The 56,127-nt window shown below is 71.9% G+C and carries 49 protein-coding genes, 1 tRNA gene and 3 pseudogenes (2 of these 53 running past the window's edge); 27 read left to right on the forward strand and 26 right to left on the reverse strand.

Features of this window, described 5'->3' with window-relative positions:
* From ACIBA9_RS15685 to ACIBA9_RS15705, 5 genes and pseudogenes are all read left to right on the forward strand, one after another.
* Positions 1-63 carry the 3' end of a hypothetical protein gene (locus ACIBA9_RS15685; protein ID WP_399363243.1) on the forward strand. It extends 216 nt beyond the left edge of the window, so only the last 63 of its 279 coding nucleotides appear in the window; its start codon lies off the left edge, out of view; the stop codon is at positions 61-63.
* A 661-nt stretch (positions 64-724) separates the two neighbouring features.
* Positions 725-874, forward strand: a pseudogene (locus ACIBA9_RS15690) (GntR family transcriptional regulator); the annotation flags it as partial.
* A 50-nt stretch (positions 875-924) separates the two neighbouring features.
* A complete protein-coding gene (locus tag ACIBA9_RS15695; protein WP_399363246.1) occupies positions 925-1,230 on the forward strand; it encodes a hypothetical protein in 306 nt (101 codons plus the stop codon).
* Between the two features lie 425 nt (positions 1,231-1,655).
* Positions 1,656-2,141, forward strand: coding sequence for a hypothetical protein (locus tag ACIBA9_RS15700; RefSeq protein ID WP_399363248.1), 486 nt, complete (start codon positions 1,656-1,658; stop codon positions 2,139-2,141).
* Between the two features lie 722 nt (positions 2,142-2,863).
* Positions 2,864-3,397, forward strand: a complete 534-nt coding sequence (locus ACIBA9_RS15705; RefSeq protein ID WP_399363251.1) for a hypothetical protein — start codon at positions 2,864-2,866, stop codon at positions 3,395-3,397.
* Positions 3,398-3,574: 177 nt separating this feature from the next.
* Here ACIBA9_RS15705 and ACIBA9_RS15710 read toward each other — a convergent pair whose 3' ends face one another.
* On the reverse strand, positions 3,575-5,707 hold the full coding sequence (locus ACIBA9_RS15710; protein WP_399363253.1) for a P-loop NTPase fold protein: 2,133 nt from the start codon (positions 5,705-5,707) through the stop codon (positions 3,575-3,577).
* A gap of 160 nt (positions 5,708-5,867) precedes the next feature.
* On the opposite strand from ACIBA9_RS15710, the pseudogene ACIBA9_RS15715 reads away from it, so the two are divergent.
* The 3 genes and pseudogenes from ACIBA9_RS15715 to ACIBA9_RS15725 form a co-directional block, all read left to right on the forward strand.
* Positions 5,868-6,169 (forward strand): annotated as a pseudogene (locus tag ACIBA9_RS15715) (hypothetical protein); the annotation flags it as partial.
* 317 nt (positions 6,170-6,486) lie between these two features.
* A complete protein-coding gene (locus ACIBA9_RS15720; RefSeq protein WP_399363255.1) occupies positions 6,487-6,921 on the forward strand; it encodes a hypothetical protein in 435 nt (144 codons plus the stop codon).
* A 127-nt stretch (positions 6,922-7,048) separates the two neighbouring features.
* Positions 7,049-7,723 carry a formylglycine-generating enzyme family protein gene (locus ACIBA9_RS15725; protein WP_399363615.1) on the forward strand — a complete coding sequence of 225 codons (675 nt, stop codon included), beginning with the start codon at positions 7,049-7,051 and terminating at the stop codon, positions 7,721-7,723.
* A gap of 118 nt (positions 7,724-7,841) precedes the next feature.
* Here the strand turns inward: ACIBA9_RS15725 and ACIBA9_RS15730 are convergent, their stop codons facing one another.
* The 4 genes from ACIBA9_RS15730 to ACIBA9_RS15745 form a co-directional block, all read right to left on the reverse strand.
* Positions 7,842-9,197: a Cys-Gln thioester bond-forming surface protein gene (locus tag ACIBA9_RS15730; RefSeq protein ID WP_399363617.1), complete on the reverse strand. Its 1,356-nt coding sequence runs from the start codon at positions 9,195-9,197 to the stop codon at positions 7,842-7,844.
* Between the two features lie 326 nt (positions 9,198-9,523).
* Positions 9,524-10,036: a single-stranded DNA-binding protein gene (locus ACIBA9_RS15735; protein ID WP_399363258.1), complete on the reverse strand. Its 513-nt coding sequence runs from the start codon at positions 10,034-10,036 to the stop codon at positions 9,524-9,526.
* 455 nt (positions 10,037-10,491) lie between these two features.
* Positions 10,492-13,275: a GTPase gene (locus ACIBA9_RS15740; RefSeq protein ID WP_399363260.1), complete on the reverse strand. Its 2,784-nt coding sequence runs from the start codon at positions 13,273-13,275 to the stop codon at positions 10,492-10,494.
* A 435-nt stretch (positions 13,276-13,710) separates the two neighbouring features.
* On the reverse strand, positions 13,711-15,321 hold the full coding sequence (locus tag ACIBA9_RS15745) for a dynamin family protein (protein WP_399363263.1): 1,611 nt from the start codon (positions 15,319-15,321) through the stop codon (positions 13,711-13,713).
* A gap of 321 nt (positions 15,322-15,642) precedes the next feature.
* Here ACIBA9_RS15745 and ACIBA9_RS15750 point away from each other — a divergent pair.
* From ACIBA9_RS15750 to ACIBA9_RS15760, 3 genes are all read left to right on the forward strand, one after another.
* Positions 15,643-15,715: transfer RNA gene (locus ACIBA9_RS15750), tRNA-Arg, on the forward strand.
* 324 nt (positions 15,716-16,039) lie between these two features.
* Complete coding sequence (locus ACIBA9_RS15755) at positions 16,040-16,999, forward strand: D-2-hydroxyacid dehydrogenase family protein (RefSeq protein ID WP_399363266.1); 960 nt, start codon at positions 16,040-16,042, stop codon at positions 16,997-16,999.
* Positions 17,000-17,168: 169 nt separating this feature from the next.
* Positions 17,169-17,441, forward strand: a complete 273-nt coding sequence (locus tag ACIBA9_RS15760; RefSeq protein WP_399363268.1) for a chaplin — start codon at positions 17,169-17,171, stop codon at positions 17,439-17,441.
* A gap of 75 nt (positions 17,442-17,516) precedes the next feature.
* Here ACIBA9_RS15760 and ACIBA9_RS15765 read toward each other — a convergent pair whose 3' ends face one another.
* The 7 genes from ACIBA9_RS15765 to ACIBA9_RS15795 all read right to left on the reverse strand — a co-directional run bounded on the left by ACIBA9_RS15765 (position 17,517) and on the right by ACIBA9_RS15795 (position 22,199).
* The gene (locus tag ACIBA9_RS15765; protein ID WP_399363270.1) at positions 17,517-18,383 is read right to left on the reverse strand and encodes a tyrosinase family protein; all 867 of its coding nucleotides are present in this window, start codon (positions 18,381-18,383) and stop codon (positions 17,517-17,519) included.
* Entirely contained in the window at positions 18,367-18,858 is a 492-nt protein-coding gene (locus ACIBA9_RS15770) for a tyrosinase family oxidase copper chaperone (protein WP_362151392.1), read from the reverse strand. The genes ACIBA9_RS15765 and ACIBA9_RS15770 overlap by 17 nt, the downstream gene beginning before the upstream one ends.
* Positions 18,859-19,041: 183 nt before the next feature.
* The gene (locus ACIBA9_RS15775; protein ID WP_399363272.1) at positions 19,042-19,554 is read right to left on the reverse strand and encodes a hypothetical protein; all 513 of its coding nucleotides are present in this window, start codon (positions 19,552-19,554) and stop codon (positions 19,042-19,044) included.
* A gap of 189 nt (positions 19,555-19,743) precedes the next feature.
* Positions 19,744-20,247, reverse strand: coding sequence for a DUF5949 family protein (locus ACIBA9_RS15780; protein ID WP_393898551.1), 504 nt, complete (start codon positions 20,245-20,247; stop codon positions 19,744-19,746).
* 237 nt (positions 20,248-20,484) lie between these two features.
* The gene (locus tag ACIBA9_RS15785; RefSeq protein ID WP_399363274.1) at positions 20,485-20,772 is read right to left on the reverse strand and encodes a hypothetical protein; all 288 of its coding nucleotides are present in this window, start codon (positions 20,770-20,772) and stop codon (positions 20,485-20,487) included.
* A 188-nt stretch (positions 20,773-20,960) separates the two neighbouring features.
* On the reverse strand, positions 20,961-21,791 hold the full coding sequence (locus ACIBA9_RS15790; RefSeq protein WP_399363276.1) for a hypothetical protein: 831 nt from the start codon (positions 21,789-21,791) through the stop codon (positions 20,961-20,963).
* Positions 21,792-21,959: 168 nt separating this feature from the next.
* The gene (locus tag ACIBA9_RS15795; protein ID WP_399363278.1) at positions 21,960-22,199 is read right to left on the reverse strand and encodes a chaplin; all 240 of its coding nucleotides are present in this window, start codon (positions 22,197-22,199) and stop codon (positions 21,960-21,962) included.
* Positions 22,200-22,441: 242 nt separating this feature from the next.
* Between ACIBA9_RS15795 and ACIBA9_RS15800 the strand changes: the two genes are divergently transcribed.
* Genes ACIBA9_RS15800 through ACIBA9_RS15840 form a run of 9 tightly spaced genes read left to right on the forward strand, consistent with a single transcriptional unit; the run spans position 22,442 to position 32,415 of the window.
* A complete protein-coding gene (locus ACIBA9_RS15800; RefSeq protein WP_399363280.1) occupies positions 22,442-22,720 on the forward strand; it encodes a hypothetical protein in 279 nt (92 codons plus the stop codon).
* Positions 22,721-22,775: 55 nt separating this feature from the next.
* Positions 22,776-24,008: a glycosyltransferase gene (locus ACIBA9_RS15805; RefSeq protein WP_399363282.1), complete on the forward strand. Its 1,233-nt coding sequence runs from the start codon at positions 22,776-22,778 to the stop codon at positions 24,006-24,008.
* Positions 24,005-25,426 carry an exopolysaccharide biosynthesis polyprenyl glycosylphosphotransferase gene (locus tag ACIBA9_RS15810; RefSeq protein ID WP_399363284.1) on the forward strand — a complete coding sequence of 474 codons (1,422 nt, stop codon included), beginning with the start codon at positions 24,005-24,007 and terminating at the stop codon, positions 25,424-25,426. The genes ACIBA9_RS15805 and ACIBA9_RS15810 overlap by 4 nt, the downstream gene beginning before the upstream one ends.
* Before the next feature lie 3 nt (positions 25,427-25,429).
* Positions 25,430-26,809: an O-antigen ligase family protein gene (locus tag ACIBA9_RS15815; RefSeq protein WP_399363286.1), complete on the forward strand. Its 1,380-nt coding sequence runs from the start codon at positions 25,430-25,432 to the stop codon at positions 26,807-26,809.
* 49 nt (positions 26,810-26,858) lie between these two features.
* Positions 26,859-28,742, forward strand: a complete 1,884-nt coding sequence (locus tag ACIBA9_RS15820) for a lipid II flippase MurJ (protein ID WP_399363288.1) — start codon at positions 26,859-26,861, stop codon at positions 28,740-28,742.
* Entirely contained in the window at positions 28,726-29,496 is a 771-nt protein-coding gene (locus tag ACIBA9_RS15825; RefSeq protein ID WP_399363290.1) for a polysaccharide deacetylase family protein, read from the forward strand. The genes ACIBA9_RS15820 and ACIBA9_RS15825 overlap by 17 nt, the downstream gene beginning before the upstream one ends.
* On the forward strand, positions 29,493-30,650 hold the full coding sequence (locus ACIBA9_RS15830) for a glycosyltransferase (protein ID WP_399363292.1): 1,158 nt from the start codon (positions 29,493-29,495) through the stop codon (positions 30,648-30,650). The genes ACIBA9_RS15825 and ACIBA9_RS15830 overlap by 4 nt, the downstream gene beginning before the upstream one ends.
* Positions 30,647-31,294, forward strand: coding sequence for a lipopolysaccharide biosynthesis protein (locus tag ACIBA9_RS15835; protein ID WP_399363294.1), 648 nt, complete (start codon positions 30,647-30,649; stop codon positions 31,292-31,294). The genes ACIBA9_RS15830 and ACIBA9_RS15835 overlap by 4 nt, the downstream gene beginning before the upstream one ends.
* Complete coding sequence (locus ACIBA9_RS15840; protein WP_399363296.1) at positions 31,291-32,415, forward strand: GNAT family N-acetyltransferase; 1,125 nt, start codon at positions 31,291-31,293, stop codon at positions 32,413-32,415. The genes ACIBA9_RS15835 and ACIBA9_RS15840 overlap by 4 nt, the downstream gene beginning before the upstream one ends.
* Here the strand turns inward: ACIBA9_RS15840 and ACIBA9_RS15845 are convergent.
* Entirely contained in the window at positions 32,412-33,680 is a 1,269-nt protein-coding gene (locus ACIBA9_RS15845; protein ID WP_399363297.1) for a glycoside hydrolase family 26 protein, read from the reverse strand. The genes ACIBA9_RS15840 and ACIBA9_RS15845 overlap by 4 nt on opposite strands.
* Positions 33,681-33,849: 169 nt before the next feature.
* Between ACIBA9_RS15845 and ACIBA9_RS15850 the strand changes: the two are divergent.
* A pseudogene (locus tag ACIBA9_RS15850) lies at positions 33,850-34,089 on the forward strand (dimethylaniline monooxygenase); the annotation flags it as partial.
* A 47-nt stretch (positions 34,090-34,136) separates the two neighbouring features.
* Here the strand turns inward: ACIBA9_RS15850 and ACIBA9_RS15855 are convergent.
* The 3 genes from ACIBA9_RS15855 to ACIBA9_RS15865 form a co-directional block, all read right to left on the reverse strand.
* Positions 34,137-35,054 (reverse strand): chaplin family protein, encoded by a 918-nt coding sequence (locus tag ACIBA9_RS15855; protein WP_399363299.1) that lies wholly within the window; start codon positions 35,052-35,054, stop codon positions 34,137-34,139.
* A gap of 117 nt (positions 35,055-35,171) precedes the next feature.
* A complete protein-coding gene (locus tag ACIBA9_RS15860) occupies positions 35,172-35,399 on the reverse strand; it encodes a chaplin (protein ID WP_362151205.1) in 228 nt (75 codons plus the stop codon).
* Positions 35,400-35,639: 240 nt separating this feature from the next.
* Complete coding sequence (locus ACIBA9_RS15865) at positions 35,640-36,038, reverse strand: rodlin (protein ID WP_399363301.1); 399 nt, start codon at positions 36,036-36,038, stop codon at positions 35,640-35,642.
* A gap of 247 nt (positions 36,039-36,285) precedes the next feature.
* Here ACIBA9_RS15865 and ACIBA9_RS15870 point away from each other — a divergent pair, with 247 nt between their 5' ends.
* Positions 36,286-36,690, forward strand: a complete 405-nt coding sequence (locus ACIBA9_RS15870; protein WP_362151200.1) for a rodlin — start codon at positions 36,286-36,288, stop codon at positions 36,688-36,690.
* Positions 36,691-36,741: 51 nt separating this feature from the next.
* Here the strand turns inward: ACIBA9_RS15870 and ACIBA9_RS15875 are convergent, their stop codons facing one another.
* The 3 genes from ACIBA9_RS15875 to ACIBA9_RS15885 all read right to left on the reverse strand — a co-directional run bounded on the left by ACIBA9_RS15875 (position 36,742) and on the right by ACIBA9_RS15885 (position 42,287).
* Positions 36,742-38,673 (reverse strand): AMP-dependent synthetase/ligase, encoded by a 1,932-nt coding sequence (locus tag ACIBA9_RS15875; protein ID WP_399363303.1) that lies wholly within the window; start codon positions 38,671-38,673, stop codon positions 36,742-36,744.
* Between the two features lie 102 nt (positions 38,674-38,775).
* Positions 38,776-39,639, reverse strand: coding sequence for an ABC transporter permease (locus ACIBA9_RS15880; protein WP_399363305.1), 864 nt, complete (start codon positions 39,637-39,639; stop codon positions 38,776-38,778).
* Positions 39,636-42,287, reverse strand: a complete 2,652-nt coding sequence (locus ACIBA9_RS15885; RefSeq protein ID WP_399363307.1) for a CocE/NonD family hydrolase — start codon at positions 42,285-42,287, stop codon at positions 39,636-39,638. Before ACIBA9_RS15885 ends, ACIBA9_RS15880 begins: the two co-directional genes overlap by 4 nt.
* A 124-nt stretch (positions 42,288-42,411) precedes the next feature.
* On the opposite strand from ACIBA9_RS15885, the gene ACIBA9_RS15890 reads away from it, so the two are divergent.
* Positions 42,412-42,828 (forward strand): GNAT family N-acetyltransferase, encoded by a 417-nt coding sequence (locus ACIBA9_RS15890; RefSeq protein ID WP_399363309.1) that lies wholly within the window; start codon positions 42,412-42,414, stop codon positions 42,826-42,828.
* Here ACIBA9_RS15890 and ACIBA9_RS15895 read toward each other — a convergent pair.
* From ACIBA9_RS15895 to iolC, 6 genes are all read right to left on the reverse strand, one after another.
* Positions 42,821-44,242, reverse strand: coding sequence for an APC family permease (locus ACIBA9_RS15895; protein WP_399363311.1), 1,422 nt, complete (start codon positions 44,240-44,242; stop codon positions 42,821-42,823). The two genes, ACIBA9_RS15890 and ACIBA9_RS15895, sit on opposite strands and share 8 nt — an antisense overlap.
* 381 nt (positions 44,243-44,623) lie before the next feature.
* Positions 44,624-46,126: a CoA-acylating methylmalonate-semialdehyde dehydrogenase gene (mmsA, locus tag ACIBA9_RS15900; protein ID WP_362151186.1), complete on the reverse strand. Its 1,503-nt coding sequence runs from the start codon at positions 46,124-46,126 to the stop codon at positions 44,624-44,626.
* Between the two features lie 15 nt (positions 46,127-46,141).
* Positions 46,142-48,031 (reverse strand): 3D-(3,5/4)-trihydroxycyclohexane-1,2-dione acylhydrolase (decyclizing), encoded by a 1,890-nt coding sequence (iolD, locus tag ACIBA9_RS15905; protein ID WP_399363313.1) that lies wholly within the window; start codon positions 48,029-48,031, stop codon positions 46,142-46,144.
* On the reverse strand, positions 48,028-48,852 hold the full coding sequence (iolB, locus tag ACIBA9_RS15910; RefSeq protein ID WP_362151181.1) for a 5-deoxy-glucuronate isomerase: 825 nt from the start codon (positions 48,850-48,852) through the stop codon (positions 48,028-48,030). The genes iolD and iolB overlap by 4 nt, the downstream gene beginning before the upstream one ends.
* Positions 48,853-48,860: 8 nt before the next feature.
* Positions 48,861-49,793 carry a deoxyribose-phosphate aldolase gene (locus ACIBA9_RS15915; protein ID WP_399363316.1) on the reverse strand — a complete coding sequence of 311 codons (933 nt, stop codon included), beginning with the start codon at positions 49,791-49,793 and terminating at the stop codon, positions 48,861-48,863.
* Between the two features lie 11 nt (positions 49,794-49,804).
* The gene (iolC, locus tag ACIBA9_RS15920) at positions 49,805-50,755 is read right to left on the reverse strand and encodes a 5-dehydro-2-deoxygluconokinase (RefSeq protein WP_393898527.1); all 951 of its coding nucleotides are present in this window, start codon (positions 50,753-50,755) and stop codon (positions 49,805-49,807) included.
* A gap of 359 nt (positions 50,756-51,114) precedes the next feature.
* Here iolC and ACIBA9_RS15925 point away from each other — a divergent pair, with 359 nt between their 5' ends.
* From ACIBA9_RS15925 to ACIBA9_RS15940, 4 genes are all read left to right on the forward strand, one after another.
* Positions 51,115-51,315 carry a MerR family transcriptional regulator gene (locus ACIBA9_RS15925; protein WP_362151174.1) on the forward strand — a complete coding sequence of 67 codons (201 nt, stop codon included), beginning with the start codon at positions 51,115-51,117 and terminating at the stop codon, positions 51,313-51,315.
* 308 nt (positions 51,316-51,623) lie between these two features.
* Positions 51,624-52,580 (forward strand): PrsW family glutamic-type intramembrane protease, encoded by a 957-nt coding sequence (locus ACIBA9_RS15930; protein ID WP_399363318.1) that lies wholly within the window; start codon positions 51,624-51,626, stop codon positions 52,578-52,580.
* A gap of 74 nt (positions 52,581-52,654) precedes the next feature.
* The gene (locus ACIBA9_RS15935; RefSeq protein ID WP_399363320.1) at positions 52,655-52,894 is read left to right on the forward strand and encodes a heavy-metal-associated domain-containing protein; all 240 of its coding nucleotides are present in this window, start codon (positions 52,655-52,657) and stop codon (positions 52,892-52,894) included.
* A gap of 142 nt (positions 52,895-53,036) precedes the next feature.
* Positions 53,037-55,292, forward strand: a complete 2,256-nt coding sequence (locus ACIBA9_RS15940) for a heavy metal translocating P-type ATPase (RefSeq protein ID WP_399363322.1) — start codon at positions 53,037-53,039, stop codon at positions 55,290-55,292.
* A gap of 627 nt (positions 55,293-55,919) precedes the next feature.
* On the opposite strand, the gene ACIBA9_RS15945 is transcribed toward ACIBA9_RS15940, so the two are convergent.
* Positions 55,920-56,127, reverse strand: the 3' portion of a protein-coding gene (locus ACIBA9_RS15945; RefSeq protein WP_393898523.1) for a citrate synthase. 1,082 nt of this gene lie beyond the right edge of the window; 208 of the gene's 1,290 nt are visible here — the last part of the coding sequence; the start codon falls outside the window, past its right edge; its stop codon occupies positions 55,920-55,922.

Genomic DNA, 56,127 nt, shown 5'->3' on the forward strand with positions numbered 1-56,127 from the left:
GCGGCCGTACGCAAAGCGGTCCCCACGACGGGCGATGTCGGGGGACCGAGCCATCAGCGATAGGAGCTGAACAGCATGCTCAACCGTATCCGCCGCGCTGCCGCGCTCGCCGGAGCGTGGTACGTCCCCAGGGGCAGGCATCGCCGACCCTTAACGCACTCGCGGCCGCCGGCCGCCCTTGTCCTGCCCGCCCCTGCCGGCGCCCCGACGTCGGTCCTGGGCCGGTCCGGCGAAACCGCGAAGCACCGCCTCCCGCTCGCGGGGGAGGAAAACGCGCTCGTCCGCCCGTACGTGCTGGCCTGGGAGAAAGGAGTACGGCCGCACGCGGCGGTGTTCGCCTCCCACATGCCGGCCGAGGCGTGGTCGTCTCTCGCGGGAGGTTGCTGATGCTTCCTCCCAAGCGGTCCCCCATCACCGAGACGTCGGCCGTTCCCTACCGGTCGGCCGTGTGCTGTGTCGGCATACACCTTGCTTGCGTGGAGTCCTCGCCGACCTCCGCACCGATCGACCTGCCGCTTGTATACGAGACGTGCGCCTGCCCGTGCCACCCGGTGTCTCCCCACTCCACGAAGGCGGAGGCAGAACGGTGAGCGGCTGGGCACTCGGCGGCGCGCTGGTCTCCAACGTCGAGGTCACCGCCGCCACCGTGCAACGAGGCGACGTCATTCAACTCGGGGGCCTGCCCTGCCGTGTGGCCGACCTCTTCCAACTCCCTCAAGGCGCCAAACAGCTCCTGTTCGAGTCCGGCCTCGCCGTCCGCTACAAGGTCAGCACGGTGACCCTGCGGAATGCCCTCGCAGTCCTCCAGAGCGAGGGCCCGGTCGAGAGGATCCACGGCAAGGGCAACTTCGTCGTGTTCCCGGGTGACCGCGTCGACGCCGTCTTCACCACCCACCACCCGACCGATGAGAGGCAGACCCGAGCATGACGGCACCGAAAGAACTACGACTCCTGCCGTGGTCGGGATCGGAGGGCAAACCCTGCTATCTGAGCACCGACGACAAGGCCGGCTACATGTCCCGCCTGGCGGACAACATCGAATCGATCCAACTGGGGACGGCAACCGAGCTGCTGGAGCACGCCTCGGACACCCTCAACGACCCTGGCACAGGCCCGGAGGGTCTGCGCCTGCTGGCGAAGGAACTGACCGGAGCCCTGCGGGACGTACTCCGCGTCGCGACCAGCCGCGGCCACCTCCTGGCCCTGAGCGAAGAACCGCACCATTCCTGAACCGGCGGCCGCAAGCAGCGCCCACCCATGACGTCCCTCCATCTCAAGCGGAGAGGGGAGTCCGAGCTCCGGCTACTCCCCTCCCCGCCGCTTTACGCTGGCCTCCCTTGGAAAGCCGGGTGCAGCAGGAAGAGACCCACCTCCCCTGGGCTCGTCTGGACTCCAGCCAACACCAGCCAGGCGCGACGGCGGGCGCACCGACCCAGTACGCATGCATGTTCCTCGCCGCGCCCCCGGGAACCTCGCCACGCTGCCACGCCGTCGACCAGATCAAGTTGCGCCGGCGGAGCTTGACAGTGAGGCCTTGGCCGATGCCCTCTTCGCCTTGAAGCAACTCGGGCGGAGGCTCGACCTGTGACGAGTGCGCCTTCACATGTGGCGATGGTCCGCGGACCTCCCGGGCCGGCCCAGTAGACAATGGCACGATGGACGTAGCTGCGGAACTGTGCGCTCTTACGAGTTCGTTGTCGCGGGAAGACGGGGTCTTCGGCTGTGTGGGCGACGAGACCGGCGGATCCGTTGCGGAACTCGTTCGCCAAGTGGCGGCCGAGGCCGAAGAGGCTTGGAAACAGTATGCAGCGGAAGGCGCAGTCGGCCCGGATACACCAGAAGAGATCGACGACGCACTCTTGCAGATCGGCGCTGAGCGCGCAGCGGAGCTCTTGTCCTACCTGGCGACCTACGACCTCGTGTTCCCGGACTCAGGGCGCCGAGACCGCGCACACGCCCGTAGAGCGGCGGAACGTGTTGTTCGCTTGCTGGGCTACGAGGCCGCCTGGTACACGAACATCACCGACCTCTCCTCCGGAGTACGAGCATGGAACCCGGTTACCCGGCAGACCTTCGATGGGGTTGTTGCGGGGACCGGCGGGTCCTTCACCGTGGTGTTGCTGCAGGTGGGCGAGGACTGAGCCCTCCCTGGCGCTCTGCCGCTGCCGTGTCAGCCGCGGCGTTGTACGAGCACCGCCTTAGGAGTTCGGTCTGACTGCCTGTCCACCCGAACTGCGCGGGGGCGGCCGGGGCCGTGTCAGTCAGCACCGCGCCGCCGCCGTCAGCTGTCGTTGACGTCAGCCATGGATGTCACTTCACATCCGCTGGGGTCACTTGCGACGCTTGCGTGTCTTCGCTTTGCGTTCGGCTTCCTTGCGCTTGTCGATGGTGTACGACGACCACTCGCCACGGTGCAGGTTGCATCGCGACGCACCGACCATCGCCAGCCGCCGACACCGAGTGCCCTTCTCCGTGAGTGCTCCACATCTGGACTGCGTACGAGCCACGTCTCCCACCTCCGGTCTCGACCGTCGTGCGGACCAGTGCAGGATTGCCAAGCAGATGTCCTCTGCGGAAGGCGCACTGTTCCGCGCAGCGGTGCACGGCGGCCAAGGAGGTTGCTCAGGGGCGCACGCTTTCCAACTGTGGTGGTCGAGGTCTCGGACGCGGCCGTTCACCTGCGTTCATGCGCGGCCGCTCGCGGGAGCGGCCGCTGGCTTCGGTCCCGCCTGAACGGCCGTGAACGGGGCTGAATGGGACAGAAACTGAGACGGGTGCCAACGGAGCGGCTGCTTTGCCCGACTCGGCAATGGGGCCGCTTGCGACCTTGTCCGAGGCCATCTCGGGAGCCATGCTCGCCTGCATGACCGTGATGTGTGGCCCTCTCGACGGCGTGCCGATGGAGGTTCTCTTCCGTGGCCTCGATGCCTCTGGCAGACAACGCATGCTCCGCGCCGCAACCCGGGTGGATGCCGCTCGCCCGACAGGCCAGGTGCCTCAGTGGCAGTGGTTTCCGGACCACATCAAGCGCCCTGACATCCACATTGACGGCGCCATTCCGGAGATCCTGCTCTCTGAGATCTCCCTCTACGACGAGGGCGGCGACTGGCTTGAGGCAACGATCGATGTCGAGTGGACACCCGCTGGCCGGCTGAACGTCTGCGCAGCGATGGGCATGGCATGTTGGTGCCCGGAGGATCATGGGACCCACTACGCCCCGTCCCTCAACGTGCCGGCTGGAGGCATGACTTCGCTGTGTGAGGCGTTCGAAGTCGCTGCACACCATCTGGTGGGCTGGCTTCGCGGATCCCCGAATCCAGCCCACTGGAGAGCGCGGGCGAATTTGCCGCAGCGCCCTTCATTTGTTCCCCCGGCCGTACAGGAACGCTCGGGGTAAGGCGCTCCTGGCTGGCCAAGACAGCGACACCAAATGCGCCCTCAGCTTGGAAGCTTGGCTTTCCTGGCAGTGGTAGCCACGCTGCTAAGCAGTGACTGCGGTTCGGAGATCCGACGAGAGGTTGATGTTGCGAGTGCTGCTGCTACCGGCAGGGACGAGGTCCGTCCGAGAGTGTAACTAAAAATCTTTCGGTCGCCAGCCTGAAGAATATTTCTCAAAGAGCGCCAGGGCGCGGGTAAGCCTATCTGCAACTTCTATTTCTCCGGCTGTAATTGATGCCTGCATTACGGCAGCAGCACTTCGGAATCTCTCCTCGCTTCCATATACCAACAAAAGGGTATCCCATGCAAGCCGATCTTCCCGGTGCACTTGAACACTTCCCAGGGCCTGTCGCTTGGTTGTTGTCAGTCCGGTTGCCAGTAGCTGCGCAGTGACGCGAGGAGCGTCCGCCGCCTCGATCAAGGGCGATCCACTGCCATTCTCCTCTTTTCCGAAAATCTGGACCACTGTTCGCAACAGGTCCCTTTCGTTCTCAAGCGCGCTCGCCGGAGCGGACGAAATATCGCGGCGCAGCCTATCGCGCAATTTGACTTCAAGTTCCTGGGAAATGATCCGAGACTGAGAACTTTCCCTTCCCCCTATGAGCTGAATGAAGCGAAGGCGTGCGTAGAAGCTGTCGTTTGCGTCGTAGACAGCTCGCGCTATTTGATCAGCACTGTCCTGACTTTCCACTTGTTCCATCAATTGCAACACCGGGCGCAATACGGAGTAATCTGCACCTGGATCATAGAATCCCTTCGACTCGACTCTAAGTCGAGGAAACATTTCCAGGAGTACAGTCACGGTCGACTGGATTACCTCAGGGGATACCGATCCTAGATGTGTCGGCAGGCGATCGAGAACATCTTCTAGAAGGTCGTCCGCTACTGTGGATAGCGCATTCCTGAGTCCGTCCCCACTGCCGATAGCGTGGGCTACCATTCGGACTTGAACATTCGGTGCAGCGCCCTCAGGCAGTTCGTGATGGAAGTAATATCTGAGAATCTGGGCGTGTGCTACCCGCCCATCCCGTTTCCATGTCTGCTTCGAGTCATTTCCGTGCCAAACATTTTCTGTGTACAGTTGCGCGGCAGGAAAGATGAGTCTGACGAAACTATTTCCTACATTGCCTGGGAATAGCTCGACGATTGATTCTATAACCGGTCTATTCCGTTCGCGGGCGCCATCGTCGCGCCCGAGTGAGCTCTGGATTTCTGTAAGTACTGACACGTTTTGAAAAATTAGGTCGTAAGCGTGCGGACGTTGGACCCGAATAGCCTCTAGGGCAATCAAATCAACGATTCCCACTTCTTCACCCAGGGACCGCGCCGCGAGGGATAGGGAGGAGAGAAACCGCTTAATCTCCCGCAGGGTCGAGAAAAGAGGGCGTACCACCTGCCAAAATACGTCCGCCCACCTTGATGCATCCAACTGCCCGACGGGGATATCGCGTAGACACTCGGTTATTCCTCGGATGAGCAGGTCGGCAATAGACTCAGCAGTGACTGGTGGCACCTCTACTGACGTCCGAACGATTTTTTCGAGGTAGGCCGCCCCGTCAACCCCTTCGCCATTGAGGGCTGCTTCGACAACTGCCCGGTCAAAGCAGAGGACATAGATAATTCGAGGGAAAGATCCATTTAGTCTGACCAGCCGGAGCAGGTCCCTGATCTCCCCCTGTGAAAGTCGATCGATATCGTCTATCAGTACGACAATGCGCCCGTTCAGCCGATTAAGAGATTCGATTATCTCGGCGCGCTGCTCGTGAACGGAAGCTTGCTGGCCGAACGCCTGCGACACCCCGGAAGAAATGCCCTGCGCGGTGCCAATGGCTGCCCCTGCGAATGGTATGAACTTCAGAGGCGAAAGTGCGGCAGAGTAGCGTGTAAAGGCGTCAGCTATAGAAACGCTTTTCCGTCTGAATCGTTTGCGCTTCTGCTCGGTGTCCTGGAGTTGGCTGGCTAGCTCCGTGAAAAAGAATTCCATAAGTTGATCTGTCCCCGAGAAGAGCCAGGGATTGAAGCGGATGGTGCGAACCGTCTCGTTTCGTTTAAGCTTATTCGCAACTAGATTTACTAGGGAGGTCTTCCCCGTCCCCCACTTACCGGTTACCGCCAGAACGCCACCGTTGTCGGCACTCATTCCCGCTATTTCCTCTGCAATGGCGGCTGCCAAAGACGTCCGATTTAGTAGATCATCCTGTTCTCGCGAGATCGGGTCGTCCCCAGAAATGAGGGCGCTGCCGTTGTTATCGTCGTTTGCTTCACTCATTCCCGCCACCGTTCCTTATGAGAGTCGGTTCAGTGTGGCAGCCTCGGTCCGCCAAGGTGCGCGGATCGATGGATTGCAGCTATGGAGCCAACCAGTCCCAGACGCGTGTACTCCCGCTCGGATATCAGGTGGCTAATCGCTGGGCGTGCGGCTCGGGTGCCGGCCGGTGGCGGCCCGCGAGCACGGCATGCATGCCCTGCGGCACTTCTACGCCTCGGTGCTCCTGGATGCCGGGGAGAGCATCAAGGCGCTGAGCCTGTACCTGGGCGCAGCAATCCGGGGTTCACGCTCCGGGGCTACACGCCCCTCATGCCGTCCAGCGAGACGCGGACCCGGAAAGCCATCTCCGCGATGTACCGGGCCGCCGGGCACGCTCATGACGGCCCAGGCTGCCTGAGACGGTCCCTCATCGGTGGGAAAACTGCTGGTGAGGGGCTTTTACAGCCCGCCCACCGCAAGTAGCACACCATCTTGCCTGACCGCCACCTCTGAAGGGAAACGCGTCAGGCTCGGGGACTCTGACCTGGGCTCTTACTGCCGGCCGCCTGTCACCGACGGCCGCCCTCGGGCACCCTCGCACGGCCCCGGGACCGCTCGGAGCTGGTCGCGAGGGACCCGGTCGGTCGGTCGGCGGGCGCCTGTGTCACTCGTCTGGGCTGGGGGGAATCGACAGCGACCGATTGCCCGCCCAGGCTGGGAGTGACACGGGGGCCGTCCCGTTGCCTGTTCAGGAGCGCGACAGGTTCCCCGGCCCTGAAGAAAGGTGAAGGTGCCTTCGCATGTCACACCCCACCGCAGTGGCGCCGGAAGCCACCTGGGTGGCCCGGTGGGCGGGATCTCTGCTGTGCCTTGTGGTGGCCGGTATCCACGTGGTGGACCAGGGCGGCATCACGGCAACGAGGGACCCCTCCTACCTGGGCATCGCCTACCACGTCCTGGAGATCGCGGCGGTGGTCGCGGCGGTACTGCTTCTCCTCGGCCTCGTACGACTGGGATGGCTGCTGGCGGTCGGGGTCGCCCTCGGCCCCCTGGTGGGTTACATCCTCTCCAGAGGGCCGGGACTGCCCGACTACAGCGATGACATCGGCAATTGGACGGAGCCGCTTGGGCTGGTCAGCCTGGCCGTCGAAGGAGCCCTGCTCCTGCTGTCCGTGCCGCTCTTCGTGCGGAGCCTGCGCCCGGCACCGAGAGCTTCCGGGAGCATCGAAGACTAGTCTGGAAGATCGCGTACTTGGGTGGGTGCGCGTGAAGGCCCTCGTGGTCACCGAGTCGAAGGATCGGTGGAGCGGTGGGCGGACGCCGGTAGGGGGGCCTGTTGTGGACGTGGGGGCAGGGCACGAGATGGTTGCGGTCCCGTCGGGGCAGGTGACGCTGTCGGACCGGCGGACGCGGCGCGGTTGGCGGGTCGAGGTCGCGCCCTTTCGGATGTCGGCGTTCCCGGTCACGCAGTCCTGGTACGCACGCGTCACGGGCCGGCGGCCGAGTAGCGCCCAGGGTGAGCGGCTGCCGGTCGAGGGCGTTTCGTGGTGGGACGCTGTGCAGTTCTGTAACGCCCTGTCCCGGCAGGAGGGGCTGACGCCCGCGTATCACCTGTGCGTCGACGCCGAGACGGCCGAGTGGGACACCTCCGCGGACGGGTATCGGTTGCCGACCGAGGCCGAATGGGAGCACGCGTGCCGTGCGGGCACCACCGGCCCGCGGTACGGCCGGCTCGACCAGGTTGCCTGGTACCAGGGGAATTCCGATGGGCGGATCCGCTCTGTCGGCGGCAAGCAGCCCAACGCGTGGGGCTTGTACGACATGCTGGGCAATGTGTGGGACTGGTGCTGGGACGTCTACGACGCCGAGGTGTACGGGGCCTACCGGGTGCTCCGCGGTGGCGGATGGGCCGACGAACACTGGAGCTGCCGGGCGTCGGTGCGGCGGCGCAGCCACCCGACCTTCCGGATCGACGACGTGGGATTTCGCGTCGTGCGCTCCACACCACCGCCTCGGCCTGTTGTCGGCAGGGCCTGACGGGACCCGGCGAGGAGGATGACGGTGTCCCGCCAAGTGGGGTAGCGCCGATCAGAGGTGAAAGCGCAGGTGCGGGACCAGGGTGGCGGCCTGCCGAGGGGCCACCTCTGTCGGGGTGTCAGTCGGTGGGCTCTTCGCGCTTGCGGAGCAGGACCAGGACCGCGCCGCCTATGACGACCAGGCCGATGGCCGCGCCCGCGATCAGCGGGGTGATCGCGGAGCCGCCGGTGGCGGCCAGGTCGGTGTCCGTGACGGCCGCTCCGCCGACCGTGGCCGGGCTCGGCTGGTTGTGATCCTGGGCGCTCTTGGTCGTGATCGTGCCCTGCGTCCGGCAGTCGAGGACGCCGGTGAAGCGGTGACTGAAGCCGTTGGGACCGGTAATCGTGAAGTCGTAGGCCTGGTCTTCCTGGAGCGGGACGGTCACCGTGCGGGTGGCACCCGCGGGGATGGTGTGCGAGGCGCCCATCAGCTCGAAGGTGAACGGCTCGTCCCCCTTGTCGACCGCGGTGATGTCCACGCCGCCCTCGGCGCAGTCCTTCCGCGCCGACACCGCCGGTATGGCGCCCTCGGCCGCCCAGCCGGCCGTCGCCGTCGCGGAGACCGTGGACTCGCTGGAGCCGGCGAGGATCTGGGTCTGGCTGCGGCTGTCGGAGGCGAAGGCACGGCCCACCGGCACGGTCGTCGACGCCTGCACGGTCAGCTGGGCCGTGCCCGCCGTCGCGTCCTCGGGGACGTGGAAGTACAGACGGGTGCCGTCCTTCGCGGAGGTGACCGCCTTGCCGGCCTTGTCGGTGATCCGCGCACCACTGGCGGCCGCGTCCGCGGGCGGTGTCACGGTGACCGCGCCGGCGTTGGTGTGTACGGTCACCGGTCCCAGCGGCTCACCGGACCGGCCGGACACCGCGGGCGGGTCCAGGGTGAGCGAGGCCTGCGGCTCGCCCAGGTTCCGGGCGCTCTTCTCCAGGTAGTCGGCGAGCTTCTCGGCCTGCGGGTCGGCGGCGTCCACCTTCGCGCGGTCCGAGTAGCGCCATATCGCCACCTGTGTGCCGGCGGCCGCGTCCTGCTCGCTCAGGGTCCCCGCGCCCGCCTGCCGGGCGAGCGCCGCGAGATCGTTGACCTGGGGGTAGGAGTGCTGCAGGATCCAGCGGATCTTTCCCGCGTCCTTGTTGGCGCCCAGGGAGGTGCCGCTCCAGGACGTCTCCTGGTACCGGGCGTCGCGCTGGGTGGGGTTGTACAGGTCGACGCAGTACGTCTGGAGGGTGCCGCCGCCGTCCACGGACATCTCGAACAGGCCCGCCGAGACCCGCTGATCACCGCCGGCCTGGTGGATCACGGCCGTGCCGTAGGTCTTGAGGCCGCCGATCGTGGCCGTCGCACCGCCCTGGGTCTGCGGCGTCGCGTCGGCCGCGGCGGTGCCGGCGCCGGACAGCACACCGGCCGCGACGAGTCCGGACACCGTGGTGACGGCGGCCAGGCGGACCACTCCGGTGGAGCGGCGGAACCCACAGAGCGCAACAAGCACAGAATCCCCTTCGAGCAGGACCGTTGGGCGTGGGGGGCGGTCCCACCAGCAGAATCAGCAGCCCCTAGGGGCACGCCCCGGCATCCTATGGATCAGGCGAGGCCTCACCTGCCGGTCGGATCATCCGATGGCCGATCCGATCCGTAATCGTTATCGCGGCACCCTCCACGAGCCGGGCGTATCGACAAATCCACCCGGCCGCAGGTGTGTTGACCGTCCGATCTCGTCGATGTGCCCTGCTGCGGAGGGAGGCGCGCGCGACCGTACATCTCCTGACGTCATGTCATGGCCGCTGGTTCCGGCAGTGGTTGTGTCCGCTCGTTCACACGGGTGTCCGTGCGGCCGTCCGCGGGTGGTTCCGCCGGGGTGTCCGCGGGACGGGGTGTCTCCCAGTCGGGCTCCGGCCGGGCCGCCGTCGGCGGCGTCTCCGATTTGGTCCCGCGGTGGAAGACTGCGGTGCCGCGGGCCAGGTCGTGACCGATCGACACGGCGTCGATGTCGGCGGACGCCCACTGCTGCTGTCCGTCGCGGACCTCCGTGCGCACCTTCAGCCGGCCCTGGACCACGACGGGCTGGCCCACCTCCACCGACGCGGTCACGTTGACCGCCAGCTGGCGGTTGGCCCACACCGTGAAGAAGTTGGTGTGCCCGTCCGTCCAGGCGCTCTTCTCGCGGTCCCAGTAACGGGCGGTCACCGCCAGCCGGAACCGGGCCGACGGGCCCGCCGCCAGTTCGCGGTACACCGGCGGGGTCGCCACGTTGCCCACCACGCAGACGATGGTCTCGTTCATGTCCTCACTCCCCTCCCCCGGCCGGCTCTTCCCCGGCCGGGCGACGCGGGTACGGGCTCTTCCCGTATGGCCGCGCTGCCGTCCGATCGTGCGATCGGCACGACCTCAGACTGCCTCCGCCGGACCGGCCCCGCCGAGCGCTGTGGACGACTCCCCGCCTGTGGAAAACCCCGCCACCCACACGAATGAAAACCGGGCCCCAGGGCGGCCGTCGCATCGGTCACACCGACTGCGCGGCCACCCCGGAAGCCCGGTGATCGGCCTCATCCCGGCGGGCTCGGCCCACCCACGCACCCCACCCGGCCGGCTTCGCCCGCCAGGTCCGCCCTGCTTCAGCCCAACCGGACCGCCCAACCAGACCGCCCCAACCAAGCCACCCCAACCGGATCACCCCGCCCGGGCCCCCGCCCGGACCACCCGGCCCGGATCACTGGACCTGGCTCACCGCGCCCGGCTCACCCCACCCCGGCGCCGGTCCGCGCGACCCGCCCGTACTGTTCCCGCACCTCCCGATACCGCAGCAGCTCGGCCGCCACGGGGTCGAGGACCCGGGCCCGGCCGCAGCTCCCGGCGGCCTCCCGAAGACGGCGTTCCGCATCCTGGCCGTAGCGCCGGGCGGGCCCCCGCGCCGCCATCCGGCATCCCCACTCCACCAGCGGGCCGCCGACGATCCCGCAGATCATCAGCAGCACCGGCACCCCGAGATTCGGGTCCATGACACCGGCGATCTGCCCCGCCAGCCACGTCCCGCCCACGATCTGCAGCAGCGTCATCGACGCCTGCACCAGCACCGCCACCGGCCACCAGTTGGGCCGGGGCGGGCGGCCCGGCGGCAGTCCGGCCCGCGCCGCCAGCTCGTCCAGCGCCTCGGACAGCCCGTGCGAGCCGCGTACGGCCGCCTCACGCACCGCCTGTGCCCATGGTGCGGGCAGCCCCGCCGAGGCTCGGTCGGCCACCGTACGGACCGCCTGTTCCACGCGTTGGCGGGCGGTGGACTCCTCGTCGGCCTGGGTGCGCACCGCGATACGGCCGGTGGTGCGCTCGCCCCGGCCCTGGTACCAGCGCCACAGCCGTAGCCACGGCGTGCCGCAGGCCCGGTTGGCGTTGCGCAGCCAGGCCCGTTCGGCGGCCTCGCCCGCCGCGATGGCACCCACCGCGTCCGCGAGCCGCGCGGCGAACTCCTCGCGCGCCTCCTCGCTGAGGCCGATCCGCCGACCGGTGACGTAGACGGGCCGCAGTTCGTCGGCGGCGGCGTCCACGTCGGCCGCGACCCGGCGTGCGGCGGCACCGCGCTCCGCCACGAAGTCGCCTAGCGCCTGCCGCAGATCGCCCACGCCGTCGCCGGTGAGCGCGGACAGCGCGAGCACGGTGGCCCCGGGTTCGCCGAACTCGCCGAGCGCGACGCCGTCCTCGTCCAGCAGCCGCCGCAGATCGTCCAGCACCTGGTCGGCGGCGTCCCCGGGCAGCCGGTCGACCTGGTTCAGGACGACGAACATGACCTCGGCGTGCCCGGCCATGGGCCGGAGGTACCGCTCGTGCAGGACAGCGTCGGCGTACTTCTCGGGGTCGACCACCCAGATCACCGCGTCGACCAGCTTCAGGATCCGGTCCACCTGTTCGCGGTGCTGGACGGCGGCGGAGTCGTGGTCGGGCAGATCGACCAGGACCAGGCCGTTCAGCTGCGCCTCACCCTCGGGACTCTGCAGCGGGCGGCGGCGCAGGCGGCCCGGGATGCCCAGCCGGTCGATGAGACCCGCCGCGCCGTCGCTCCAGCTGCACGCGATGGGGGCGGCGGTGGTCGGTCGCCTTACGCCGGTCTCGGAAATGGCGACTCCGGCGAGGGAGTTGAACAGCTGCGACTTGCCGCTGCCGGTCGCGCCCGCGATGGCCACGACGGTGTGCTTGCCGGAGAGCTTGCGGCGCGCGGCCGCCTCGTCCAGTACGCGGCCAGCCTCGGCGAGGCTACGGCTGTCCAGGCGGGCCCGGGAGAGCCCGACGAGTTCCCGCAGGGCGTCCAGCCGGGAGCGCAGCGGGCCGTCGTACGCCAGGGGGGCGGGGTTGTGGCCGCCGGGGCTACGGCTCGGGGTCTCCAGGATGGCCCGCTCCGCGGCGAGCGCGGCGGCGTTGGCCCCCGTGATCCGCCGGGCGATCAGACCGTCGTCCCAGGCCTCCCCGGACTCGGGGTCACCGTCCCCGACCGCCGTGTCGCCCGACCGGGGCCTGGTCGCCTCCTCGAGGGGGCGCGCTTTCGCCACCCCGGCGGCGGAGCGGGACTTCGGCGATCCCTCGACCGGGCGGGACTTCGGCGCCTCGCCGGCGGGGCGGTTCGATGTCTCCGAGGCGGGGCGGCCCCTCGAGGGCTTCTCGGAGGAGCGGTCCCTCGGCGGCTCCTCGGTGAGGCGGGGCTTCTCCGAAACGTCGGTGAGGCGGGGCTTGCGGGGCTCCCCCGTGGGGCGGGGCGCCGAGGCATCCTCATCGGGGCCCGCCGGCTTCGAGGCGTCCTCGGTGAGACGGGACTTCACCGACTCCCCGAAGGGGCCTACGTCCGGCGCCTCTTCGTCGGGGCGAGGCCCTGGCGTGAACTCGATGGGGCGGAACCTCAGCAGCTCGGTGGGTTTGCGCGGCTGGGGCGCGTCCTCGGCCGGCCCCGGCGTCGGCGCCTCCTCGACGGGACGGGGTTCCGCCACGGCCTCGACGGGACGGGACTCCATCACGGCCTCGACGGGACGGGGTTGCGGCGCGCTCTCGCCGTCCCCGGGCCAAGGCGCCTCCTCGACGAGGCGCGGCCTCGGCGCGGTCTCGGTGGAGCGGGGCTTCAGCAGCTCGACCGGCTTACGGGGGTGCGAGGCGTCCTCGGTGAGGCTCGATGCCGACATGGTCTCGGCGAGGCTCGATGCCGACGCGGTCTCGCCGAGGCTGGATGCCGACGCGTCCTCCACGAGACGGGGCCTCCCGGCAGCCTCCACCGGACGAGACCGCACCACGTCCTCCACGGGACGGGACCCCAGCACCTCCTCCACCGGACGGGACCCCAGCACCTCCTCCACCGGACGAGACCGCACCACGTCCTCCACGGAGCGCAGTGTCCGGGTGTCCTCGGTGGGGCGCGGCTTCGGTGCCTCGTCCACCAGGCGCGGCCTCAGCATGTCCTCGGTGTTGCGCGGCTTGGGTGTGTGCGGAGGACGCGGATCGGTGCCGGTGTCGCCGAACTGGGCGCGTACCGACCGCACCTCGTCCATGCGCCTGTCCCTCTCCCCGTTCCTGTCCCCGTCCGTCACGCGCGCGTGACGGACGGGAGCCGGCTCCTCCGCGCCTCGCGACGCGCCTCCGCTCGACTCCGCCACTCCAGCCGCGGACCCGCCGGCCGCGCTCTCGTCCTTCACCTCCGCCCCGCGCGCGTGCCGCCCACCGCCGTCCTCGACGGCCGCGGCACCGGAAGTCCCCGAGGTCCCCGAAGCACCGGCATCACCCACGCCTCCGAATGCGCCAGTTGCACCAGTTGCACCAGCTGCACCGGTCCCACCACCAGCACCGCGTGCACCACCACCCCCCACCCGCTCGGCGTCGCTCCCGTGCTCCGCGCGCCCCGCGTGATCGGTACCGCTGCCGTGCTCCATGCGCCTCATGTGGTCGATGTGATCCGTGTGGTCCTGGTCAGTGATGGCGGTCACCGGTCACCTCTCCTTCTGCAGTACCGACAGCGCGGCGATGAGTTCGGCCTGGGGCTCGGGTTGGACGCCCAGGGCGTCGAGCGGGGCGAGGCGCCGTTCGCGTTCGGCGAGCATGACGCGGTCCACGTGCTCGGTGAGCAGACGCCCGGACCGGTCACGCAACCGCAGCGCCCCGTGGGCCCCGAGCCGCTCGGCGAGGCCCTCGCCCGCGCTGCGGGCCCGGCGACCGCCCAGCAGCGCGGTGGCGACGAGGGCGGCGACGCTCTCGGAGTCGGGAGCCGCCGTGCGCTCCAGTTCCCGCACCTCGTCCTCGGCGTACTCCTCCAGCTCGCGCCGCCAGCGGCGTACGGCGAGGCCGATACGGTGTTCGGCGCTCTCCAGGGAGGCCTCGCGGCCCGCCAGCTCGGGGGCGCCCGCGGCGGGCTCGCGGCGCCAGGCCTCGTCGACGCGCTCGTCCGCGGCGGTGACCGAACACAGCAGCAGGGCCGCCAGGCTCTCCACGAGGGCGTTGAGCAACTCGCCGGCGGTGCAGTCCAGAGGGAAGGCCCGCCAGCGTTTGAGAGCGTCCCCGGCGAGGACCGCGCCGGACTGGAGGCGACCGCGTACGCGCGCGTGCTCGCCGTCGTAGGCGGAGTCCACGGCATTGGTGAGCCGGACGGCGGCCGCGTACTGGGCGGCGGCGGCGCCGGCCAGCTCGGGCAGGCGGGACTTGAGCGAATCAAGGACGCCGTGGGCCGTGCGGGCCATGACGTGCTGCCGGGCGACGCTGTCCTGGGCGTGGTGCACGAGCCAGGTGCGCAGGGCCGCCACGGCGGTGCCGGGCAGCAGGCCCGCGCCCCAGGCGGACTCGGGCAGTTCGGGCACGGTGAAGCGCGGCACGTCGCCCAGCCCGGCCTTGGTGAGCAGGGCACCGTACTGCCGGGAGACCTCGGAGACGACCTGGTGGGGGACCCGGTCCAGGACGGTGACGAGGGTGACGTCGTAGTCCTTGGCGGTGCGCAGCAGATGCCAGGGGACGGCGTCGGCGTAGCGGGCCGCCGTCGTCACCATGATCCAGATGTCGGCGGCGCAGATCAGTTGGGCCGCGAGGACCCGGTTGTCGGCGATCAGGGAGTCCATGTCGGGGGCGTCGAGGAGGGCGAGGCCGGGCGGGAGGGTGTCGACGGTCTCGACGCGCAGCACCCGCCCGGGTCCCTCGCGGCCGGGGACCATGAGGTCGTCCACGGGGTCCTGGTGAGGCGTCCACACGCGCGTGAGCCCCGGCAGTACGCGCGTGGCGCTGAACCAGTGATGATCCTCCGGATGGCAGACGAGGACCGGTGTCCTGGTCGTCGGCCGGAGGACGCCCGCCTCGCTCACCCGGCGTCCGACGAGGGAGTTGACGAGTGTCGACTTCCCCGCCCCGGTGGAGCCGCCGACGACGGCCAGCAGCGGCGCCTCGGGGTGCCGAAGGCGGGGTACCAGATAGTCGTCGAGTTGTGCGAGGAGTTCGTCGCGGTTGGCACGCGCGCGTGGGGCCCCGGCCAGGGGCAGCGGAAAGCGTGCGGCGGCGACACGGTCGCGCAGAGCGGAGAGTGTGTCGAGCAGCTGAGGCCGTACGTCCAAGGTCACCACATGCGAAGAATGCCCAATTTTAGGGGAATTCTGAAGCATATGACTATGCCTGCGTGCCGACGGAGTGGATCGGACAGAAGGGATGACCGGGACATGGGCGCAGTCCAGGCATAACGAGTGCACAACACCCGGTGTGTCAGCCGTCAAAAGCGGTGCGCGATTCGTACCTGCCTGCGATTATCAGGACCGCTTCACCGAACCTCCACATCGAGCCACGGAGGCGAGGCGACGGGGTCAAGGAACCGGGAGCCCTATCCTTGTCCCCGGCAGCGTCACGAATCGGCCCCCTTCCAGGGCGCCGGGCACGTGGCCACCCACCAGGCCCCCGTAGCTCAGTGGATAGAGCAGGCGCCTTCTAAGCGCTTGGCCGCAGGTTCGAGTCCTGCCGGGGGCGCCTTGGAGAGCCCTCCCTTCGGGAGGGCTTTTTCGCTGGTCGGAACGGGTGACGTACGACACGCCGGGACCCCGCGCACCCCCCGGTCGAGGGCGGCTGCGGCGGACGCGTGTCGAAGATCCCGGCGATGACCGACGGCGGACCGGGCGCGGAAGATCACCCGACTGGCGCTGTGCGTCGGCCGCATTCAGGCCAGAAGTCCCGCTCAGGGGCGTCCCCTCCCCCGGGCCGGCCGGGACGGGGAGCGCGGGCCCCGGCCGGCGCCGTACGTGTCGGTCCCGGCCATTACAGTCACCGTCGGGACTGTCGGAGGGGAGAGACGACGTGCGGCTGCGCTGTGTGGTGCTGGACGACTTCCAGGGTGTGGCGACCAGGATGGCCGACTGGTCGGTGATCAAGGACGAGGTCGAGGTCGTCGCGCTGCGCGAGCACCTCGACGGCGAGGACGCCCTCGCCACGGCCCTCGCCGACTACGACATCGTCGTCACCCTGCGCGAACGGGTCCCCTTCCCCGCCTCCCTGTTCGCCCGCCTCCCGCGGCTGAGGCTGCTCATCGCCTCCGGCATGCGCAACAGCGTCATCGACCACGCGGCCGCCGAGGCACACGGGGTGACCGTGTGCGGTACGGCGAGTTCGGGCACCCCACCGGTCGAGCTGACCTGGGCGCTACTGCTCGGCCTGGCCCGCGGGATCGTCGAGGAGAGCGACGCGCTGCGCGCGGGCGGCCCCTGGCAGTCCACCGTCGGCGCCGATCTGCACGGCAGCCGGCTGGGGCTGCTCGGACTCGGCCGGATCGGCAGCCGAGTGGCGCAGGTCGGGCTCGCCTTCGGCATGCGGGTCAGCGCCTGGAGCCAACACCTGACCAAGGAGCGCGCCGCCGAGAACGGCGTCGAACTCGCCGCCTCCAAGGAGGAGTTGCTGACCGACAGCGACTTCGTCTCCGTGCACCTGGCCCTCGGCGAGCGCACCCGGGGCCTCGTCGGCGCCCCCGAACTCGCCCTGATGAAACCGACCGCGTACCTGGTCAACACCTCCCGCGCGGCCATCGTCGACCAGGACGCCCTGCTGGCCGCGCTGCACGAGGGCCGGATCGCCGGCGCCGGCGTCGACGTCTTCGACATCGAGCCGCTGCCCGCCGGCCACCCGATGCGCACCGCTCCCCGTCTGCTGGCCACGCCCCACCTCGGCTATGTCTCGCGGGCGAACTACACGACGTACTACGGGCAGGCGGTCGAGAATATCCAGGCCTACCTGGCGGGCTCGCCGGTACGACTGCTGCCCTGAGGCCCGGCCCCGCGCCCGGCTCGACCAGGCCGGCCGGTTCGTCGGTGGCGGGCGTTGAAAGGGTGATCCCCGGCCGATCACCGTGACCAGGCCCGTGCGGCGCCGTTGAAGGGGAAGTGCGGCGGCTGGCCTGCCGCTGCGCCTTCCCGAGCAACAAAAGGAGAACGTGATGGCTCGCATCGCGAAGGTGGCCGCTGTCGCTCTCGGCACCGGCGCCGTGGTGATCAGCGGGGCCGGACTGGCCCTGGCCGACGCTGGCGCCCAGGGCGCGGCCGTCGGCTCGCCCGGCGTGCTGTCCGGCAACCTGCTCCAGGTTCCGGTCCACATCCCGGTCAACGTGTGCGGCAACACGATCGACGTGATCGGCCTGCTGAACCCGGCCTTCGGCAACACCTGCATCAACCACAGCACCCCCCGTGCCGAGGGTGGCTACGGCAACTGATCCGGCCGCACGGACAGCGAAGGGCCCCGGCGCTCCGAGCGCCGGGGCCCTTGCGTTACCGGTGCACCGCCGCGCTCACGCGTACCGGTAGATCCGGCTCAGGTCCTCCAGCGCGTCCGGCGTCTCGTCCCACGGCGGAAGTTTCTCGTGCCGGGCGACGACCCGCTCGTGCTGCCTGTCGCCGATGCCGGGCGGCTCGGCGGGCCGGTACCGGTGGTCGCGGTGGGCGCGCTGCCAGCGGGACCACTGCAGGTCCAGGAAGGCGTGGTGCAGCCAGAACACCGGGTCGTTGACGGAGGCTCCGTTCAGCATCGCGCCGCCGACCCAGCGGTGCACCCGGTTGTGGTTGTGCCAGGAGGCGCTGCCGGAGCCGGTCCCCCACCCCTCCAGCTTGTTGCGGAAGCCCTTGCGAACGGTCGAGTCCCAGGGCCAGGTGTCGTAGACCGGGTCGTCGAGCGCCCACTTCAGTTCGCTCTTGGTGGGCAGTTGGATGGGCGCGGCCGAGCGGCCCAGGTCCCGGGTGAGGAACCTGCCGTCGGTGATGTTCACCTTGATGGTCCAGTGGCCCTCCGCATAGGCGAAGGGGCCGGTCATGACCTGCTGGTCGGAGCGCCGCCCGTTGCCGCCGAGCAGATCACTGGTCCAGGGCAGGGCGGTCGCCTTGCGGTCCCGGGTCCAGTCCCAGTACGGCACCGTCACCGACGAGTCCACGCGGCGCAGCGCCCGCTCCAGCTCCAGCAGGAACCTGCGGTGCCAGGGCAGGAAGGAGGGGGCCATGTGAGCGGAGCGCAGGCCCTTCTCGCCGTCGGCGGTGTAGAAGTCGATGTGCGTGCGCACGAACTCGTCGTACTCGCCACGCCGCTTCAGCTCCAGCAGCGCGTTGACGAACCGCCGCCGCTCGCCGGCGGTGAGCTTGCGGACGTCCTTACGCACGTACGCCATGCTGTCCCCCCATTCGCGTGTGGCCGGAGTGCTCGCCGCCCATCGGGCCCGGGGCCACGTCACGCAGTCGCTGACCGGGGCCGATCTGGTCCACGGCGGCCCGCGTCGCCTCCAGCGGTGTCGGGTACGACGTGTAGTGGTCGGCCATGCTCAGCCAGGTTCCGTCGGCCCGGCGCATCAGGTGCAGCGGACGGCCGTCGATGGTGATCCGCCAGTCGCCCCCGGCCGCCGCCCGCGCCACGGCCGGCACCAGGAACCCCTGGATACGGCGTCCCCGGTAGGTCTCGTCGAAGGAGCGGTCGTCGGGGTCACCGGCCGGCGGGCCGGGCCGGGAGGCGGCGACGACCGGGGCCAGTGCCAGTGCGGCGAGGGAGGCCAGCAGCCCCCGCGCCACCTCCCTTCGCGACGGTCTGCGGACCGCCGCTGAGACCTGCTGTTCCGTCCCCACCACCACTCCGCCGGCACCGATGACCATCGCGCACTCCTCGTCCGGGTTTCCGACCACGTTCGTACCGGTAACCGTTGAAGGACGGTCGGGGTCACCGCCGAGGGGCCATCCGATGAGTTCCGGCGCGGGGCCACGGGTCGAGGGCCGGGGAAGGATCCCGGGGTCGAGGGCCGGGGAAGGAGCCCGTGAGGCCTGCCCCACGGGGGGTGACTACAGGCCCGGGCCCGTGCCCAGGTTCGCGTCGGTGGCGGTCTGCAGGACCGGGGCGAGGACGCCGGCCTGGGGGATCCTGGTCCCGGGGAGGCCGAAGTTGTCCGCCCGGGGCGCGGTCAGCGGAGCGTCCACGGACAGACCGGGGGCCAGGGCGCGCAGGTCGGTGGCGGGCGCGTCGACGCCGATGTGGTCGAAGCCGTCGCCGAGGACGTGGGGCAGCGGGGACCTGGCGTCCACGCCGGGCAGGCCGGTGCTGACCGGCAGCTGCGGCAGGGTCCGGGCGGGGAGCAGCCGGCCCGTGACGTAGCGCGGTCCGTCGGGGGCGCCCGGCTTCGGCAGCGGCAGCTCCGCGGCGAGGGTGGGCACCTCCATGTCGAGGGCCGTGGAGACGCCGCCCAAGGGCACGGGGACGGGGACCGTGCCGGCCGCCGCGGCGGGAGCGGCGCTCGCGACGGTGGCCGCGATGCCCGTGACGACGGCGGCGAGAGTTCCTCGGGTGGTCGACTTCATATCAGGTACGGTCCCTTTCAGGATGCGGAGGGTTCGACGTCCGTACCGCGTAACGAGCCGGAAAACGGCTTCAGTTCACAAATCCCCCGGGTGCCCTAATAGTCAGCTCGTCCGGAAGTCCCACCAATGGACCGGCGCCGGCGTTTTGATGTCGGGAGCGGGCGCCACCACCGCCCGCCGCTCGTCGGCTCACATGCGCAGGCTGCGGGCGGGCAGATAGGCGTGCGCGGCGGCGTTCGTGGTCTCCGGGGAGCCGGCGAAGACGGCCAGGGCCTCGCCGTCGACCGGTCGGCGGGGGCCGGTGGAGGGGCAGATCCGCGTGGTGAGCATGAAGTAGGTGTAACCGAGTTTCTCCACCGCCTGGAGCCAGTCCGCCGGCGGGGTGACCTGGCTGCTGACGTGCGGCGTCTGCAGAACGATCTGACCGGCCGCCACGAGCATGCCGACCTTCAGGCTCGGCCGCTTGGTGCCGTCGACGGGTTCACCGCCGATGTGCAGGCCGAGGTCGCCGATCAGCCGCTCGACGGCGGCGGATCCGGCCTCCGGGCCGTCCGGGCCGTCCCCCAGGGAGCAGGCCAGCAGGCAGGGCGTCCGGCCGCCGCCCTCCTCGTTCCTGGCGAGCCAGGCGAGCAGGACGAGAGTACCGAGGTCGGCGGCGCGGAAGGGGCGGATGTCACTGGATGCTGAGGTCACCGAGCGACCCTATCGACGGGCCCGGGCGTCCCCCGGCGGCTTCTCACCCTTCCGGAGCAGTGCTCGTGGACGCTCCACACGATCGAGGGATGCCGCCCCGGCGCGTCGCGGCCCGGGTCCGGATCCGGGACGTGGGCGAGGGCCGGCCCGGGTGTGCGGTACGCGGCGAAGGCCGGCCCGCTGACGCGGTGCCGGCCCGGGCGCGGCAGGTGGTCCGCCGCGGCGACGGAGGGTGCCTCAGCTGTGCAGCGGCAGGCCGCCGAGCAGTCCCCGCTGGTTGATGGAGTCGGTGGCACCGTCGAGGCTGCTGAGCACGGAGTCCTTGTTCTCGGTGTCGAGCGCGTCCGACTGGTGTTGCAGCGGCATCAGGTCCCGCATGTGCGGCGGGTGCTTGGCCAGGGTGTCGATCGCGCCGTTGAGGCTCATGGGCGGCAGGTGGGTGGCGTCGTAGGCGAATGCGGGCGCGGCGGCGCCGACAAGGGCCACGGACCCGGCGACGACGGCGGCAGCCTTCAGGGACTTCATCGTGTTCCTTTCTTCGGCGACTCACGTCACCCGAGGGGTCTTTCCGGTGCCGTGCCTAACGAATTCCGGCCGGGCAAGGAAACCCCGTGCCCGGAAGACATATGAAATCCCCGAAAAGAACTCCGCGAAAAAGGCCTCGGCCGCCGGGCCGATGGGCCCGACGGCCGAGAGGCCGTGCTCCTCCCGCGTCAGGCGGCCGGCAGCGACGGGTCCGGAGGCAGACTCAGTGAGGACAGGGGGGCCAGGGAGGGCAGGGCGGAGGTGACACCGCCGAGCGTCGAACTGATCAGGCCGAGGAGGTCGTTCACCACGCTGGTGGCCGAGGAGAGCACCTGGTCGACCTTGGAGGTGAGGGCGTTGACCAGGTTGTCGATCGCCTGGTTCAGCGTGGAGAGCAGGTCGCTGACGGCGTCGCGGGCCTCGGGTCCCTTGGCGTCGTCCGCCTGCTGCGCGGCGGCCGGAACGGCGGCCGCCGCGGCGGGGGACTGCGAGGCGCTGGCCGCCACGTCCGGTGTCGCGGCCTGGCTCGGGGCGGTGGGAGCCGTGGGCGCCGTCGGTGCGGTGGGGGCCGTCGGTGCGGTGGGAGCCGTGGGCGCCGTCGGTGCGGTGGGGGCCGTCGGTGCGGTGGGGGCCGTGGGCGCCGTGGGCGCCGTGGGCGCCGTGGGCTGCATGGGGGTGGTCGGTGCCGTCGGCGCGACCGGGGGCGCCGGGTCTGCGGCGGCCCGGGCGATGGCCTGCTTCGCGGCGTCACCGAGTCGCTTGGCCTCCGCGGCGGAGAGCTTGCCGTTGGTCAGAGACCGGTCGAGCAGATCGACGACCGGGTCGAGCACGGAGTCGGTTTCTCGCAGGGCTCTGACCTGGGCCAGCAGCTTCTCCGCGCCGGGGATGGGCATCCGGGCGGCGGCATGGGCGCGTTCCCGGGCCGAGTCGGCGGCGACGGCGGCGGGGCCGGTGATGCCGACCAGTACGGCGGCACAGAGGACGGTGGAGGCGAGACGCCGCGGCGGCAGACCACGCATGGTGTTCCTTTCGGTGAACATCGGGACCTGAGCCCACCGTCCGTTCACCGCTCACCTGCCGCAACCGCTCGGATACCGGGCGTGACCCATCCGAGGGAGCGGAGAAGCGGCCGCGGCCCCGCGACGGTTTCGCGGGGCCGCGGCCGACCGAAGGGGTGCGTCCCGACGTCAGTTGTTGACGCAGGTGTTGCCGAACGCCGGGTTCAGCAGACCGACGATGTCGACGGTGTTGCCGCAGAGGTTGATCGGAACGTGGATCGGGATCTGGATGACGTTGCCGGACAGCACACCGGGCGAGTTGGCGGCGACGGCGCCGGCGCCCGCGTCGGCGGAGGCCACGCCGGCACCGCCGGCAACGGCCGCGACGGCGGCGGAGGTCAGGACCAGGCCCTTCGCGATACGCGACATGGAGAGGTGCTCCTTGGGATCGACACAACATCCGGGCGGATGCCCGGCGCTGTGTCAACGCGCGGCACCGTGCGGAGTTGTGCGGCCGATGGAGTGATAGGGCGGGGCGCGCCCGCGCGGCTCCACGCGGGCGGACGGGCACCTTCACACTTCCGACACTCTTGCCCGCTTTCTCCGTATTGTTACGGATGCTCGCTAGAGTTGCGGACCTCTCCAGTACGCGCGAAGGGGCACCGCCGGTCATGCGCACGTTCCTGGGCCCGCCGCCGCGTACGCCGGTGGTACCGCGCGACACGCCGGGTCCGCCGGACGGCGTAGTGCACCCCACGATCACTGAACCGGGTGACGTACCGGGCGTGCGGGTGCCGGCCTACGTCAACACGCTCGGCCGCGACTCGGAGGTGTCCTATCTCGGCACGGCTCTGCGGCGCGGCGGTGACCAGCCGGGCTTCCGGCTCGTTGCCCACCGCGATGCGCCGAGGGCCGAGGTGCTTTCCGTCGCCATGGACGTCCGGCAGTGAGGCGCGTTCCCGACCGCAGTCCCGAGCGCCCCCCCGTAAGCGAGGAAACCCGCGAATGCAGCAGTCAGCACCCGACCCCGGGCCCCGGGTCCTGCACCTCGCGCAGCCCGTCGACGGCGGTGTCGCCCGGGTCGTACTGGACCTGACGCGGGCGCAGCTCGCGGCCGGTCTGCGGGTCACCCTCGCCTGCCCTGGCGGTGAACTGGCCGCTGGAGCGCGGGAGCTGGGCGCGGAGGTGCGCGACTGGCGGGCCGCCCGGTCGCCGGGCCCGGGCCTACCGGGCGAGGTACGGCGGCTCGTACGCCTGATCGACGAGGTGCGGCCCGACCTGGTGCACGCGCACAGCGCCAAGGCGGGCCTGGCCGGCCGGCTGGCCGTCCGCGGGCGCCTGCCGACCGTGTTCCAGCCGCACGCCTGGTCCTTCGAGGCGGTCGGCGGACTCACCGCGGCCCTCGCGCTGCGCTGGGAGCGATGGGGGGCGCGCTGGGTCGACCGGGTGGTGTGCGTCAGCGAGGCGGAACGCACGACGGGGCTGCGCGCCGGAGTGCACGCCGCCTGCGCCGTCATCCCGAACGGCATCGACCTCGACCGCTTCCATCCGCCCCCGAGGACACCCGGCACGACACCCGGCACCGCTCCCGTCACGCCGATCGGCACGCCGATCGGCACGCCGGTCGGCACGCCGGCCGGCGGGGCGGCGCCGGAGTCCGACCCCGCGTCCCCCCTGGTGGTCTGTGTCGGGCGCCTGTGCCGGCAGAAGGGGCAGGACGTGCTGTTGCGGGCCTGGGAGGACGTCCTGGGCGTGCTGCCAGGGGCCCGGCTGGCCCTGGTCGGCGACGGGCCCGCCGCCCCGGAGTTACGCCGACGGGCCCACCCCTCCGTGCTGTTCGCCGGTGCCGTCGCCGACGTGGTGCCCTGGTACCGGGCCGCCGACCTGGTGGTGCTGCCCTCCCGCTGGGAGGGCATGGCGCTCGCCCCGCTGGAGGCCCTGGCCTGTGCGCGAACCGCCGTGCTCACCGACGTCGACGGCGCCCGCGAGAGCCTGCCGCCCGCCCTCGCCGCCCACTGTCTGGTCCCGCCGGAGGATCCCGGGGCGCTGGCCGGAGCGGTCACCGCGCTGCTGTCCGACCCGCCGCTGCGCGCGGCGCTCGGTGACCAGGGGCGCCGGCACGTCCTGTCCACGCACGACGTGCGGCACACCGCCGAGCGGGTCGCGGCCCTCTACCGCGAACTCCTCGGCGCCCGGCCGCCCGTGCCCTCCGAGTGCAGGGAGTCCATCCACTCGTGACTGCGGAAAGTACCGTCCCCTCCCCCGCCGCGCAGCCCTGGGACCACGGGTTCTCGTCCGTGTCGGTCCTGCCGCCCCGGGCCGCCGGCGGCTTCCGGTTCCCGCTGCGGCGCCCGCCCGCGCGGCCCGCCTCACCGCTGCCACTGCTCGCCGCGGACCTGCTCGCCGTGCCGGCGGGGGCGATCGCGCTGGACGAGGCCGTGCGCCGGCCGCTGCCGCTCGCCGCCCTGATGGCCGGCGCCCTGCTGCTGCGCCCACGCTCCACCCGCCCGGTCCCCGGTGTGCTCGACGAACTGCCCACGGTGTGCGGGCGGATCGCGGTGGCCTGGCTGGCCCTCGCCGCGCTGCTCGCCGCCCACGACCCCGAGCGCGCCCTGTCCGTGTGGACCCTGCTGCTGGGCTGGGCGCTGCACGCGACGGCGGCCTGCGCGGGCCGGGGCGCCGTGCACTGGCGGCGCCGGGCCGCGCTGCTGCGCCACCCGCGCACCGCACTGGTCATCGGGCCCGCCGCCACCGCGCAACGGGTGGCCGCCGCGCTGCTGCGCGACCCGCGCTGCGGGGTGCGGCCCGTCGGCGCGGTGACGGAACTCCCGGACGGCAGCGGCGGGTTGCCGGTGCTCACCAGCGGCGAGGAGGTGGAGCGGGCGCTCATCCAGAACGGGGTGCGGGTCGTGCTCACCGTCGACCCGGCCGTGCGCACCGGCAAGGGGCCGCTGCTGCGGGCGCTCGCCGAGTCGGGCTGCACGGTGTGGGAGGTGGACGCGGACAGTCCGGCGTACGAGATGCGCGAGCAGCTCGCCGGGTTCGCGGTGCGCCGGCTGGACCTGGGTTCACGGCGGCGGACGAGCGCCGGCAAACGGCTGCTGGACGTGCTGGTGTCCGGGACGCTGCTGGTGCTGGTCAGCCCGGTGCTGCTGCTGTGCGCGACGGTGCTGCGGATCACCGACGGTCCCGGCGTGGTCTTCCGCCAGGAGCGCATCGGCAAGGGCGGCCGGCCCTTCACGCTGCTGAAGTTCCGCACCCACCGCCCGGTCGACGAGCACGAGGCGGCGACCCGGTGGAGCGTGGCCGGCGAACTGCGGATGAGTCCCTTCTGTCGCTTCCTGCGCCAGACCTCGCTGGACGAGCTGCTCCAGCTGTGGAACGTCTTCCGGGGTGACATGAGCCTGGTCGGCCCGCGCCCCGAACGGCCGTACTTCGTGGCGCAGTTCAGCAAGGCCCACCCCGGGTACGCGGCCCGCCACCGCATGCCGACCGGCATCACCGGGCTCGCCCAGGTCCACGGGCTGCGCGGGGACACCTCCATCGAGGACCGGGCCCGGTTCGACAACGCCTACATCGACAACTGGTCGCTGTGGCAGGACGTCTGCATCCTGCTGCGCACCGCGGCCGCGCTCGTGCGCTCGACGGGGAGCTGACCGATGGCCCTGGTCCTGCCGCCGCGCCGGTTGCCGCTCCGGTCCGCGGTCCGGCCCGTGCTGCCCGTGCTGCCCCTGATGGCCGTGGTCGCGCTGCTCGGGCTGCCGGTCGCGTCCGGCGGCGAGGGCGGCGCGGGTCCCGCCGACGCGCTGTCCGCGGTGGTCGTCGGCTACTGCGCCGTACGCCTGCTGCGCGAGCGCCGCCGTCCGCTGTCCCGGACCGCCTTGCTGGTGCTCGGGCTGCCCGTGCCCGGCCTGGCGCTCGCCGCGATGAACGCGGCCCAGCCCGGCGAGGGGATCGCCGGGCTGGGCCGCTACCTCCAGATCTTCGTGCTGGTGCCGGCCGCCGTCGTGCTCGTGCTGCGCGGACGGCCCGACTTCCGGCTGCTGGCCTGGTCGTTCGTGGCCCTCGCGGGGTGGCAGGGCGGGATCGGCGTGCATCAGTACGTCACCGGGACCGGCGCCTCGTACCAGGGCGAGGACATCCGCGCGGTCGGCACCTTCGGCGCGACGGACGTGATGGGCATGGCGACGGCCGTGTCCTTCGGGCTGGTGTGCGCGGTGGGCCTGATGCTGGGCCGGCGGGCGGTGCGGGAGCGGGTGCTCGCCGGCGCCTGTGCCCTCGCCCTGCTGCTGCCGCTGGCCCTGTCCTTCAGCCGGGGCGCGTGGATCGCCACCACCGTCACCCTCACCGTCCAGCTGCTGCTGGCCGGGGTGCGCCGGGCGCTGAAGGCGGGCGTGGTCGTGGCGGCCGTGTGCGTGGTGCTGGTGGGCGGGTTCGGGGTGGGTACGGCGATGCTGCAGGAGCGGATCGACAGCATCACGCGGGTCACCGACGCGCCCGACCAGTCGGTGACCGACCGGTACACGATGTGGGCGGCGGCCACCGACATGTGGCGTACGCGCCCGCTGACGGGTGTGGGGCTGAAGGGATTTCCCGAGTTCCGTGACGGGCACGCCTCGCTCGCGCTGTCCTCCGGCAGTGACACCGAGGGCGCCGGGGCGGCCTTCCGCCGGCAGCCCCTGCTGTCGCCGCACAACATGTATCTGCTGGTCCTCGGCGAGCAGGGCCTGATCGGGCTGCTGGGTCTCGCGGGCGGCTGGCTGGCGCTGCTGGTGTGCGCCCTGCGCGGTCTGTGGCGGGCCCGCACGACCGGCGGGCGGGGCCTGGAGTGCGCGCTGGTCTCCTGCGGGCTGCTGGTCTGGCAGCTGGTGGACTTCGCGTACGCCGACATCGGCGGCCCCTCGACCGTGCTGACGGCGTTGTGCTTCGGGCTGGTCGCCTGGTGGGCGCTGGTCGGCGGCGACGAGACCGCCCCGGCCGCCGGCACCCCGGCGCCGGCCGGCCGGACCTCGCCGGCGCAGGAGGTGGCTCGATGGTGAGGGCACCCCGCGCGTCCCGGGATCCGTTACGGCACCGGGAGCAGCCGGTATGACGGCCCCCCGGACCGACGAGTCCCCCAGCCCGGAAACCGGCACGACACCCGGCCCGGTGACACCCGGCCCGGTGACACCCGGCGCCCACGCGGTCCCCGTCCGCGCGGAGTCCGACCACACGGTCCTCGCGTACCCGAGCCCCGACCACACCGCCCCCGACCACCCCGACCTCGGCCACAAGGGCCCCGACCGCGGCGCGGAGTCACCCGGTCGGCGCCACGATCCCCCGGGCGAACCTCGGGCGGTCGTCCTGCCGGAGGCCGGTGCGACGGCCGCCCCCCGGTGGCCGTCCGGAGACGACCGGGGCGTGCCCTCCGGCCGGTTCGTCGCCAAGGCCACGCTGCTCACCGCCTCCCTCTCGATCGCCGCGGCGGTGCTGGGACTGCTGCGGGACCAGTCGCTGGCCCGGCTGTTCGGGGCCGGGCGGGGCACCGACGCCTTCCTGGTGGCGTGGACCGTGCCGGAGTTCGCGGCCACCCTGCTGATCGAGGACGGGCTGGCCTTCGCGCTGATCCCGGCGTTCAGCATGGCCCTGACCCGCCGCGCCCAGGGCGTCCCCGGCGACCCGGTCCGCTCGCTGGTCGCCGGCACCCTGTCCCGGCTGGCGCTGGCGTTCGCGGCGGTGGGGGCGCTGCTCGCGCTGGCGGCGCCGCAGTTCGTGCGCGCGCTGGCGCCCGGCCTGCCGGATCCGGGGCTCGCCGTGGACTGCACCCGGCTCACCGCGACCTGTGTGCTCAGCTTCGGCCTCGCCGGATACGGCAGCGCCGTCCTCAGGGCCCATGGGCGCTTTCTGGCACCCGCCGGAATCTACATCGCGTACAACCTCGGCATCGTCACGGCGATGTACGCGCTCGGCGCCCGCTGGGGCGTGCGGTCGGCCGCGTTCGGGGTGGCGGCGGGCGGCTGCCTGATGGTCCTGGTGCAACTGCCCTCCTTGGTGAGGGAGTTGGTTCGGCGTCGTCCGGAGAGGGGCGACCGGGTCCCGGCCGCCGGCGCGGGGGCACCGTCGATGAACGTGCCGCTGCTGGCCACCGTGCTGCTGTTCGCGCTGTGCCGGCAGTCGCAGGTGCTGATCGAGCGGTTCCTCGCCTCCAGCCTGCCCGCCGGGGCCATCTCGCATCTGAACTACGCCCAGAAGGTGGCGCAGATCCCGATGACCCTGTCGATGATGCTGTGCACGGTCACCTTCCCGGTGGTGGCGCGAGCGCTGGCCGAGGGCGACGCCGAACGGGCCCGGATCCGGGTGGAGCGGGACCTGGCGGTGGCCGCCACCCTGGTGCTGCTCGGCACCGCCGCCGTCGTGGCCTGCGCCCCGCAGCTGATCTGCCTGCTGTTCCAGCGCGGCGCGTTCACGGCCGCGGACACCGCGGCGACCGCCGGAGTGATGCGTGTCTACGCGCTCGGGCTGCTGGGCCAGACGCTGACCGGCGTCCTGGTCCGCTCCTACTTCTCGGCGGGCCGCGCCACCTGGTACCCGGTCGCCGCGATGACCGCGGGGATCGTGGTGACCTTCTGGATCGGCGCCTGGACCGTGGGGTCCTGGGGCGTCACCGGGATCGCCGCCGCCAACGCCACCGGCATCACCGTCACCGCCGCCCTGCTGCTCGCCGGGATGCGGCGCCGCGGTGTGCCCGTCCGGACCGCGCGTGTACTGCGCGAGCTGAGCCGGCCGCTGCGGGCGGCGGCGATCGCCGCCCCGGCCGGTGGCCTGGTGGCGGCACTGCCCGGGGCAGCGCCGGCCGGGCTCGCCGCGGGGGGCGCCACCGTGACCGTCGTCTTCGTCCTGGCCGGGTGGGCCCTGGGCGCCCAGGAAATCGCCCCCCTGCTCCGCACCGTCCGCACCCGCACCCGAAGGCTCGCCGATGCCGTCTTCCGTTGAGTCCCCCGCCCGCGCCGGCTCGCCGGCCGCCACCGGGCCCGGCCCGGTCCCCTGGATCGCCATGTACCACTCGGTCGGCGACCGCTCCGACGACCCGTACCGCATCACGGTCACCCCCGAGCGGCTGGACCGGCAGCTGCGCTGGCTGCTCCGGCGGGGGCTGCGCGGGGTGTCGGTGGCCGAACTCCTCGCGGCGCGGGCCCGGGGCGCCGGCCGCGACCTGGTGGGTCTCACCTTCGACGACGGCTACGCCGACTTCCTGGACGGCGCCCTGCCCGCGCTCGCCCGGCACGGCTGCACGGCCACCCTGTTCGTGCTGCCGGGCCGGCTCGGCGGCGACAACGCGTGGGACCCGCTCGGCCCGCGCAGACCGTTGCTGACCGCCGAGGGCATCCGGCGCGCCGCCGACGCCGGAATGGAGATCGGCTCGCACGGTCTCACCCACGTCGACCTCACCCGGGCCGACGACACCGCCCTCGGCGCCGAGACGGCCGGGAGCCGCGCCCTGCTGGAGAAGGTGACCGGCACCCCGGTCACCGGCTTCTGCTACCCCTACGGGAGGGTCGACCGGCGTGCCGTGGAGGCCGTACGGGCCGCGGGCTACGGCTACGGCTGCGCCATCGACCCCGGCGAGCTGAGCGGCCCGCACGTCCTGCCGCGCGTGCACGTCGGACAGGACGACACCGCCGTACGGCTGTTCCTGAAGTACCGGTTGCACCGGCTGCGGCGGCGGCCCGTCGAGGGGCTGCGATGAAGGCCCTGCACATCATCACCGGTCTCGGAGTGGGCGGCGCCGAGCAGCAACTACGGCTGCTGTTGCGGCACTTGCCGGTGCGCTGCGACGTGGTGACGCTGACCAATCCCGGGTCGGTGGCCGCGGGCCTGACGGCCGACGGGGTGCGGGTGACCCACCTCGGCATGGCCGGCAACCGGGACCTGGCCGCGCTGCCCCGGCTGGCCCGGATCGTCCGGCGCGGCCGCTACGACCTCGTGCACACCCATCTGTACCGGGCCTGCCTGTACGGCCGGATCGCCGCCCGGCTGGCCGGGGTCCGCGCGGTCGTCGCGACCGAACACTCCCTCGGCGACTCGCAGATGGAGGGCCGGCCGCTCACGGCGGGGGTGCGCGGGCTGTATCTGCTGGGTGAGCGGCTGGGCCGGACGACGGTCGCCGTCTCCCCGACGGTCGCCGAACGGCTCTCGCGCTGGGGGGTGCCCACACCGCGCGTCGCGGTCGTACCGAACGGCATCGACCTGGCGCGGTTCGCCTTCGACCCGGCGGCCCGGCACCGCACCCGCGAACGGCTCGGGCTGCCCGCCGGCGCGTTCGTCGTCGGCGGCGTCGGCCGGCTCACCCCCGGCAAACGCTTCGACGTCCTGATCCACGCCCTCGCCCGGCTGCCGGCCGACTGCCGGCTGCTGCTGGTCGGCGGGGGTGCCGAGGAGGACGCCCTGCGGCGGACCGCCCTGCGGGCGGGGGTCGCCGACCGGGTGCTGTTCACCGGCGAACGGCCCTATGTCGCCGACGGCTCGCCCGGCCCGGACCTGCCCGCGCTGACCTCCGCGATGGACGTGCTCGCGGCGCCGTCCCCCGAGGAGGCGTTCGGCCTCGCGGTCGTGGAGGCGCTGGCGGCCGGTCTGCCGGTGCGGTACGCGTCCTGCCCGGCCCTTCAGGACCTGCCGCCCGAGGCCGCGCCCCGCGCGGTGCGCGTCCCGCCCGACGCCGACGCCTATGCCCGCGCGCTCGCCGGGGTCCGGGCCGCCGGTCCCGGCCCGCGAACCGCCGCCGAGGCGGCCCACCACTACTGCATCACCCGCAGCGCCGCCCGGCTCATGGACGTCTACGCGTCGGCGCTCGCCTCCACGTCCCCCCGAGTCCCGATCCAGCAGGGAGCAAGCCCGTCATGACCGAGAACCACGCCCGGCCCCGCACCTTCCGCCTCTCCCGCGCGCTGCCGTCCTGGTCGCTGGTGGCGGCCGGTGTGCTCGCGGGCGGACTGCTCGGCGGGGCGTACGGCGTGCTGAAGACGCCGACGTACACGGCGACCAGCTATGTCATCGCCGTCCCGACCGAGAAGTCCGACACCGCCACCGCGCTGGGCTTCGCGCAGGCCTACGGGCGGGTCGCCACCCAGCTCGCGGTGCTCGGCGACGCCCAGCGGTGGGCCGGGGTGCCGCTGGCCACCCTGCGCGACAGCGTGCGCACGGCGACGTCGCCGGACGCGCCGATGGTCGCCGTCTCCGCCACCTCCACCCGCCCGGCCCGGGCCGCCGCCATGGCCGACGCGGTCGCCCGCGCGCTCACCCGGCACGCCGACGACGTCAAGGCCGCCACCCATGTCGAACTGCTGGAGTTCTCCCGGGCGGTCAAGCCGACCGCGCCCGCCTCGGCCTCCCCCGAGCTGACCGGTCTGGTCGGGGCGAGCGCGGGCGGGCTGCTCGGCGGCCTGGTGCTGCTGGCGCGGCCCAGGCGCCGGCCGGAGGAGGAGGCGGCACGCCCGGCCTCGGTGCCCGGCCCGGCCTTCGCCGCCGACGCGCACGGCCAGCTGTGACGGCGACCTACACGGCCCGTACCGTCACCAGCGCGCTCACCACGGAACTCGTCACCGACGAGGCGGGTTTCGCGGGGCTGGCCCCGGCCTGGGGGCGGCTGTACGGGCGGTGCGCCGCCGCGACCCCTTTCCAGAGCCACGCCTGGCTGCACTCGTGGTGGCTGTCGTACGGCAGGCGCGGCCGGCTCCGGCTGGTGCTGGTGCGCTCCGCCGGCGAGCTGGTGGCCGTCGCACCGCTGATGCTGGTCCGCCGGCCGCTGCCCGCGCTGGTCCCGCTCGGCGGGGCGATCTCCGACTACGCGGATCTGCTGCTGGACGACGGCGACGACGGACGCGCGGCGGCGGCGCTCACCGAGGCACTCGCGCACGCGGCCGCCACGGCGCTGATCGACTTCCGGGAGGTGCGGCCGGGCGGCGCCGTGGAACGGGTCTACGACCGCTGGCGCGGACCGCGCCGCACGATCGGCGACTCCCCGTGCCTGGAGCTGCCCGCCCTGCCCATGGACGGGCTGGTGTCCCGGCTGCCGTCGAACAAGGCCCAGCGGGTGCGGGCCAAGCTGCGCAAGCTGACCGCGCTCGGCGTGCACCGGCGGACGGTCGGGCCCGAGGAGGTGGACGCGGCGCTCGGCCGGCTGCTGGAGCTGCACCGGCTCCAGTGGCAGGGCCGGAACGTTACGTCCGAGCACCTCCAGCCGCGTTTCCGGGACCATCTGGTGCGGGCGGTCGGTGCGATGGTGCGCTCCGGGGACGCGGTGGTCACCGAGTTCCGGATCGACGGTGAGGTGGTGGCCGTCGATCTGACCTTGCTCTCCCGGGGGCTGGCGGGCGGCTACCTCTACGGCGCCCATCCGGGCCTGCGGGAGCGCCGGGCGGACGTGGCGGTGATGCTGCTGGACGCCTGCGCCGAGTACGCCGGGGCGGGGGGCCGCGGCACGCTGAGCCTGCTGCGCGGCGACGAGCCGTACAAACTCCACTGGCGCCCCGAACGCGTCGTCAACCAGCGGCTGTTGCTGGCCCGGCGCCGCACCGCCCCACTGCTGACGGCCACGTTGTGTGACGCGGCCGCCCGGCAGCGGGGCAAGGAGGTGCTGCGGCGATGGCGGGAACGGGGCGAGGGCTAGGGCCTGTTGCGCGACCACCAGTCGAGCCGGATGCAGAGTTTCCCGCCGAGCCAGTGCTCGACCCAGTCGCCCAGCTCCAGCGGCGAACAGTTGGCCGGGGGCTTCGGGGTGGGGGTGGGAGTGGGTGTCGGGGTGGGGGTCGGTGTGGGTGTCGGCTGGTCGGTACGGCCGTACAGGGCCGCCCGGTAGATCTGGGAGGACCTGGGGTTGCCCGCGCACTGCCACACGCCGTGCGGGCAGTAGTCGGTCACCGTGTTGTACAGCGGCTTGTGCTCGTCGATCCAGGCGAGCATGCCCTTCATGTACGTGGCGTTGTCACCGTTGCGGAAGAGCCCCCATTCCGGATAGGAGACGGGCTTGCCGTGGGCCTTGGCGAAATCGACGTGCTGCTGGAGGCCGTAGGGCTCTTTCACCTGTTCGTCGAAGGACATGCCGGTCGGCTGGTCGTAGGAGTCCATGCCGATGATGTCGACCGTGTCGTCCCCCGGATAGCACTCGGTCCAGGGCACGGCGTCCCGGCCCCGGCTCGGTGCGAAGTCGAACCGGAATCTCTGACCCGGCACCGCACGCATGGTGGTGACGATCCTGTTCCAGTACGTCTTCCAGGCCTGGGGGTCCGGTCCGCAACGGTGCGTGTAGGTCGTGCCGTTCATCTCCCAGCCGAGGACGAGCACGGTGTCCGGCACGTTCAGCCGGACCAGCCGCTCCGCCAGGGCCTTGAAGTGGTGGTCGAACGCGCCGGCCGCCGCCTGCCGCAGCAGTGTCCGCACCTGCCCGTCGGAGAGGTTCTCCTCGTTGCGCTCCTGCATCGGGACGTTGAGGACGAGCGTCCGGTCGGCCTTCTCCAGCCGCCAGTCGGCCCACGCGTCCAGGAAGCCGGGTGGACCCTCGATGTCTCGCCAGAGACCACCGGGCAGATAGGTGTGGGCGACCTTCAGCTCCGTCCCGCCCAGCCAGCGGCTCAGCTCGGCGATGCGGGCCACCCCGCTCGGCCCGGAGTCGAGGAACGCCCCGAAGGGCGGGACGCCCGAGGCCGGGGCGACGGGCGGCGCCGGGGCGAGGGGACCGTCGGGGAGGGCCGGGGCCGCCGGAGCCACGGGAGTCGTCCGGGTCGGTGTGGGTGTGGGTGCGGGCGCGGGGGGGTCGGTGGTTCGCGTCGCCTCCGCCGCGGACCCGGGTCCGGCCGCCAGGGCGACCGACACGGCGACCGCCGCCGCGACCACGCCGAGCCGGCGGACGGAATCCCGTCGCTGCTGTGGAGCCATTCCCGCTCCCCTCTCCACACGACTGCGTTCTCGCTGCTCTCTTCCTGTCACCAACCCTGTTATTGACACACAGTCACATCAATATGAACTCGGGCGGTGCGATTGCGGCATTCAGGTGGACCGGAACCCCCGCACGGGCGAATGGACGAGAGGACCGGCGGGCGTCGGCGGGGCGCCCGATGCGGGGCCGGGGTTCGAGTCGTCGTATCCGGGCCTTTTCCTGGCCGGTCCCGTCACGGCCTCGGGTTTCGGCCCGGCGATGCGGTTCGTGCACGGCGCGGCCTTCACGGCGGGCACGCTGGTGCGCGGGGTGCGGCGGCGGCTGCGCGCCGGGCCGGCCGGATGGCGGATCCCGGCCGGCCGACACGACGGACTACCGGATGCGGTACGGCACTGCCGGCAGAACTGACGGTGGAGGGGGGCGGTGCCGGGCGCTGGGCCCGGCACCTAGCCACGTCATCGGCGCGCGGCGACCCTGCCTCGGCGGTACAGGATCGCCCCGGCCGCGATCAGCGCGGCGCTGGCGGCCGACGTCGCGAGCATGGCCCGGGCGTCCCCACCGGTGTGCGGGAGGCTCGGCGGCGGACCATGGTGATGCCCATGGCCCCCCTGGGGCGGAGGCGTGGTCTCGCCACCGTAGGGCGGAGGCGTGGTCTCGCCACCATAGGGCGGAGGCGTGGTCTGGCCGCCGTAGGGCGGAGGCGTGGACTCGCCACCGTAGGGCGGAGGCGTGGACTCGCCACCGTAGGGCGGAGGCGTGGACTCGCCGCCATAGGGAGGCGGGGTGGACTCGCCACCGTAGGGAGGCGGGGTGGTCTTGTCCTCGCCCCCGTAGGGAGACGGGCTGGTCTTGTCCTCGCCCCCGTAGGGAGACGGGGTGCTCCGGTCGTCGTCGCCGTAAGGAGACGGGGTGGTCTTCTCGTCGCCGTACGCGGCCGGGGTCTTCTTGTCGTCGTCGCCGTAGGCGGGCGGGGTCTTCTTGTCCTCGTCGCCGTAGGCGGGCGGGGTGGTCTTTTCGTCGCCGTACGCGGGCGGAGTGCGGTCCTCGTCATCTCCGCCGTACGCGGGCGGGGTGTGGTCCTCGTCGTCGCCGTAGCCGGGCGGGGTGCGGTGGGTGTCGGGGCCGTGCGAGCCGTGGTTCACACAGGAGTTGCCGAACGCCGGGTTGAGTGCGGCCGCAGCGTCGACGGAGTTGCCGCAGACGTTCACCGGGATGTTCACCGGCACCTGGACGTTGTTGCCGGACAACACGCCGGCTGAGCCCTGGGCGGCACCGTGCGCTTCCGTGTCGGCGAGCGCGGAACTGCCGTACAAGGACAGCATGCTGGTCGCCGCGGCGGCCACGACCATGCCCTTGCTGAGGGTCTGTCGCAATGTCGTTGTCTTCCTGCTCGAAGAAGTGGGAAGGCCGGTCCCGGAACGAGGAATCGAGGTTCGACGATCCGGAACCGGCCACGACACAGCCGGGGGCTGGTGTGTTGCTCTGCGTCCTCAGTCGTTGACGCAGGTGTTGGCGAACGCGGGGTTCAGCAGGCCGATGACGCTGATCGTGTTACCGCAGATGTTGATCGGGATGTGCACCGGTACCTGGACGACGTTGCCGGACAGGACACCCGGCGAACCGACGGCCGCGCCCTCGGCACCCGCGTCGGCGAAGGCGGGTCCGGCCAGGCCCAGCGCCAGGAGGGCGCCCGCGACTACAGCAACGCTCTTCTTCATGAAAGTTCCCTTCTCTGGGGTCATACCCCGATGACGGCCAGAACCGTGTGAGCACGACGCGAACGGTCGTGGCACGGAACGAGGGATAGACACAATGGGGAGCGCAGGAACATGAAATGAGTGACAATCACTCTTTCGCACCGACCCCTCACACGTTTCACCCGCAGCCGGATTGCATGGAAAAAAGGCCCGGGCAGTCCGCAGACAAAGCAGCGGACCGCCCGGGCCGACCCGAACGGCTCAGCCTTCGCCGTTGGCCGAGAGAACCGACAGGTCCTCCAGAACGTGCGAGATGCCACCGTCCCGCTTTACGTTGGTGGAGTTGTCGGAGCACTGCTGCTGCAGGTGGTCCGACAGGATCGGGATGTCCTGGGCCGTCACACCGATAAGGGCGTCGACCGCGACATCGACGTCCTGGACGCCGACACACGGCTTGTTCAGCGTGCCCTGCACCAGCGAAAGCTGCGGGCTCATGTTGCCCGCCGTCGCCGAGTTGCCGAACGACGACACGGCGCCGTTGCCATTGGCGACGGTCGGTCCGTCGTCGTTGCCGATGGCAAGCGCCTGCGGCGCGGCCGCCACCGCCATTCCCACGACAGAAGCGGCGGTCGCAGCGGCGACCATTGCCTTCTTGAGCACTTCGCGTTCCTTTCCTCGTAGCGACGCATGCCCTACGGCGACATCAACCGACCGCATCGGGAATGGTTGCGCCCATTCACCCGGTTGGCTCGCACGACTCCCGAGGAGGGCCGGAAATCACCAAGTCCGAAAAACGCAAGACCAGCCCAGTCGTCGTCCGACGGAGTGAACGGGAGAAACCACGGGGGGTCAACGGAGTTGACCAGAACGCTCCGGTGGACGGGGTTTCCTCTGAAAGGACTGGCCAGTGATCAGGAAGATTGTTGCCACCGCGGCCGTCGCCGCTTCCGCCATCGGCGCCTCTGCCGCCGCGGCACCGCAGGCGCTGGCGATCGGGAACGACAGCGGGCCGACCGCCGCGAACGGCAACGGATCGTGGCAGAGCTACGGCAACTCGGCCACGTACGGGAACATGAGCCCGCAGATCGCGCTGATCCAGGGTTCCTTCAACAAGCCCTGCATCGCCGTGAACGACATTCCCGTCGGCGTCGGCGCCCTCGTCGGCGTCAATGTCCAGGACCTGCCGATCCTCTCGGACCACATGCAGCAGCAGTGCACCGAGAACTCCACCAACGCCAAGCGCGACGGTGCGTTGGCGCACGTGCTGGAGGACGTGTCGATCCTGTCGTCGAACTCCGAGGCCGGCAGCTGATCCGATCCGCGGAGCGGGTCGCCGAGTGCTTCGGCGGCCCGCTTCGGCGTGTCAGCGGCGGTACAGCGCCTCGATCCGCCCGGCGTACGCCGCCGTCACCGCGTGCCGCTTCACCTTCAGCGACGGGGTGAGCAGTCCGTTCTCCTCCGTGAACTCCCCCTCGACGAGGGCGAAGGCACGGATGGACTCGGCACGGGAGACCGCCGCGTTGGCGTGGTCGACGGCCTTCTGCACCTCCGCCCGCAGCCGTTCGTCGCCGGTCAGTTCCGAGACGGGGGTGTCCGGCGGCAGCCCCCGGACCGCCAGCCAGTGGGCGAGCGCCTCGGGGTCGAGGGTGATCAGGGCGGCGACGAAGGGCCGGTTGTCGCCGACGACCACGCACTGGCCGACGGGTGAGCGGCTGCGCAGCCGGTCCTCCAGGATCGCCGGGGAGACGTTCTTGCCGCCGGAGGTGACGAGGATGTCCTTCTTCCGGCCGGTGATGGTGAGATAGCCGTCCTGGTCCAGGGCGCCGAGGTCGCCGGTGGCGAACCACTCCTCGGCGAGCACGGCGTCGGTGGCTCCCGGGTTGTTCCAGTACGAGCCGAAGACCACCCCGCCCTTGACCAGCACCTCGCCGTCGTCGGCGATGCGGACCGCGACTCCGGGGATGGGCAGGCCCACCGTGCCGGGCCGGGGTGCCAGTGGGGGCACGATGGTGGCGGCGGCGGTCGTCTCGGTCAGGCCGTAACCCTCGTAGACGACGATACCGGCGGCGTGGAAGAACAGGTTGAGGTCGCGGTCCAGCGGGGATCCACCGCTGACGGCGTAGCGCACACGGCCGCCCAGCTCCTTGCGGATGCGCCGGTAGACCAGCAGGTCGTACAGGGCCCAGGCGGCGTAGAGGCCGGGCCCGGGGCCCTTGCCGGTGCCGGTGCCGGTGCCGAGGAACTTGTGCAGGTACGCCTCGCCGAAGCGGACGGCGATCCGCTCGGCGCGGTCGAAGGAGGCGGCGCGGCCGATCTTCTCGGCGGTGGCGCGCCCGGTGTCGTGGATCTTCTCGAAGAGGTACGGCACCCCGACCAGGAAGGTGGGGCGGAACTCCCGGAGCGCGGGACGCAGTTCGTCGGGGCGGACGCTCGGGAAGTGGCCGGTCTCGATGCGGGCCAGCAGACAGGCGAGCTGCAGGGTGCGGCCGAGGATGTGGGCGAGCGGCAGGAAGAGCAGGGTGGAGGCGGCCTGGCCGGTAACGGCCTGGAAGACCGGGTGCAGCAGCTCGACGGTGTTGGCCGCCTCGGCGTGCAGATTGGCGTGGGTGAGGACGCAGCCCTTGGGCCGGCCGGTGGTGCCGGATGTGTAGCAGACGGTGGCGATGGCTTCGGGGGTCAACGACTGGCGGCGCTTGGCGAGTTCGTCGTCGGGGAGGTCACAGCCGAGGGTGGTGAGGTCGGCGAGGGCGCGCTCGTCGAGCTGCCACAGGCGCGGGGGACGTGCGTGGCCGGCCGTACCCGTGGTGACGGTGGCCGCGTTCCGGGCGGTCTCGGTGACGACGAACCGGGCGCCCGAGTCGCGGACGATCCAGTCCACCTGGTCGGCGGAGGAGGTGGGGTAGACCGGCACGGACTGGCCGCCCGCCGCCCAGATCGCGAAGTCGAGGACGGTCCACTCGTAGCGGGTGCGGGACATCACTGCGACCCGGCCGCCGGGTTCCAGTCCGGCGGTGATCAGGCCCTTGGCGACGGCGGCGACCTCGGCGGCGAAGACGCCGGCCGTGACCGGGTGCCAGCCGTCCGGCTCGCGGCGGCGCAGGAGTACGGCGTCCGGTGTCTCGGCCGCGTGGGTGAACGGCAGGTCGGCCATGGAGCCCGTGGCGAGCGGCGCCGCCAGCGGTGCCGCGCGGACCTCGCGCACGGTGCCGGTGGCGTCCCTGACCAGCTCCACCGAGTTCCGGGCCGCGAGATCGGTGCGCCGCCGTGCCCGTTTCAGATCCCTGCGTACGCCCATGACGGCTCCCGGTCGCGGCTCTGCCCAGCGTGAGATCCTCACCGGTGCGTCAACTTACTCGTAAGTAAGAGAAGGTCAATGGGGTGCGCGCCCCGGTGCCTGCTAGGAGACGACGTCCTTGTGGGCGAAGCCCCGGAAGGCCAGGGCGAACAGCACGACGGCGTAGGTCGCCGAGATCACCGCGCCCTGGATCATGCCCGACCACTCCAGGTGCGGCTGTATGGCGTCGGCCCAGGCGAACTGCCAGTGCGCGGGCAGGAAGTCGCGCCAGTGGCCGAGGGCGGTGACCGCGTCCAGGACGTTGCCGACGATGGTCAGGCCCACCGCGCCGCCGACCGCGCCGAGCGGGGCGTCCGTCCTGGTCGACAACCAGAACGCCAGTGCGGCGGTGACGAGCTGGGACACGAAGATGTATGCCACGGCCACCACGAGCCGCTGCGCCGCCGTACCGGTGTCCAGCGCGCCGCCGGTGGGGATCCGCAGCGGGCCCCAGCCGTAGGCGACGGTGCCGGCGGCGAGGGCGACGAGCGGCAGCAGCACCATCGCGGCGAGACTCAGCCCGAGCGCCACGACGAGCTTGGACCACAGCAGCCGGGCCCGGGGGACGGGGGCGGCCAGCAGATAGCGCAGGGAGGACCAGCTCGCCTCCGAGGCCACGGTGTCCCCGCAGAACAGGGCGACCGGGATCACCAGCAGGAAGCCCGCCGACACGAACAGGTTCACGGCGGCGAAGTTGGCTCCCGACGCGGTGGCCGTGTCCATCAGCGTGACCCGGTTGTCGCGGCCGCCCGGCGTGCCGCCGACGGCGAAGGCGATCAGCAGCACGAACGGCAGGACCGCGAGGATCGTCCCCATGACCAGGGTGCGGCGCCGCTTGAGCTGGCGGACCAGCTCCACGCGCAGGGGCAGGGTGCGGCCCGCGCGATAGCCGGACGCCGTCTCGGCGCGCTCGGTGAGCGTGCTCATGCGGAACCTCCGATCAGGGTGAGGAAGGCGTCTTCGAGGCGGCGGTGAGGTCCGACCGAGGCGACCGGTACCGACAGTCGCACCAGCTCCGCGACCAGCCGCTCGGCGGTGGCTCCGGGGTCGAGCCGGACGAGTAGTCCGTCGTCGGTGCGGACGGCGGAGGCGACCCCGGGGAGCGCCGCCACCTTCTCCATGACCGGCTCCTCCACGGGGGTGGCGGTGCCGACCAGCAGGGTGTCGCCGGAGCCGATGATCTCGCGGACCGGGCCGGCCTGGACGAGGCGGCCGCGGTCCATCACCACCAGGTGGGTGCAGGACTGCTCGACCTCGGCGAGGAGATGGCTGGAGACGATCACGGTGCGGCCGGCGGCGGCGTAGCGGATCATCACCTCGCGCATCTCGCGGATCTGGGGCGGGTCGAGGCCGTTGGTGGGTTCGTCGAGGATGAGCAGGTCGGGCAGGCCGAGCATGGCCTGGGCGATGGCCAGGCGCTGGCGCATGCCCTGCGAGTAGGTGCGCACCGCGCGGGCGAGCGCGCCGCCGAGTCCGGCGATCCGCAGAGCCTCGTCCAGGTGGGCGTCCTCGGGTGGGCGGCCGGTGGCCCGCCAGTACAGCTCCAGGTTCTCCCGGCCGGACAGGTGCGGCAGGAAGCCGGCGCCCTCCACGAACGCGCCGACCCGGGACAGCACCGGGGCGCCGGGCCGGACGGCGTGGCCGAAGACGCGGATCTCCCCTTCGTCCGGGGTGATCAGGCCCATGAGCATGCGCAGGGTGGTGGTCTTGCCCGCGCCGTTGGGTCCGAGCAGGCCGAGCACCTGGCCCTTCTCCACCCGGAAGGACAGCCCACGCACCGCGTACCGGTCGGCGGAGCGGGCGTAGCGCTTGCTCAGGTCCCTGATCACGAGCGGGACTTCGGCCGACTCCGCGTCGGGCGCGGGGGCGGCCGTCCGGCGGCGGCCGGTCAGCAGCAGGGCGAGCGCGGCGAGCGCCCCGGCCGCGGGCAGCCACCAGACCCAGGCGGGCAGGGGCGCGGCGGCGGTGGTGACGGCGGGGGCCGTCGGCGCGGCGAGGTCGCCCTTCAGGGAGACGGTGTAGGTGGCCGGGGCGGCCGGGGAGGCGTAGCCGAGGTCGGTGGAGGCGAGGACCAGGCGGAGGCGGTGGCCCTTCTGCACCTCGTGGTCGATCGCCGGGAGGCTGACGGTGACGTCCTTGCCGGCTCCGGCGCCGGTGACCCGGAAGGCGGTCACCAGTTGGGAGGGCAGGACCTGCCGGGTGCCGTCGGGGCCGACGTCGTAGACCTTGCCGAAGAGGACGGCGTCGTCGCGGGTGGAGGTGATGTGCACGGTGGCGGTCGGTGCGCCGGTGATCCGCAGATCGTGGGCGAGCGGCGCCGAGTCGAACTTCGCGTACTGACCGGGGAAGTCGAGCGAGAGGCCGACGCCGAGCGCGGACAGCTGGGAGAGGCCGCCGGAACCGCCGAGGCCGGGCAGCGCCGAGACGCCGGGCGGGCTGGCGCCGGCCGGGTTGGCGACGCGCTGCTCGCCGCCGGTCAGGGCGATGGCCCGGCGGTGGTCGTGCAGGCCGGGGTAGGTGCCGGCGCTCGCGCCGCGCAGCCGGGCGGTGCCGTCGGTGGTGTCGACGCCTCCGGTGCGGGTGACCCGGAAGGCCGGGCCGGTGTCGGTGCTCGTGTCGCCCTTGAGGTACCGGTCGAACCAGGCGCGCACACGGCTCTGCACCCGGCCGGTCTCCATGTTCCCGCCGTCGTGTCCGCCGGCGATCCAGTCGACGTCCACGGGGGCGCCGGACGCGCGGATCGCCCGCGCGGCGGCGTCGGCCTGGTCGAGGGTGAACAGGGAGTCGGTCTGGCCCTGGATCAGCAGGGTGGGCACCTTGACGCGGTCGCCGACGGCGGACGGCGAGCGCGCCTGGAGCAGGTCGCGTGCGGACGCGTCCGGGACGCCGGACTCGGCGACGCGGTCGTACATCCTGCACAGCGCGGGCTCGAAGCGGGCGCAGCCGCCGCCGGTGTTGAGGAAGACGCCGGCCCACAGCTTCTTGAACACGCCGTTCGGGAAGAGGGCGTCCGCGAGGTTCCAGTAGGTGACGGCCGGGGCGATGGCGTCGACCCGGCGGTCGTGTCCGGCGGCGAGCAGGGAGATCGCGCCGCCGTAGGAGGCGCCGGCCACGCCGACCCGGGGGTCGCCGGGCTTGTCGAGCCGCACCTGGGGCCGCTCGGCCAGCCAGTCGATGAGGCGGGAGACGTCGGCGACCTCGCGCCGGGGGTCGTTGAGACCGATCTTCCCGGTGGACCGGCCGAAGCCGCGCGCGGACCAGGTCAGGACCGCGTACCCGTGCCGGGCGAGGTCCTCGGCCTGCTGCCGCAGGTCGTCCTTGCTGCCGCCGAAGCCGTGGGCGAGCAGGACGGCGGGGCGTCGGCCGGCGGCGGCCGGGGTGAAGAACGAGGTGTCCAGGCGCGCGCCGTCGACCGCCATGACCTGGTCGCTGACGCGCACCGCGGGTGTGTCGTCGGAGGCGAGGGCCGCCGTCCAGGTCCCGGCGCCGGCGAGCACCACGACGGCGGCCACGGCGGCGAGAAGCCGGCGCGGCCGCCGCAGCAGCTCCCGCGGTGCGGGCAGTCGAAGATCCATGGGTCAACGGTACGGGCCCCCACCGACAACCGACCCGGCCGCGGGGCTGAACCGTGCGCCCCGGGCACCCTCCTCGCGGCGTACGGGCCGCGCCGGACGTACACCAGGCGTGGTACGAAGGCCCATGGACATTCGCCGGGCCACCACCGTCGCCCAGCTCACCGCCGCGGGGCCGCTGTTCGACGACCCGGTGCGCCCCGAGTGGGCGGAGCGTTTCCTCGGGACGGCCGGGCACCATCTGCTCCTCGCGTACGAGGACGGTGCCGAGGCGCCCGTCGGCTTCGTCAGCGGCGTCGAGACCGTGCACCCCGACAAGGGCGCCGAGATGTTCCTGTACGAGCTGGCCGTGGCCGAGCCGTACCGGCGCCGGGGCATCGGGCGGGCTCTGGTGGAGCGGCTGGCCGAGCTGGCCCGGGAGCGGGGCTGCCACGGCATGTGGGTCGGGGTCGACACCGGCAACGACGTGGCCCTCGCCGCCTATCGCGGTGCGGGCGGCGAGGACGACGGTACGTGTTCGGTGGTGGCGTGGGACTTCAGCTGACCGGTGCGGGCTGTTCGTCCTCGGGGATCGACACCAGCCAGCGGGTCTCGCGGCGCGGGCGGAGGTAGAAGGCCCAGTAGAGGGTGGCGACGGCCGTGATGCCGCCGGTCCACAGCAGGTAGCTCGTCTCCTGCTGGGTGAGGATGTAGGCGAGGACCGCGATCAGCAGGACCGGCACCGCGGGCCACAGCGGCATCCGCCAGGCGGCGGTGTGCTTGTGGGAGCCGCGCCGGGCCAGCAGGGCGGCGACCGCGACCAGCAGGTACATGCCGGTCACCGAGACGCCGGTGACGCCGTACAGGGTGTCCAGGTTGACGAAGCACAGCAGCGCGCCGGGGACGCCGACGGCGAGCGTGGCGACCCACGGTGAGCCGAAGCGGCCGAGCTTGGAGAAGACGTTGTTGACCGGGCCGGGCCAGGCCTTGTCGCGGGCGGAGGCGAACAGGACGCGGGAGTTCTGGATCACCATGACGATGCCCGCGTTGATGATGGCGAGGGCCACGCAGAGGCTGACGAAGGTGCCGACGGCGGAGTTGGACCAGGCGGTGACCATGGAGCTGATGTCGCCGCCGGTCAGTTCCTCGAGGTTGCCGGCGCCCAGGGTGATGGCGGCGACGGGGACCAGGATGATCACGGTGGAGATGGCCAGCGTGGCGAGCACCGTGCGGGCCACGTTGCGGCGGGGGTGCTCCAGTTCCTCGGAGAGGTAGACGGCGGTCGAGAAGCCCTGGGTGACGAAGAGGGCGATGGCGAGGCCGGAGACGACGAGCATGGCCGTCACGGTGTTCGTGTGGCCGTTCCCGCCGGCCACCTGCATGGAGACCAGGCTGCCGACACCGCGGTGGCTGTGGGTGAAGCCGAGCAGGGCGACGATGCCGGCGGCGATGACCTCCAGGACCAGGAAGATGCCGGTGATCCAGGCGTTGGCGCGCAGGTCGAGCAGGCCGGCGAGGGTGGCGAGCAGCATCACGCCGGCGCCGGTCATCGCGGGGTCGAGGTGCACGATGGGGGCGAGGTAGTCGGCCGTGCCCATCGCGATCACGGGCGGCACGATCATGACGACCAGCAGGGAGAGCACGAAGACGAGCCAGCCCGTGAGCCGCCCGGCCAGCGTCGACACCATGGCGTACTCGCCGCCCGCGCTGGGGATGAGGGTGCCCAGCTCGGAGTAGCAGAACGCCACGGCGATACAGAGGAGGGAGCCGATGGCGATCGTCAGGGCGGTGGCGGTGCCGAGGGAGCCGAACAGGTCGGGGACGACCACGAAGAGCGTGGAGGCCGGCGTGACGCAGGAGAGCGTCAGCAGGGTGCCGCCGACGACGCCGATGGAACGCTTGAGCTTCTGAGGGCTGTCGGCGGCCGCCGCGGAGGCTTCCGTGACGGCTGTCTCGACAGGGCGGAGCGTGTCGGTCATGCGGCGGTTCCGATCGACTGGTGCGACTGAGGATGGGGGTCGGGAGCGCTATCGCCTCCGGCGGATCGTCGTGCGTTCGTCTCGTCTCGTCCGCTCCCGGCGCTGCCTAGAGAACCCCGACGAAAACCATCACGTCAATGGCCGATTGCCTTCGGAATCCGCACTTGCGGACGGCCTCTCGCCGGATCACATTCCTAGGTCTCGAAGCCCTATAAGGGCATCCAGCAAGCCTTTGGTGAATGTGACCTTGCATTCAAAGGTCATTGCACGGAAACTCCTTCGTCACCCGTTTCGTCCGACGTGAACGGGAACCGCAGCCAACGTGTCAAAAAAATGTCAGGCCGTCCGGAATCCGGACGGCCTGACGAGGGGTGGCGGTGCTCAGTGGTTGCGCGGGAACCCGAGGTCCACGCCGGCCGGGGCGTCGGCCGGGTCGGGCCAGCGGGTGGTGACGACCTTGCCGCGGGTGTAGAAGTGCGTGCCGTCGTTGCCGTAGATGTGGTGGTCGCCGAAGAGCGAGTCCTTCCAGCCACCGAAGGAGTGGTAGCCGACCGGGACCGGGATCGGGACGTTCACGCCGACCATGCCGGCCTCGACCTCCAGCTGGAAGCGGCGGGCGGCGCCGCCGTCCCGGGTGAAGATCGCGGTGCCGTTGCCGAACGGCGAGGCGTTGATGAGGGCCAGGCCCTCCTCGTAGGTCTCGGCGCGCAGGACGCACAGCACCGGGCCGAAGATCTCGTCCTGGTAGGCCTTGGCACTGGTCGGCACCTTGTCGAGCAGCGAGATGCCGATCCAGTGGCCGTCCTCGAAGCCCTCCACGGTGTAGCCGGTGCCGTCGAGCACGACCTCGGCGCCCTCGGCCGCCGCGCCCTCCACGTAGGAGGCCACCTTGTCCCGGTGGGCCTTGGTGATCAGCGGGCCCATCTCGCTCGTCGGGTCGTTGCCGGGGCCGATCTTGATCTTCTCGGCCCGCTCGCGGATCTTGTCGACCAGTTCGTCGCCGATGGCGCCGACCGCGACGACGGCGGAGATGGCCATGCAGCGCTCACCCGCGGAGCCGTAGGCCGCCGAGACCGCCGCGTCGGCGGCCGCGTCCAGGTCGGCGTCCGGCAGGACCAGCATGTGGTTCTTGGCACCGCCCAGCGCCTGGACCCGCTTGCCGTTGGCGGAGGCGGTGGTGTGGATGTGGCGGGCGATCGGGGTCGAGCCGACGAAGGAGACGGCCTTGACGTCCGGGTGCTCCAGCAGCCGGTCGACGGCCACCTTGTCGCCGTGGACGACGTTGAAGACGCCGTCCGGCAGACCGGCCTCGGCCAGCAGCTCGGCGATCTTGAGGGAGGCCGAGGGGTCCTTCTCGGACGGCTTCAGCACGAAGGTGTTGCCGGTCGCGATGGCGATCGGGAACATCCACATCGGGACCATCGCCGGGAAGTTGAACGGCGTGATGCCGGCGACGACACCGAGCGGCTGGCGCAGCGAGGAGACGTCGACACGGCTGGCGACCTGCATGGACAGCTCGCCCTTGAGCTGGACGTTGATCCCGCAGGCAAGGTCGACGATCTCCAGGCCGCGCGCGACCTCGCCGAGCGCGTCCGAGTGCACCTTGCCGTGCTCGGCCGTGATCAGCTCCGCGACGGCGTCCCGGTTGGCGTCCAGCAGCGCCCGGAACTTGAACAGGATCGAGGTCCGCTGGGCCAGCGAGGACTGGCCCCAGGTCAGATAGGCGTCCTTGGCCGCCGCGACGGCCGCGTCCACCTCCTCCACCGACGCGAACGCGACCTTGGTGGTGACCGCGCCGGTCGCGGGGTCGGTGACCGGCCCGTACGTACCCGACGCGCCTTCGACGGTCTTGCCGCCGATCCAGTGGTTGACGATCTTCGTCATGCCCAGAAACTCCTTTTACAGATGGCGGCGTCGGGTCGAGACGTGCCGTTCGTACAGCTCACGTGCCTTGACCGCCGACGGTCGGGTCGCGGTCTCTGCCACAGGAACATCCCACCAGGCCTGCGCCGGAGGCGCGCCCGACACAGTGTCGGACGTTTCGGTCTCCACGTAGACACATGTGGGAGTGTCCGCCGCGCGCGCCTCGGCGAGCGCGGCGCGCAGGTCACGCACGCTCCTGGCGCGCAGCACCCGCATGCCGAGGCTGGCCACGTTGGCGGCCAGGTCGACGGGCAGCGGGGCGCCCGTCAGCGCCCCGCCCTCGGCCGGGAACCGGTAGGCCGTGCCGAACCGCTCGCCGCCCACCGACTCCGAGAGGCCGCCGATCGAGGCGTACCCGTGGTTCTGCACCAGCAGGACCTTGATCGCGATGCCCTCCTGGACGGCGGTCACGATCTCCGTCGGCATCATCAGATAGGTGCCGTCACCGACCAGGGCCCAGACGTTCCGCCCGGGCGCGGCGAGCTTGACGCCGATCGCGGCCGGGATCTCGTAGCCCATGCAGGAGTAGCCGTACTCCAGGTGGTACTGGTCGCGCGAGCGCGCCCGCCACAGTTTGTGCAGGTCGCCGGGGAGCGAACCGGCCGCGTTGACGATGATGTCGGACTCGTCCACCAGCGCGTCCAGGGCGCCGATCACCTGCGGCTGGGACGGCCGGGTGTCCGGTTCGTCCGTCTCGAAGCAGGCGTCGACCCGCTGCTCCCAGCGCTCCTTGTCCTCGGTGTACTCGGCGACGTAGGCGTCGCGGACCCTGTACGGGGGCGCCGCCAGCGCCTCGGTCAGCTCGGCCAGGCCGCTGCGGGCGTCCGCGATCAGCGGCAGCCCGGCGAGCTTGTGACCGTCGAAGGACGCGATGTTGAGGTTCAGGAAACGGACGTCCGGGTTCGCGAAGAGGGTGCCGGAGGCCGTGGTGAAGTCCGTGTACCGGGTGCCCACGCCGATCACCAGGTCCGCGGTGCGGGCCAGCTCGTCGGCGGTCGCGGTGCCGGTGTGGCCGACGCCGCCGACGTCCTGCGGGTGGTCGTGGCGCAGGGAGCCCTTGCCGGCCTGGGTGGAGGCGACCGGGATCCGGGTGGCCGACGCGAGGTCGGCGAGGGCCTCCTCGGCGCGGCTGTGGTGGACCCCGCCGCCCGCGATGACCAGGGGCCTGCGCGCCCCGCGGATCGCCCGCACGGCCCGCGCCAGTTCGACCGGGTCCGCGCCCGGCCGTCGTACGGTCCACACGCGCGTCGAGAAGAACTCCTCCGGCCAGTCGTACGCCTCGGCCTGGACGTCCTGCGGCAGCGCGAGGGTGACCGCGCCGGTCTCCACCGGGTCGGTGAGGACCCGCATCGCCTGCAGCGCGCCGGGGATCAGCTGCTCGGGGCGGGTGACGCGGTCGAAGTACCGGGAGACGGGGCGCAGGGTGTCGTTGACCGAGAGGTCGCCCGCGTAGGGCACCTCCAGCTGCTGGAGGACCGGGTCCGCGGGGCGGGTGGCGAAGATGTCGCCGGGCAGCAGCAGGACCGGCAGGTGGTTGACGGTGGCGAGGGCGGCGCCGGTGACCAGGTTCGTCGCGCCGGGGCCGATCGACGTCGTCACCGCGTGCGCGGACAGCCGGTTGGACTGGCGGGCGTAGCCGACGGCCGCGTGCACCATCGACTGCTCGTTGCGGCCCTGGTGGTAGGGCATGACGTCCGCGTACTCGACCAGCGCCTGACCGAGCCCCGCGACGTTGCCGTGGCCGAAGATGCCCCAGGTGGCGCCGATCAGCCGGTGCCGCTCGCCGTCCCGCTCGGTGTACTGGGCGGCGAGGAAACGCAGCAGCGCCTGCGCGACCGTGAGCCTCGTCGTCGAGGTGGTGGTCATCGGTACCCCCCTGTGCTTTCTACGTGGTCGGGGTGGAAGCAGATCCGCCACTCCCGGGTCTTCCCCGGGCCCGCCATGACGTTCAGGTAGTACATGTCGTGCCCGGGCTGGGCGATGGACGGGCCGTGCCAGCCGTCGGGGACGAGGACGGCGTCGCCGGAGCGGACCTCGGCGAGGACGTCGGATCCGCCCTCGCGCGAGGGGAACACGCGCTGGTAGCCGAGCCCGCCCGGGCCGTCGATCTCGAAGTAGTAGATCTCCTCCAGCTCGGACTCCTCGCCCGGCCGTTCCTCGTCGTGCTTGTGCGGCGGGTACGACGACCAGTTGCCGCCCGGGGTGAGCACCTCGACGGCGATGAGCTTGTCGCAGTCGAAGGCGTCGGCGGAGGCGAAGTTGCGCACCTGGCGGGCGCAGCCGCCGCTGCCGCGAAGTTCGACCGGAACCTCCGGCGCGGGGCCGTAGCGGGCGGGGAGTCGTCGCTCGCACTTCGCTCCTGCCAGGGCGAAGCGGCCTCCCGCGCCGGAGGCGATCTGGACCCGGGAGTCCCGGGGGGCGTACGCGAAGTCGGAGGCGCCCGCGAACACACTTTCCCGGCCCAGGAGTTGGAACTCGTGCTCCTCGATTCGCACCGTACATCCACCTTCCAGCGGAAGCACGATCCATTCGGCGTCACCGGTGGTGAACGTATGCGTACCGCCCGGCGTCAACTCCACGACGCGCAGGCTGCTGTGCGTCCACGCGGCGCGCTCGGGGCCGATGTCGACGGCGTAGTGCGCGTTCGCGGTGCTGCCCTTGGGCAGGTGCAGGTCGGTGCCGGTCATGCGGGCCCTCACAGCAGTCCGGTGGCGGTGTCCACGGCGGCGGCCACATCGCCATCCGCCGGGTACAGCAGCGAGCGGCCGACCACCAGGCCGCGCACGGTGGGCAGTTGGAGCGCGCCCCGCCACTTCTCGTAGGCGGCGTCCTGGTCCTCGGGCGAGTCGCCGATGTCGCCGCCGAGCAGCACGGCGGGCAGGGTGGAGGTCTCCATGACCCGGGCCATGTCGTCGGGATTCTCGGTGACCGGCACCTTCAGCCAGGTGTAGGCCGAGGTGCCGCCGAGGCCGGAGGCGATGGCGATGGACCGGGTGACCGCCTCGGCGGACAGGTCGTTGCGCAGTCTGCCGTCGGGGCCGCGGCGGCTGATGAACGGCTCCACGAAGACGGGCAGCCGGCGCGCGGCCATACCGTCGATGGCGCGGGCGGCGGACTCCAGGGTGGTCAGGGAGCCCGGGTCGTCGTAGTCGACGCGCAGCAGCAGCTTGCCCGCGTCGAAGCCGAGGCGCTGGATGTCCTCGGGGCGGTGGCCGGTGAACCGGTCGTCCAGCTCGAAACCGGCCCCTTGCAGACCGCCGCGGTTCATGGAGCCCAGGACGACCTTGTGGTCGAGGACGCCGAGCAGGAGCAGGTCGTCGAGGATGTCGGCGGTGGCGAGGACGCCGTCGACGCCGGGCCGGGACAGCGCCAGGCACAGGCGTTCGAGCAGGTCGGCGCGGTTGGCCATGGCGAGTCCCCGGTCGCCGACCCCGAGGGCTCCGCGGGCCGGGTGGTCGGCGGCGACGATCATCAGCCGGCCGTTCTCGCGCAGCAGGGGCCGGCGGGCCCGGCGGGCGGCGGCCTCGGCGATCGCCTCGGGGTGGTGGGTGCGGGCGCGGACCAGCGCGGAGACGTCGACACGGGGCCGCCGGGCGCCGTCCCCGCCCTCCTGGTGGGTGCCCGTCACCCTGCCCGCCCTCACAGCACCGCTCCGGCCTGGAGCGCGGCGGCCACCTCGTCGGGGGTCGGCATCGCGGAGGAGCACTCCAGGCGCGAGGCGACGATGGCCCCGGCCGCGTTGGCATGTCGCATGATCGTCTCCAGATCCCAGCCGGCCAGCAGGCCGTGGCACAGCGCACCGCCGAAGGCGTCCCCGGCGCCCAGCCCGTTGAGGACGTCGACCGGCAGCGGCGGGACCTCGGCCGAGGTGCCGTCGCGGTGTACGGCGAGGACACCCTTGGGTCCCTGCTTGACGACGGCGAGTTCGACACCCGCGGCGAGCAGCGCCCGGGCCGCCGCGAACGGCTCGCGCACCCCGGTGGCGACCTCCACCTCGTCCAGGTTCCCCACGGCGACCGTCGTGTGGCGCAGGGCCTCGGCGTAGAAGGGGCGCGCGGCGGCGGGGTCCGTCCAGAACATCGGCCGCCAGTCGAGGTCGAACACCGTCGTGGCCGCCTTCGCCCGGTGGGCGAGGGCCGCGAGGGTCGCCGTGCGGCTGGGCTCCGCGCTCAGGCCGGTGCCGGTCACCCAGAAGATCCGGGTCTCGCCGATGGCGTCCAGGTCCAGGTCGCGGGCGTCGAGTTCCAGGTCGGGCGCCTTGGGCTGCCGGTAGAAGTAGAGCGGGAAGTCGTCCGGCGGGAAGACCTCGCAGAAGGTGACCGGGGTCGGGAGCCCGGGGGCCGGGGTGACCCAGCGGTCGTCCACGCCGAAGCCGCGCAGCGCCTCGTGCAGATAGCCGCCGAACGGGTCGTCGCCGGTGCGGGTGATCACGGCGGTGCGCCGGCCGAGCCGGGCCGCGGCGACCGCGACGTTCGCCGCCGATCCGCCGAGGAACTTGCCGAAGGTCGACACCCGGGCGAGCGGGACACCGGTCTGCAGCGGGTAGAGGTCCACTCCGATCCGCCCCATGGTGATCAGGTCGTAGGCCATCGGCTTCCCTTCGTCACGGCTCTCCCGGCTTTCTAGTCCCCCCGCCGAGCCCTGTCAATGTTTTGTCCGGACATTCGGACCATCCATCGGTGTCCCTGCCCACGGTGAGCGCCCGAAGTCAACGCGCCCCGCCCACGGGTCGTCACGCCCCTGTGCCGCAGCTGTGTCACAAACAACCCCAACACGTCACACATGTCCCGCGTACGCGGGCCCTGCGTCACACCCGCACGACAGGCGCTACCCGCCGGTCACTCAGCGTCGTTCACCGGGCACAGGCTTGGTGATCGCCAACGAAGCGCCCGGCTCCCCCGACGACCGTCCCCGGCCGCCGCCGCGGCGCACGCAGGGAGGTGCAACTCATGACCGACCGAAGGCTCTGGTCCTACAAGGAGATCGCGGCGCACATCCGGGTGCAGCCGGACACCGTACGGTCCTATCGCAAGCACGGGCTGCTGCCGGCGCCCGACCACGTGGAGGGCGGCAAGCCCTACTGGTACGCCGACACCGTCCGCGCCTGGGTCGCCTCCCGGCCCGGCAACCGCGGCCGCAGACAGGACTGACGACCGGCCGGACCGGCCGACGGCCCGCCATGACGAGGCGTCGGCCGCCTCCCCACGACCCGATGACCGCGCCCCCTCAGCCCCGCCCCGGGGGTGAGGGGGCCGGTTCGCCGTACGGAGGCCGGGGCGCGCGACGGCGACCGCCCGGGTCCGGCGGCGTACCGGGCACCGCCCGTCCCGAGGTTCCGCATGTTCCGCGTCGCACGTGACCCCACCGGGCGCCCTGGACTGCGACCGGCGGCACATCTGCCTAAAGTGCGGATGAATCGCCCGTGCGGATCCATCGCCCAGCAGCCCTAGGGACCCACGTGACCCACTTCCCGCCGCCCGGCACACCGAAGGCGCGCATCCCCGGCCCCCAGCAGCCGCCACCACCGTATCCGCGCATCGCGGCGGGCCTGTGGCGGCGCTGTCTGTACGGCGGGCTCGCCTCGTGGGCGCTGACCGCGGGGGTCGCGTACGCGACGCGCGGCACCGCGCCACTGCCCGCGCTGATCCTGCTCGGCAGCTTCCTGGTGCCGGTCGCCTTCGTCCTGTGGGCCTACGAGCGGCACGGCCGGGACCTCGGCGTCAGCGCCGTCCTCGGCTGCTTCCTGGCCGGCGGCGCGCTCGGCCTGTTCGGCGCCGTCCTGGCGCAGTCGTATCTGCTGCGCCCCTCCCCCGGGACGTTCCTCGGCACCGCCCTGGTCGAGGAGGCCGCCGGACTGGGGGCGCTGGTGTTCGTGCTGCGGCGCCAGCCGGGCATCCGCGGCACCCGGGCCGGGCTGGTGCTCGGGGCCGCCGTGGGCTTCGGCTTCGCCGCCGTGGAGAGCGCGGGGTACGCCGTCGGCGCGGCCGTCGCGAGCGCGGGCGCCGATCCGCGCACCCTGCTGGAGACGGAGCTGCTGCGGGGGGTGCTCGCACCGCTCGGCCACGGCCTGTGGACGGCGATCGCGGGCGGTGCGCTGCTGTCGCTGCGCCGGGTGAACGGGCGCCTGCGGTACGCCCCGCCGGTTCTCGCCGCCTTTGTGGGCGCCGCCCTGCTGCACACCCTGTGGGACTGCACGCGCGGCGCCGCGACCTGGATGGCGGCCCGCCTGTCCGGCACCGGCACCGGCACCGGCACCGGCACCGGCACCCAGGGGTACCCGGGGACGACGGGCGCCGGACAAGAGCACCTGTTCACGCTGTTCTCGGTCGGTGGCCTGGCCCTGGTCGCCCTGGCCGGGGCCGGTTGGGTGCTGTCGCTGGCGCGCCGGGAGACCCTTTGGAGAAATACCCCCTAGGGGTATAGTGTGAAGAGCATTGGGGTTCCCTCGGGAGCCCCACCGGCCCCACACGCCTCGACGAGGAGAACGACATGAGCGCCCAGACCGACACCCCGGGCTCCGTCACCGCCGTCTACCGGGTGACCGGCATGAGCTGCGGCCACTGCGAGGGTTCCGTCTCCGGGGAGATCGCCCAGATCCCCGGTGTCAGCTCGGTGAAGGCCGTCGCGTCGACCGGCGAGGTCACCGTCGTCTCGCAGTCCCCGCTGGACGACGAGGCCGTACGCGCCGCCGTCGACGAGGCCGGTTTCGAGCTGGCCGGCACGGCCTGAGGAACCGGCCCCAGGGACCGGCCCGAGGGATCGGACCCGAGGGATCGAGTCCCCGAGGAACCGTTCCCCCCTTCCCCGACCGGCCGTACCGACCGGCTGATACCGGATCCGTACGCCCCGGTCCGATGTCTGGAGTCCGGACATGACCAGCACCACCGCAGAGTCGGCCATAGCCACGGGTACGGCCGCCGGAGTCGAGCTGCTCATCGGCGGCATGACCTGCGCCTCCTGCGCCGCCCGGGTCGAGAAGAAGCTCAACCGGATGGACGGCGTGAGCGCCACCGTCAACTACGCCACCGGGAAGGCGAAGGTCGCCTACGGCGACGGCGTCCAGGTCGCCGACCTGATCGCCACCGTGGTGAGGACGGGGTACACCGCCGAGGAGCCCGCGCCGCCGCAGCCCGCGCCCGAGTCGGGCCCGGAGCCCGCCGAGCGGGACCCCGAGCTGGGCGCCCTGCGCCACCGTCTGCTCGTCTCCGCGCTGCTCGCCGCGCCCGTGATCCTGTTGTCGATGATCCCCGCGCTGCAGTTCGACAACTGGCAGTGGCTCTCGCTGACACTCGCCGCGCCCGTCGTCGTCTGGGGCGGCGCCCCCTTCCACCGGGCGGCCTGGACCAACGCCCGGCACGGCGCCGCCACCATGGACACCCTCGTCTCGGTCGGCACGCTGGCCGCGTTCGGCTGGTCGCTGTGGGCGCTGTTCTTCGGCGACGCGGGCATGCCCGGCACACACGAGGAGTTCCGCCTCACCGTCTCGCGGATGGACGGCTCCGCCACCGTCTATCTGGAGGTGGCCGCCGGGGTCGTCGCGCTGATCCTGCTCGGGCGCTATCTGGAGGCCCGCTCCAAGCGGCGCGCCGGGGCCGCCCTGAAGGCCCTGATGGAGCTGGGCGCCAAGGACGTGGCGGTGCTGCGCGACGGGCGCGAGGTGCGCGTGCCGGCGGACTCCCTCGCGGTCGGCGACCGGTTCGTCGTCCGGCCGGGCGAGAAGATCGCCACCGACGGCACCGTCGTCGAGGGCGTCTCCGCGGTGGACGCGGCCATGCTGACCGGCGAATCGGTGCCGGTGGACGTCGGTCCGGGCGACCGGGTCACCGGTGCCACGGTCAACGCGGGCGGCCGACTCGTCGTCGAGGCCGCCCGGGTCGGGGCGGACACCCAGCTGGCCCGGATGGCCAGGCTGGTGGAGGACGCGCAGAACGGCAAGGCCGAGGTGCAGCGGCTCGCCGACCGGGTGTCCGCGGTGTTCGTGCCCGTGGTCATCCTCATCGCGCTCGGCACCTTCGGTGTCTGGCTGGGCGTCACCGGGGACACGGCCGCCGCGTTCACCGCCGCCGTCGCCGTCCTGATCATCGCCTGCCCGTGCGCCCTGGGGCTCGCCACGCCGACCGCGCTGATGGTCGGCACCGGCCGGGGCGCCCAGCTCGGCATCCTCATCAAGGGCCCCGAGGTGCTGGAGTCCACGCGCCGCGTCGACACCGTCGTCCTCGACAAGACCGGCACCGTCACCACGGGCCGGATGACCCTCCAGTCCGTGTGCGTCGCCGAGGGCGAGGACGAGCGGGAGCTGCTGCGGCTCGCGGGCGCCCTGGAGCACGCCTCCGAGCACCCCGTCGCCCGCGCGATAGCCGCCGGCGCCGAGGAGCGCGCCGGTGTCCTGCCGGCGGCCGAGCACTTCGAGAACGTCCCAGGGCGGGGTGTCCGCGGGCGCGTGGACGGCCGTGAGGTGGCCGTGGGGCGGCTCGCGGAGAACACCGACGACCTCCCCGAGGAGCTGGCCCGCGCGGCCGAGGAGGCCGAGCGTCAGGGCAGTACGGCCGTCCTGGCCGGCTGGGACGGGCGGGCCCGCGGGGTCCTGGCCGTCGCCGACGCGGTCAAGGAGACCAGCGCCGAGGCGGTGCGCGAGCTGCGCGCCCTCGGCCTCACACCGGTCCTGCTCACCGGGGACAACCGGACGGTCGCCGAGGCGGTCGCGCGGACCGTGGGCATCGACGAGGTGATCGCCGAGGTGCTCCCCGAGGACAAGGTGGACGTCGTACGACGGCTACAGGGCGAGGGGCGCGCCGTGGCGATGGTCGGCGACGGCGTCAACGACGCGGCGGCGCTCGCCACGGCCGATCTGGGGCTCGCAATGGGCACCGGCACGGACGCCGCGATCGAGGCGGGCGATCTGACCCTGGTGCGCGGGGACCTGCGGGTGGCGGCCGACGCGATCCGGCTCTCCCGGCGCACCCTCGCCACCATCAAGGGCAACCTCGTGTGGGCCTTCGGCTACAACGTGGCCGCGCTGCCCCTGGCCGCGCTGGGTCTGCTGAACCCGATGATCGCGGGCGCCGCGATGGCCTTCTCGTCGGTGTTCGTGGTCACCAACAGCCTGCGACTGCGCACCTTCCGGTGAATTGGCCCGGTACCACCGGTAATTGACCTGGAACCGAAGTAAGAGTCCCCCTAGAGTCCGGCGCGCGCCTCACATAAGCTCTTCACAAGGCTCGCGCATCATCCTTACGCTTGAGCCTCGATCGGCGTATCGGGGCTCTTGCGCACCTAAGGGACATATGCAAGAGACGCAGATCACAGTGATGCGAACGTAACCATCGAAGGGGTTCGAAGGTCTAAGTTGGCGGTGTCAGGCCGGCGTCTTGGGGGGCGCTGACTGGCATCTGAGGATGTCTTGGGGGACTTCCTCAGAGATGCGTTGCCGGGGCACGTACACCGGGGAGCTTTGAGCGGCCCTCCCAGCGTGCGTTGTCCCGGCAGGTCGCACCGCATCACTGGAGCGCGACGGGTTGTGCCCGTCGCGCTCGAAGACAGCGATTTCAGGCGCTGTCCTCTCCGAGCGCCCGGCCGGATCCCGTGGGGGGAATCCGCACCGGGACATGGGAAGGCGCCCTGGTCGTCGGCCCGTGGGGGGACCGGCGATCCAGGGCGCCTTCCGCCTGCTCGCACTCTCTTCTCCGGCTCGCCGCGCCTCGCGCGCTGCCGGTTCAGGGCCCACCCGACGGGCAGGCCCTCGCGGTCAGCGGCCTCAGCGCGCCTCGACCGGCACGAAGTCGCGCTCGACGACGCCCGTGTAGATCTGGCGCGGGCGGCCGATGCGGGATCCCGGCTCCTTGATCATCTCGGTCCACTGGGCGATCCAGCCCGGCAGCCGGCCGAGGGCGAACAGGACCGTGAACATCTCGGTCGGGAAGCCCATGGCCCGGTAGATCAGACCGGTGTAGAAGTCGACGTTG

The sequence above is a fragment of the Streptomyces sp. NPDC051452 genome, assembly GCF_044454765.1.
Classification (GTDB): domain Bacteria; phylum Actinomycetota; class Actinomycetes; order Streptomycetales; family Streptomycetaceae; genus Streptomyces.

What these genes read in the sequence shown, in the direction of transcription:
- iolD (WP_399363313.1), bottom strand. Translation starts at nt 48,031, where the DNA reads ATGACCACCACCTCGACGACGAGGCTCACGGTCGCGCAGGCGCTGCTG.
- ACIBA9_RS15880 (WP_399363305.1), bottom strand. Translation starts at nt 39,639, where the DNA reads ATGAGCACGCTCACCGAGCGCGCCGAGACGGCGTCCGGCTATCGCGCG.
- ACIBA9_RS15720 (WP_399363255.1), top strand. Translation starts at nt 6,487, where the DNA reads ATGTCACACCCCACCGCAGTGGCGCCGGAAGCCACCTGGGTGGCCCGG.
- ACIBA9_RS15710 (WP_399363253.1), bottom strand. Translation starts at nt 5,707, where the DNA reads ATGAGTGAAGCAAACGACGATAACAACGGCAGCGCCCTCATTTCTGGG.
- ACIBA9_RS15705 (WP_399363251.1), top strand. Translation starts at nt 2,864, where the DNA reads ATGACCGTGATGTGTGGCCCTCTCGACGGCGTGCCGATGGAGGTTCTC.
- ACIBA9_RS15795 (WP_399363278.1), bottom strand. Translation starts at nt 22,199, where the DNA reads ATGTCGCGTATCGCGAAGGGCCTGGTCCTGACCTCCGCCGCCGTCGCG.
- ACIBA9_RS15890 (WP_399363309.1), top strand. Translation starts at nt 42,412, where the DNA reads ATGGACATTCGCCGGGCCACCACCGTCGCCCAGCTCACCGCCGCGGGG.
- ACIBA9_RS15695 (WP_399363246.1), top strand. Translation starts at nt 925, where the DNA reads ATGACGGCACCGAAAGAACTACGACTCCTGCCGTGGTCGGGATCGGAG.
- ACIBA9_RS15875 (WP_399363303.1), bottom strand. Translation starts at nt 38,673, where the DNA reads ATGGGCGTACGCAGGGATCTGAAACGGGCACGGCGGCGCACCGATCTC.
- ACIBA9_RS15775 (WP_399363272.1), bottom strand. Translation starts at nt 19,554, where the DNA reads ATGAAGTCGACCACCCGAGGAACTCTCGCCGCCGTCGTCACGGGCATC.
- ACIBA9_RS15820 (WP_399363288.1), top strand. Translation starts at nt 26,859, where the DNA reads ATGACGGCCCCCCGGACCGACGAGTCCCCCAGCCCGGAAACCGGCACG.
- ACIBA9_RS15925 (WP_362151174.1), top strand. Translation starts at nt 51,115, where the DNA reads ATGACCGACCGAAGGCTCTGGTCCTACAAGGAGATCGCGGCGCACATC.
- ACIBA9_RS15800 (WP_399363280.1), top strand. Translation starts at nt 22,442, where the DNA reads ATGCGCACGTTCCTGGGCCCGCCGCCGCGTACGCCGGTGGTACCGCGC.
- ACIBA9_RS15740 (WP_399363260.1), bottom strand. Translation starts at nt 13,275, where the DNA reads ATGGACGAGGTGCGGTCGGTACGCGCCCAGTTCGGCGACACCGGCACC.
- ACIBA9_RS15815 (WP_399363286.1), top strand. Translation starts at nt 25,430, where the DNA reads ATGGCCCTGGTCCTGCCGCCGCGCCGGTTGCCGCTCCGGTCCGCGGTC.
- iolC (WP_393898527.1), bottom strand. Translation starts at nt 50,755, where the DNA reads ATGGCCTACGACCTGATCACCATGGGGCGGATCGGAGTGGACCTCTAC.
- ACIBA9_RS15935 (WP_399363320.1), top strand. Translation starts at nt 52,655, where the DNA reads ATGAGCGCCCAGACCGACACCCCGGGCTCCGTCACCGCCGTCTACCGG.
- ACIBA9_RS15700 (WP_399363248.1), top strand. Translation starts at nt 1,656, where the DNA reads ATGGACGTAGCTGCGGAACTGTGCGCTCTTACGAGTTCGTTGTCGCGG.
- iolB (WP_362151181.1), bottom strand. Translation starts at nt 48,852, where the DNA reads ATGACCGGCACCGACCTGCACCTGCCCAAGGGCAGCACCGCGAACGCG.
- ACIBA9_RS15895 (WP_399363311.1), bottom strand. Translation starts at nt 44,242, where the DNA reads ATGACCGACACGCTCCGCCCTGTCGAGACAGCCGTCACGGAAGCCTCC.
- ACIBA9_RS15805 (WP_399363282.1), top strand. Translation starts at nt 22,776, where the DNA reads ATGCAGCAGTCAGCACCCGACCCCGGGCCCCGGGTCCTGCACCTCGCG.
- ACIBA9_RS15785 (WP_399363274.1), bottom strand. Translation starts at nt 20,772, where the DNA reads ATGAAGTCCCTGAAGGCTGCCGCCGTCGTCGCCGGGTCCGTGGCCCTT.
- ACIBA9_RS15760 (WP_399363268.1), top strand. Translation starts at nt 17,169, where the DNA reads ATGGCTCGCATCGCGAAGGTGGCCGCTGTCGCTCTCGGCACCGGCGCC.
- ACIBA9_RS15825 (WP_399363290.1), top strand. Translation starts at nt 28,726, where the DNA reads ATGCCGTCTTCCGTTGAGTCCCCCGCCCGCGCCGGCTCGCCGGCCGCC.
- mmsA (WP_362151186.1), bottom strand. Translation starts at nt 46,126, where the DNA reads ATGACGAAGATCGTCAACCACTGGATCGGCGGCAAGACCGTCGAAGGC.
- ACIBA9_RS15845 (WP_399363297.1), bottom strand. Translation starts at nt 33,680, where the DNA reads ATGGCTCCACAGCAGCGACGGGATTCCGTCCGCCGGCTCGGCGTGGTC.
- ACIBA9_RS15790 (WP_399363276.1), bottom strand. Translation starts at nt 21,791, where the DNA reads ATGCGTGGTCTGCCGCCGCGGCGTCTCGCCTCCACCGTCCTCTGTGCC.
- ACIBA9_RS15735 (WP_399363258.1), bottom strand. Translation starts at nt 10,036, where the DNA reads ATGAACGAGACCATCGTCTGCGTGGTGGGCAACGTGGCGACCCCGCCG.
- ACIBA9_RS15835 (WP_399363294.1), top strand. Translation starts at nt 30,647, where the DNA reads ATGACCGAGAACCACGCCCGGCCCCGCACCTTCCGCCTCTCCCGCGCG.
- ACIBA9_RS15940 (WP_399363322.1), top strand. Translation starts at nt 53,037, where the DNA reads ATGACCAGCACCACCGCAGAGTCGGCCATAGCCACGGGTACGGCCGCC.
- ACIBA9_RS15860 (WP_362151205.1), bottom strand. Translation starts at nt 35,399, where the DNA reads ATGAAGAAGAGCGTTGCTGTAGTCGCGGGCGCCCTCCTGGCGCTGGGC.
- ACIBA9_RS15725 (WP_399363615.1), top strand. Translation starts at nt 7,049, where the DNA reads ATGGTTGCGGTCCCGTCGGGGCAGGTGACGCTGTCGGACCGGCGGACG.
- ACIBA9_RS15885 (WP_399363307.1), bottom strand. Translation starts at nt 42,287, where the DNA reads ATGGATCTTCGACTGCCCGCACCGCGGGAGCTGCTGCGGCGGCCGCGC.
- ACIBA9_RS15765 (WP_399363270.1), bottom strand. Translation starts at nt 18,383, where the DNA reads ATGGCGTACGTGCGTAAGGACGTCCGCAAGCTCACCGCCGGCGAGCGG.
- ACIBA9_RS15830 (WP_399363292.1), top strand. Translation starts at nt 29,493, where the DNA reads ATGAAGGCCCTGCACATCATCACCGGTCTCGGAGTGGGCGGCGCCGAG.
- ACIBA9_RS15770 (WP_362151392.1), bottom strand. Translation starts at nt 18,858, where the DNA reads ATGGTCATCGGTGCCGGCGGAGTGGTGGTGGGGACGGAACAGCAGGTC.